Consider the following 45432-nt stretch of genomic DNA (forward strand, 5'->3'; position numbering starts at 1 on the left):
TTCTGTATGGAATCCTGGAAAGTTAATCTCATCTCGGTCTGGTTCGGCTGCTTCTTCACCGGGCTTGCCATCAGCCAGATCCTGCCGTTCCTGCCGCTGTACGTGTCACAGCTGGGGGTCAGCTCCCACGAAGCGCTGTCCATGTGGTCCGGGCTGACGTTCAGCGTCACGTTTCTGGTCTCCGCCATTGTGTCACCGATGTGGGGCAGCCTGGCGGATCGGAAAGGGCGCAAGCTGATGCTGCTGCGCGCCTCCCTCGGGATGGCGATTGCTATTCTGCTCCAGGCCTTCGCCACCAACGTCTGGCAGCTGTTTTTCCTGCGGGCGGTGATGGGGCTGACGTCCGGGTATATTCCCAACGCCATGGCGCTGGTTGCCTCTCAGGTGCCGCGCGAGCGCAGCGGCTGGGCGCTGAGTACGCTCTCCACCGCCCAGATCAGCGGCGTTATCGGCGGCCCGCTGCTGGGAGGCTTTTTGGCTGACCATGTCGGTCTGCGCGCGGTATTCATCATCACCGCAATCCTGCTGGTGATCAGCTTTCTGGTTACGCTCTTTCTTATCAAAGAGGGGGGCCGCCCCGTTATCAGTAAATCTGAGCGCCTGAGCGGCAAGGCCGTCTTCGCCTCGCTGCCATACCCGGGACTCGTGATTAGCCTGTTTGTCACCACCATGGTGATCCAGCTCTGCAACGGTTCGGTCGGCCCGATTCTGGCGCTGTTTATCAAGTCGATGGAGCCGGACAGCAACAATATCGCCTTTCTCAGCGGCATGATTGCCGCCGTGCCGGGCGTCTCCGCGCTGATCTCTGCCCCGCGTCTGGGAAAACTGGGCGACAGGATCGGCACGGCGCGCATCCTGATGGCGACGCTGATTTTTGCGGTGGTGCTCTTTTTCGCCATGTCGTTTGTTACCTCTCCGCTTCAGCTGGGCGTGCTGCGGTTTTTACTCGGCTTTGCGGATGGCGCTATGTTGCCCGCCGTACAGACATTGCTGGTCAAATATTCCAGCGACCAGGTCACGGGGCGTATTTTTGGCTATAACCAGTCGTTTATGTATTTAGGCAACGTCGCCGGTCCGCTTATTGGTGCGTCCGTTTCTGCAATGGCGGGTTTTCGCTGGGTATTTGCCGCGACGGCGATTGTCGTTTTAATCAATATTATCCAGCTGGCTATTGCCCTGCGTCGCCGCAGACAAATAGCGGAAGCGAAATCAGCGAAATAACCTTTTCGCAGATGTATTATATATTCTTATGGTAGCCGCATTTTTATATAACAAAATGCGGCGTTTTTTTATAGGAAAACGTTTCGCTGAAAAGATCGCTGCGCTAATTTGGCGGCAATGTCACTTTTGCATAAGATAATACTTTTCTCCGCTTTGCATATTTCATTCCTGGTGTTAATTTCAGAGGAAATCCCATAAGGAAATAGCACGATGAAAAATCTCATTGCTGAGTTGCTGGTTAAGCTTGCACAAAAGGAAGAGGAGTCGAAAGAGCTGGTCGCCCAGGTCGAAGCGCTGGAAATAGTTGTCACCGCGCTGCTGCGGCAGATGGCAACATCGGATCAGCAGGCGTTAATTGAAAGCATTGAAGGAGCGCTGGATAAGGCGCGGCCCGATACGCAGGTTCCGCCAGAGGATGCCGAGTTGCTGCAGCAATACGTAAAGAAGCTGTTGAGGCATCCGCGCAGTTAAGCCGTTACTGACATGTCATAGGATTGTCATGCAGGATGCCTGGAGTCGCTCTGTTTTATTTTTGTATTTGTACATGAAGAAAATAAATTGAAACAGAGCGCGCTTTTTAGCGCGTTACATTCCCTGTTAATTACCCCTGCCAGTTATGCTGATACCGTCAATTCCTGCGCGCTGGAACTGAAATGATAAATTCCCGGCCGAAATCACATCTGCCGGGTGGTTTTTTTCCTGTCACGAACCAGACTTACAGGGAATGTTCACAAAAGGATGGTGCAATGAAAACAACATTACTGGTTACTCTGCTCTCCGGCCTGTTCCTGATCTCCTCGGCGAACGCGGAAGAAAAAACATTAACGCCGCAACAGCAACGCATGACCACCTGTAATCAACAGGCGACGTCCCAGAGTCTGAAGGGGGATGCACGTAAAACCTACATGAGCGACTGCCTGAAAAACGGCGCCGCGAAACCCGGCGAAAAAAGCCTGACGCCGCAGCAGCAAAAAATGCGCGAGTGTAATGCGAAAGCAACCGAACAGTCCCTCAAGGGCGACGATCGCAGCAAGTTCATGAGTGCCTGCCTGAAGAAAAAAGTGTAGTTCTAACGGGTGAGCGGCTCCGGCGGCTCACCCGAAATTTCATACTTTCCCCGCAGCCCCCCTCTCTATAATTTGGGAAAATGTTTCAGAATATTCCCAAAAATGATGAATGATGACATTTATTACTACAAAAAGCGCATTCGGGAAGAGTGGAGTTTAACCCTTTCTCAGGATGACCCTCACCGTACCGGCATCCAGTTTGCCAGGCGAGCCCGGCTGGCGCGCGTTGTCGGGCTGGCGGCGATGTTTGTTCCGGTTGCGGAAATTCTGGTCAGCCATTTTTTACCCGGCGGCTGGTGGTTGTTGCTGGTGGGGTGGGCATTCATCTGGCCGCACTTTGCCTGGCAGTTATCCTGCCGCGCCGCTTCACCTCATCAGCAGGAAATTTTTAACCTCAAGATGGATGCCGTTATCGCCGGGGTCTGGATCGGCGTGATGGGGATGTATGTATTACCCACTGCGGCGCTGGTGATGATGGTGGGGATGAACATGATGGGCTCTGGCGGCTACCGTCTTTTTATCGCGGGGATCGTGCTCACCCTGCTTACAGCGCTGCTTACGTTACCGCTTGCTGGCAGAGCGGTGCCCTTTAATCCGGGGGCGCTGGAGTGGGGCTTAACGCTTCCTGTCCTTATGCTTTATCCCATGCTGTTTGCCTGGCTTAGCCATCGAATGGCCGTCAGGCTGGCGGAACATAAGCGGCGGCTGGAAATGATGAGCACCCGTGACGGTATGACCGGGGTCTTTAACCGCCGACATTGGGAAATGCTGCTGCGCAATGAATTTGAGCGCTGTCGCCGGAGCCACTGCACCGCCACGATATTGCTGATTGATATCGACCACTTTAAAAACATCAACGATACCTGGGGGCACGACGCAGGCGACAAGGCCATCGTGGCCATTACCCGCCAGCTTCAGATGTCGGTACGGTCAGGCGATGCGATAGGCCGGTTTGGCGGGGATGAGTTCGCGGTGATTATGTCCCAGACGGCCGCTGAAAGCGCCATCGCCGTCATGTCGCGGGTTCACGCGCGGCTGGAAACGCTGTCGTTACCCTGCGCGCCGAAGGAGCCTCTGCGCATCAGCGTGGGCGTGGCCCCCTGGGGGCCGCAGTTTGTACACTATCGGGAATGGTTGAAGGCGGCAGATGTGGCGCTGTATAAGGCGAAAAATGCCGGGCGCGGCCGCACCGAAGTGGCCGCCTGACGCCCGGCCAGACATCAGGATTTACTCAGCTTCTCTGACTTTTCCATGCATTTTGCCATCGCTTCGATAACCGCAGAACGGAACCCGCGTTCTTCCAGCACCCGCACCGCTTCGATGGTGGTACCGGCCGGGGAGCAGACCATATCCTTCAGTTCACCCGGGTGTTTACCGGTCTCCAGCACCATTTTGGCGGAGCCCATCACAGCCTGCGCGGCGAATTTATACGCCTGCGCGCGCGGCATACCGCCAAGCACGGCGGCGTCCGCCATCGCTTCTAAAAACATGAAAACGTACGCGGGGGCTGAACCACTCACGCCGACCACTGGATGGATCATGGATTCTGCAATCACTTCCGCCTCGCCGAAGCAGCGGAAAATGTTTAGCACGTCCGCCACCTCTTCTGAAGTCACCAGCGCGTTAGGGGTGACGGAGGTCATACCGGCGTTGACCAGTGAGGGGGTATTCGGCATCGCGCGAACGATTTTACGATCGTGGCCCAGCGCGCGCGCCAGCTGATCGAGCGTCACGCCTGCGGCAATCGACACGACCAGCGTCTCTTTATTCAGGCTGGAGGTGATGTCGCTTAACACTTTGATCATGATGTTCGGCTTAACGGCACCAAAGACGATATCGGCAACCTGGGCCACCTCCTGCGCGCTTTCGGCGGCGTTGATCCCGTATTGATCGCGCAACGCGGCGACGTTATCCGGTGACGGGGTATAAACCCAAATCTGACCCGGCAGAACCTGCCCGCTGGCGATCAGGCCGCCCAGGATGGCTTTGCCCATGTTACCGCAGCCGATAAACCCGATTTTCTTGTCCATCATGATTCTCCGTCATTATGCGTTGTTTTCTCTGATTGATAGCTTAACAACGAAATGCAGGCGACAATAGTCGGCAGAGTCATTATGGGGAGACAACATGGCGATTTGGGTTGATGCGGACGCGTGTCCGAATGTGATTAAAGAGATTTTATTCCGCGCCGCCGAGCGCGTTCAGATGCCGCTGACGCTGGTGGCGAACCAGAATATTCGCGTCCCGCCTTCGCGGTTCATTCGCTCCCTCCGCGTGCCGGCCGGGTTCGACGTGGCGGATAATGAAATTGTTCGTCTGTGCAGCGCGGAAGATCTGGTCATCACCGCCGATATTCCGCTGGCGGCGGAAGTGCTGGAGAAAGGGGCGGCGGCGCTCAATCCTCGCGGCGAGCGTTATTCGCCTTCAACCATCCGGGAAAAACTCACTATGCGTGATTTTATGGATACGATGCGGGCCAGCGGCGTGCAGACCGGTGGACCGGACAGCCTGTCCCAGCGCGATCGCCAGCAGTTTGCTGCCGAACTGGATAAATGGCTGCTGGAAGTGAAGCGCCGTACGGCGTAATGATAATTATTGTCAATATGTGGTACAGTGTGGCCTCCACAGGGTTGTCATCCCGTACCGCTTTGCAGTAAAGTATTCGACACATCTTCTGCAATTATTTCTTTACACTCTTCAGCCATTCGGCATCAAGGGGAACACCTGGCTATGACCCAACCCATCTTTTTAGTTGGCCCCCGCGGCTGTGGGAAAACCACCGTTGGCGTGGAACTGGCACGCGCATGTCATCGTCAGTTTGTTGATACCGACCACTGGCTGCAGACCGAGGCCGGCAAAACCATCGCAGACATCGTGGAGCAAGAGGGATGGGAAAGCTTTCGCGCCCGCGAAACGGCCGCGCTGAAAGCGGTCACCACGCCGTCAGCCGTCATTGCGACGGGAGGCGGTATTGTTCTGGCCGAATGTAATCGTCACTTTATGCGCGAAAAAGGCATTGTGATCTATCTCTGCGCGCCGGTGGCGGCTCTGGTAGGGCGACTTGAAGCATTTCCTGAAGAGGGACAACGCCCGGCGCTGACCTCACGACCGCTCAGCGAAGAGGTGAGCGAAGTGCTGGCCGAGCGTGATGCCCTCTACCGTGAAGCGGCACACCATGTCGTGGATGCCTCTGCGGCCCCGGAAGATGTGGTAATTCAGATTATTACCGCCCTGCGTCTGGCGTGTGCCAGCTAACCGCCGTCTATACTGATAGCTCAGACATAAAAAAAGGATGAGCTATGCCAACCAGACCTCCCTATCCGCGCGAAGCACGTATTGTTACCGTTGAAAAAGGCAATGGCGACCAGACCGTCACCTGGTACCAGCTGCGTGCCGATCACCCCAAACCGGACTCGCTGATCAGTGAACATGAGACTGAACAGGAAGCGCTGGATGCCAAACGGCGCTACGAAGATCCCGAAAAGTCGTGAATGTTTTCCTAAACGCTCCAATACCGTGCCTGAATCACACTTTTTACTCATCGTAAATGTTAAGCAGGAGTTAATATTTAGTTATTACAGGTAGCTCCGTTACCGGCAGGCGATCTTTACATTTCGGGGTAGAGATCGCCTGCTACGCTTGGTGCTGTTTTGTTGAAAAAACGAACTGTACAGCGTAGAGAGCCTGTACTTGTGTATACGTATTTGTAGTGATGGAAGGCGAAGAAGATGAAGGCAACGTTGGCGATCCTCACCATTGGTGTGGTCCCTGTAAGCGAAGTGTTACCGCTCTTAACCGAGCATGTATCTGAACAACAGATCACGCATCTCAGCCTGCTGGGTAAGATGAGCCGGGAAGAGGTCATGGAAGACTACGCTGTAGAGGCGGGGGAGGATCCCCTGGCGACGTTATTAAGCGACGGTAAACTGGCGCATGTTTCTCGGCAGAAAATAGAGCGTTCGCTGCAGGCAGTAATAGAAGTACTCGATAATCAGCAATATGACGTAATTTTGCTGATGAGCACCGCCCCCATTAAGGGGCTCATCGCGCGCAATGCGATTTTGCTTGAGCCGATGCGCATTATTCCTCCGCTGGTAGCCTCCATTGTTGACGGGCATCAGGTGGGGGTCATTGTGCCCATCGAGGAGCTTATGGACAACCAGGAAGCAAAGTGGCACGTGCTCGAAAAAACGCCCCTGTATGCGCTGGCAAACCCCTTCTGGGACAGCGAGGCTAAACTCATTGCTGCCGGGAAGGAGCTGCTGGAGAGAGGGGCGGATGTATTGATTCTGGACTGTCTTGGTTTTCACCAGCATCACCGGGATTTACTGCAAAAGGCGCTGGACGTGCCGGTGCTGTTATCCAACGTTCTGATGGCTCGCCTGGCCTCAGAACTTCTGACGTAATGATTTTGCGTGACAGGTGATGAGCATGGCCCCTATAGTGAATTTTTATCTCTGAATATAAGGGCCAGTTCATGCTTCAAAGTAACGAATACTTTTCCGGTAAAGTGAAATCCATCGGTTTTACCAGCAGCAGCACTGGCCGCGCCAGTGTGGGCGTTATGGCTGAAGGGGAATATACCTTTGGCACGGCGGAAGCGGAAGAAATGACGGTGGTCAGCGGCGCGCTGAACGTCTTACTGCCGGGTGAAACGGAATGGAAAGTTTACGCTGCCGGGCAAGTTTTCAACGTCCCTGGCCACAGCGAATTTCATTTGCAGGTCGCTGAACCGACCTCTTATCTGTGCCGCTACCTGAAATAATCGTCTTTCCTCTCCCCTTTGGGGAGAGGATCAGGGTGAGGGGAAATTATCTCTGCGCTTCGCCGCCGAGACCTTCCACCAGATTCTGAATTAACGCGGCCAGTTCGCCGGTCATCAGGATAAAGTCTGCGTCAAAGCGCTGGGCGTAATCTTCCCGGTCGATATCTTCGTTTTGATCGCGCAGCTCGTCGCAGAACTTCAGACGCTTCACGGAACCGTCGTCGCACATCACGAACTGAATGCGCTGCTGCCAGTCGAGCGCCAGTTTGGTGACCACTTTGCCCGCTTCAATGTGTACGGCGATCTCATCGCTCACCAGATCCTGCTTTTTCGCGCGGATCACGCCGCCATCTTCCAGCAGGGCTTTCAGCTCGGCTTCGTCCAGGATCTGGAAACCTTGCGCCGCGGTACCGCTGCGAACCCACTCGGTCAGGGTCAGCTCAATCGGCGTTTCCAGCGCCAGCGGTACGACCGGTAAAGAGCCGATGCTTTTACGCAGCAGGGCCAGCGTATCTTCCGCTTTTTTGGCGCTGGCGCAGTCCACCATGATCAGCCCGTTAACGGTATCGAACCACATCATCGTCTGGCTGAAGCGGCTGAAGGCGCGCGGCAGCAGAGAGTGCAGAACTTCATCTTTCAGCGAGTCTTTTTCGGTTTTTTTCAGCTTGCGGCCCTGCTCGGCTTCCAGCTTGAAAATTTTTGCTTCAAGCGCCTGCTTAACCACCGGCGTGGGCAGAATTTTCTCTTCTTTGCGGGCGCAGACGATGATTTGACCCGTGCTGCTGGCGTGGGTCAGTGCATCGCTTTGCGAACCCATTGGCGGAACCCAACCGGTTTTCGCCATATCCTGGCTACCGCAAGGGGAAAAGCTATAAGCGGCTAACTGTTTTTCCATCTCTTCTGCGCGCAGCGAAACGTCGCGGCTGAGACGGTAAACCATCAAATTTTTGAACCACAGCATGATAATTTCCACGGCCTTGTCGTTAAATCAGCGGGCATGATAACGAATTGTCGCATCGCTTGCATTGCTAATCGGGAAGCGTGCTTCTACTCTGTTGATAATCAAAATAATGAGGAGAGTCTTGTGCGTATTGGGATTGATTTGGGCGGCACCAAAACAGAAGTCATCGCATTAAGCGAGCAGGGGGAACAGCTGTTCCGCCACCGTCTGCCGACGCCGCGCGATGATTATCACCAGACGATCGAGACGATTGCCCGGCTGGTTGATATGGCCGAGCAGGCGACGGGCGAGAGGGGCACGGTCGGGATGGGAATCCCCGGCTCCATTTCGCCTTATACGGGTGTGGTGAAAAACGCCAACTCTACCTGGCTCAACGGTCAGCCGTTTGATAAGGATTTGAGCCAGCGTCTGAACCGGGAAGTGCGCCTGGCGAATGACGCTAACTGCCTGGCGGTCTCAGAGGCCGTTGATGGTGCAGCCGCAGGAGCGCAGACCGTGTTTGCGGTGATTATCGGTACCGGCTGCGGCGCGGGCGTGGCCTTTGGCGGACGTTCACATATCGGCGGCAACGGCACGGCGGGTGAGTGGGGGCACAACCCGCTGCCGTGGATGGATGTAGATGAACTCAAATACCGCGCCGAGGTGCCGTGCTACTGCGGCAAGCAGGGCTGTATCGAGACCTTTATCTCCGGCACCGGTTTTGCGACCGACTACCACCGCCTGAGCGGCCAGCCCCTCAAGGGGAACGAGATTATGCGTTTGGTGGAAGAACAGGATCCGGTGGCCGAACTGGCGCTCAGCCGCTACGAAATGCGTCTGGCGAAATCGCTGGCGCACGTAGTGAACATTCTCGATCCGGACGTGATTGTGCTCGGCGGTGGCATGAGCAACGTTGACCGGCTGTACGCCACGGTACCAAATCTGGTGAAACAGTGGGTCTTCGGCGGCGAGTGCGAAACCCCGATCCGCAAAGCCGTCCACGGCGACTCCAGCGGCGTGCGCGGCGCGGCGTGGTTATGGCCGGAGTAAACGCAAAACGGCAACTTGCGTTGCCGTTTTTGATGTTTAGAGGGCCAGGGTGAGGGCACCAGACCGAATCGACCCAACACTCACCCCACCGCAAACTCCCTGTCCAGCCTGCTATACCCCAGTCCGTTGATCTTCTTCACCTTGATCTGCACCGGAATGCGCTCTTTCATCGCCTCGACGTGGCTAATCACCCCGATGGTTTTCCCGGTGGCGTTCAGCGCGTCGAGCGCATCCAGCGCGGTATCCAGCGTTTCACTGTCGAGCGTGCCGAATCCCTCATCCAGGAACAGGGAATCAATCCGCGTTTTGTGACTGACCAGGTCAGAAAGCGCTAACGCGAGCGCAAGGCTGACCAGGAAGCTCTCGCCGCCGGAGAGCGTGCGCGTATCGCGCACCGCATCGGCCTGCCAGGTGTCGACCACTTCCAGCTCCAGCGCCTCGCTGGCCTTACGCTGTAGGAGATAACGGCCGTGCAGGCGGTTAAGCTGCTGGTTTGCGAGCCAGACCAGGTTATCCAGCGTCAGCCCCTGAGCGAACTTGCGGAATTTGTCGCCGGAGCTGGAGCCGATCAGCGCGTTGAGATAGCCCCAGTCGTCGGCCTGGCGCGCGGCCTCTTCAATTTGCAGCATTAACGCCTGCTGATGCTGGCGGTTATCGCTGTCCTGCTTAAGCTGCTGGCGGATCTCGCCCTGATGCGTGGTGTTCTCACGAAGCCGTTGCGCCAGCTGCTGCAGCTGGCTTGGCAGGGTAGACGCATCCGCGTCAAGTTCTTCCGGGCGCAGCGCAAGGTGCGCCTGCAGCTGCTGATTAGCCTGGCCGGAAAGGGCCGCGGCCTGCTGTATCTGGTTTTCCAGCGACTGTTTCAACTGTTCGAGGCGGCGAATAGTATCGTCATCCAGCAGCGCGGCAAGGAACGCGTCCCGATCGGCAAAACAGCTTGCGGAGAGCGCCGCGGTGAACTGCGTCTGCGATTGCTGCAGGCGCTCGCGCTCCAGCGCCTCCTGCTGCTGCAGGGCGGCGAGCTGGCTTTGCAGCGACACGCATTCATTGTGGATGTCGCGCCAGTCATCAGGAATGGCCGGTTCAGCCTCTTCACCGTGTGTTGCCGGAAGCGTGTCGAGCAGCGGCTTCAGCGCGCTCACGCGTTCCTGAAGCACGCCGTGTTGCGTTTGCTTCTCCTGCCAGTGGGCAAATTCCGCTTCGCGGGCGTGCAGCCAGTCGGCTTCATTGCCCTCTTCGGGAACGCTAAGCGAGAGCGCGAGCAGAGTATGTTCCAGCGCCTGGCGCGTTGCGGTGCGCTGCTGCTGATACTGGCGTTCCTGCGCTTCCTGCTCGTTCAGCTGGTTTTGCAGGTTCAGACGCTGGCTGAGCTGGTAAAGCTGGCGCTCGTAGTGTTCCTGCTCGTTCATCCATGGCGCGATATCCTCCTGAATATTCAATGCGATATTCAAAGACGCGCACGCCTCCAGCCACGCTTTAGTGAGTGCTTGCTCTTCCTGAGAAAGCGTCTGCGCTTCGTCTGTCTCACGCTGGATCTGTTGAGCCAGAGCATTAACCTGTCCCAGCACCAGCAGGCCTTCCTCCTTAAGCGCGGCGACCTCTTTTTCGAGTACATCACGGCGACGCTGGTTATCCGTCAGCTCAAGCGACCGGTAGGTCTCCACGGCAGGATGCTCGTGGGAGCCGCACAGCGGGCAGGGTTTGCCTGCCTCAAGCCGTGAGCGATAGCTTTCCAGATTTTTAATCGTCGCTTCACGTTCGCAAAGGGCTTTCAGGTCCAGATAGTGCTGGTGTTTCTCTTTGTACTGCTGGCGGCGCAGCGCCAGGGTTTCATTGAGCTTGCTCTGCTCCGCCTGGGCTTTCTGCACGCTTTCACCGTTCTGGCTCAGGCGCTTTTGCAGCGGCTGATAGCGGGCATGCAGCGACGTCAGCTGCTGGCGCAGCGTGCGGGACCGGGACTGCTGCTCCATGGCCGCGCAGACCTCATCCGCCGTCAGCGTCAGCGTATTTTCCGGCATCTCAGCCAGCTTCTGACGTAGCTCAGTCATCCGCGCAGCAAGCGCGACGAGCTGACTTTTGTCACGGTTTAGCTGTGAGAACTGGGCGCGCCAGCCGGCAATTTCCTGGCCCAGCAGGCGATAACGCTCATTCTCCGCCAGCCACTGTCCCAGCGCCGTCAGTTCGGCCTGTAGCCGCTCATGGGTACGCAGGGCGGTATTGCGGATCCGCGCGCGCAGTGCAGTTTTGGTCTGTAAGCGAGTATTTACTTCGTTAATTCGCTGCTGGGTTTGCGTCAGACGTGCGGTTTGCTCCTGCTGATGCTCCCAGAGCGGACGAAGCTGGGCGGCGGGCTGGGCAAGCTGGAGTTTTGCCAGTTCCGGCGCCGCGTTCGCCTGCGCCTGTTGCGCCTGCTGCTGCAGGGCGGTAACGCGCTGCTGCTCCCGCACGAGCTCGTCATGACGCGTAAGCCACTGAAAATCTTTCTGTTGGTTTTGCTGCTGTTCCAGCAGGGTTTTCTCTTCGTCAGTAAGTGCCTGCAAACTTTGCTGCAACTGCTGCTGTTGTTCTTCACTGAGCAGCACGACGCCCGCCGCCTGCGCCTCGCACTTTTCAAGCTCGCTGCGGGCGGCTTTGTGTTTCTCAAACACCATGGCGGAAATCTGACCGTAGATTTCGGTGCCGGTGAGTTCTTCCAGCAGTTCTGCTCGGTCGGCAGGTTTGGCATTCAGGAAGGCTGCAAATTGCCCCTGCGAGAGCAGCATTGAGCGGGTAAAACGGCCGTAGTCCAGCCCGGTGAGCGCCGCGGTTTGCTCCAGTTTATCCGACACCTTATCGGCCAGAATCTTGCCATCCTCGCAGCGGGCCAGTTCCACGCGCGGTGCCTGCAAATTCCCGTCCGGCTGGTTGCGCGCCCGGTTCTGGCTCCAGAATGCGCGATAGGCAACGCCTTTCACCTCAAACTCCACTTCCGCCAGGCACTCGGCGGTATCGCGCGTCATCAGATCGTTTTGCGCCTGAGAGACCTTATTCAGGCGCGGGGTTTCGTGGTAGAGCGCCAGGCAGATGGCATCGAGCAGGGTGGTTTTACCTGCGCCGGTTGCGCCAGTGATGGCAAACAGACCGTTGCTGGCAAAAGGCTCCGCGGTGAAGTCAATTTTCCACTCGCCCTTGAGGGAGTTGAGATTTTTCAGGCGCAGGCTCAGAATTTTCATGCGTTTTCTTCCTCGTCATTGAGGGCGTGCAGAGTATGGCTGAACAGCTCGTTGAGCCTGACGCGCTTCGCATCATCGATCTCTTCCTGCGACAGTCGGCGCTCGAACACCTCTTCTACGCGCAGTTCGCTAAGCGTTTCGCGCTGGGCGCCGAGCAGAATTTTCTCGCGCTGCTCGCGGCTGCGGCGTACCAGCAGCACCTCAACCGGCAACTCTTCGGTCAGCGCCTGAATTTTCCGCTGCATATCGTGCAGGTAGTCATCGGTGGTGATTTCAATATCCAGCCAGACGGGCGGGTTAAGCTCAGCGCCGCGCCACTGCTCAAGCTGGGCGGTGATGGCAGCCAGATCGCCCTTCAGCACCGCCAGCGGCTGGGTGACCGGCACTTCCAGCGTCTCGACGGCGCTGAGTTTGCCCTCATCAAAGCTCACCAGATGCACGGATTTGGCTTTTCCGGTTTCATCGAAGCTGAGCGAAATAGGGGAGCCACAGTAGCGGATATGCTCACAGCCGCCGATGACCTGGGCGCGGTGAATGTGCCCGAGCGCGATGTAGTCCGCGGGCGGGAAGTTTTGCGCCGGAAAGGCGTCCAGCGTACCGATATAGATCTCGCGGACCGCGTCACTTTTGCTGGCACCGACGGTGGTGAGGTGCCCGGTGGCAATGACCGGAATGGCCTGTTCACCGCGCAGGGCACAGGCTTCCGCGTGCTGCTGGTGATAGTAGTCGGTGATGGCCTGCAATAAATGCCGCTGCTTTTCCGCGCCCGACAGTCCCGCCTGGCTTTGCACGATGTCGCGCGGACGTAAAAAGGGAATCGGACACAGTACCGCGCCCGGCGACCCGTCGCGCTTTTTCAGGATCTGCGGGGCGTGCCCTGCGCTGGCGACGACGGTGGTATTGAGAAATGCCAGGATGTCGCGGGATTCGTTAAGCGTCGCGACGGAATCATGGTTGCCGGCGACAATCACCAGATGACAGCCGGTTTGCTGCAGATTCACCACGAAGCGGTTGTACAGCTCACGCGCATAGCTCGGCGGCGAGCCGGTATCAAAAATATCTCCCGCCACGATAATCGCGTCCACCTCATGCGTCCGGGCCGTTTCCAGCAGCCAGTTCAGGAACGCTTCATGTTCAGCCGCACGGCTTTTGCTGTAAAAATTTTGACCCAGATGCCAGTCCGAGGTGTGAAGTATGCGCATAGCTGATCCGTGGCAAAAAAGAGAAAGCAGGATTATAAACGTTCAGAGAAGGGAAAATAACCGCTGTAATAAAACAACAGTTTGCCATTTATAGTGGTACTGTTTTTCATAAATCTGTCATAAATCTGACGCATAATGGCGCCGCATTACAAACTTGTAACTTAAATAAGATAAGACAGGGCAAAGTATGGCGAGACGTATTCTGGTCGTAGAAGATGAAGCTCCAATTCGTGAAATGGTGTGCTTCGTGCTCGAGCAAAACGGCTTCCAGCCGGTTGAAGCGGAAGATTATGACAGCGCGGTGAACCAGCTGAATGAACCCTGGCCCGATCTGATTCTGCTTGACTGGATGTTGCCCGGCGGCTCCGGACTGCAGTTTATCAAACACCTGAAGCGTGAAGCGCTGACCCGCGACATCCCGGTTGTGATGCTTACGGCGCGCGGAGAAGAAGAGGATCGTGTGCGCGGTCTGGAGACCGGCGCGGACGATTACATTACCAAACCGTTCTCCCCCAAAGAGCTGGTGGCCCGCATTAAAGCCGTGATGCGCCGTATTTCGCCGATGGCGGTGGAAGAGGTGATTGAGATGCAGGGGCTGAGCCTTGATCCGACGTCTCACCGCGTGATGACGGGTGAAAATCCCCTCGACATGGGGCCTACCGAATTTAAACTCCTGCACTTCTTTATGACCCATCCGGAACGCGTTTACAGCCGCGAGCAGTTGCTGAATAACGTCTGGGGAACTAACGTGTATGTCGAAGACCGGACGGTTGACGTACATATTCGCCGCCTGCGAAAAGCGCTGGAACTGAGCGGCCACGATCGCATGGTACAGACGGTCCGCGGCACGGGTTATCGTTTCTCGACCCGTTTCTGAATAATGACAGGAGTGTGACGCGTGCTGGAACGTCTGTCATGGAAAAGGCTCGTCTTTGAACTGATCTTATGCTGTATTCCGGCCCTTCTTCTGGGGGCCTTACTTGGGCATTTGCCGTGGTTTCTGCTGGCGGCGGTCACCGGGCTGTTAGCCTGGCATTTCTGGAACCTGCTGCGTCTCTCCTGGTGGCTGTGGGTGGACCGCAGTATGACCCCGCCGCCGGGAAGCGGCAGCTGGGAGCCGCTGCTGTACGGCCTGCACCAGATGCAGATGCGTAATAAAAAGCGTCGCCGCGAGCTGGGAAGCCTGATCAAACGCTTTCGCAGCGGTGCAGAGTCGCTGCCGGATGCGGTGATCCTGACGACAGAAGAAGGAACTATTTTCTGGTGTAACGGGCTTGCGCAACAGCTGCTGGGCCTGCGCTGGCCGGACGACAATGGTCAGAACATCCTCAACCTTCTGCGTTATCCCGAGTTCACGCTGTATCTGAAAAAGCGTGATTTCACCCGTCCCCACAATCTGAAGCTGAATAACGGTCGCCATCTGGAAATCCGCGTGATGCCCTACAGCGATCGCCAGTGGCTGATGGTGGCGCGCGACGTCACCCAGATGCACCAGTTGGAAGGGGCGCGTCGTAACTTCTTCGCCAACGTCAGCCACGAACTACGCACCCCGTTGACCGTGCTGCAGGGCTACCTGGAGATGATGCAGGAGCAAACCCTGGAAGGCGCGCCGCGTGAAAAAGCGCTGCATACGATGCGCGAGCAAACGCACCGTATGGAAGGGCTGGTGAAGCAGTTGCTGACGCTGTCAAAGATTGAAGCGGCGCCTTCTCTTGCGCTGAATGACACCATTGATGTGCCAATGATGCTGCGCGTCGTCGAGCGTGAAGCGCAGACGTTAAGCCATAAAAAACATCAGCTGACCTTTGACGTCGACAACACGCTGAAGGTGCTGGGCAGCGAGGATGAACTGCGTAGCGCTATCTCCAACCTGGTGTACAACGCGGTAAACCATACGCCGGAAGGAACGGATATCGTGGTGCGATGGCTGCATACGCCGGCAGGCGCCGAGTTTAGCGTGGAGGATAACGGGCCGGGGATCGCCCCGGAGCATATTCCGCGCCTGACCGAGCGCTTCTACCGGGTGGATAAAGCGCGATCGCGGCAGACGGGGGGGAGCGGCCTGGGGCTGGCTATTGTGAAACACGCGGTGAATCACCATGAAAGCCGTCTTGATATCCAGAGTACCCTGGGTAAGGGAACCCGCTTTAGTTTCGTTATCCCGGAACGATTAATTGCCAAAAAGAGCGCCTGACGGCAGGCGTGTCATTTTACCTTTCCACGGGTCAGCCATCGCTGGCCCGTTTGCTTTGCAGTCAAGCGAAACGCGTGTGAATTTTATACGGCTGGCTGTTTTTTGTTCGCATGATTAGCCATGGGTTTTTCCTATAATTAGCGCATTGTTCTGGTGTGCTTTTTCTTACTGGCATATTGTTCTGGTTTTGCGATCCCTCCTTGCCTTTAAACGTTATAAGCGTTTAAATTGCCCCCCAGATACTGTCAGACCGACTGTATTTGCGTGGTAAATCGAAAAACTATTCTTCTCCACGCCAGGACGGGAGCATTTCCCGCTGAAATTGAGCAAATTTTCGGCTGTATCGTCCCGTCAGGGAAATCGAAAAATCTCAACGTTTTCAACACCACATCCACAGGCAGTAAGGTTTTATGACCCATCACTTAAAATCGCGTGACATTATCGCGCTGGGCTTTATGACATTTGCGCTGTTCGTTGGCGCAGGCAACATCATTTTCCCTCCAATGGTTGGCTTACAGGCGGGTGAACACGTCTGGACAGCCGCGTTCGGTTTCCTGATTACTGCCGTGGGCCTGCCGGTACTGACCGTTATCGCACTGGCGAAAGTCGGTGGCGGCGTGGATAGCCTTAGCACCCCGATTGGCAAAGTGGCTGGCGTTCTGCTGGCTACCGTCTGCTATCTGGCCGTTGGTCCGCTGTTTGCCACCCCGCGTACCGCGACCGTTTCCTTCGAAGTGGGCATCGCCCCGCTGACCGGCGACGGCGCGATGCCGCTGTTCATCTACAGCCTGATTTATTTCGCCATCGTGATTCTGGTTTCCCTCTATCCTGGCAAGCTGCTGGACACGGTAGGTAACTTCCTGGCGCCGCTGAAAATTGTAGCGCTGATCGTGCTGGCCGTGGCGGCCATCATCTGGCCAGCCGGCCCGATTAGCGACGCGATGGATGCCTATAAAAACGCCGCGTTCTCTAACGGCTTTGTGAACGGCTACCTGACGATGGATACGCTGGGCGCGATGGTGTTTGGTATCGTTATCGTTAACGCCGCGCGTTCCCGCGGCGTGACCGAAGCGCGTTTGCTGACCCGTTATACCATCTGGGCTGGCCTGATGGCCGGTGTGGGCCTGACGCTGCTGTATCTGGCGCTGTTCCGCCTGGGCTCTGACAGCGCGATGCTGGTTGATCAGAACGCGAACGGTGCGGCTATCCTGCACGCTTACGTTCAGCACACCTTCGGTGGGGCGGGCAGCATGCTGCTGGCGGCGCTGATCTTCCTGGCGTGTCTGGTAACCGCGGTTGGCCTGACCTGCGCCTGCGCAGAGTTCTTTGCGCAGTATCTGCCGCTCTCTTACCGTACCCTGGTGTTTATCCTCGGTATCTTCTCGATGGCGGTGTCTAACCTCGGTCTGAGCCACCTGATTCAGGTCTCTATTCCGGTGCTGACGGCGATCTATCCGCCGTGCATCGTGCTGGTGGTGCTGAGCTTCACCCGTCCGTGGTGGCATAACTCCTCACGAATTATTGCGCCAGCCATGTTTATCAGCCTGATTTTTGGTATCCTTGACGGGATTAAAGCATCAGCGTTCGCTGAAATTCTGCCAGCCTGGACACAGCGTCTGCCGCTGTCCGAGCAGGGCCTGGCCTGGCTGATGCCTACCGTTGTTGCACTGGTTCTGGCGGTTATCTGGGACCGTGCTGCAGGGCGTCAGGTCACATCGAACGCTCATTAATCAACGGCAACAAACTGTTTAACCACGGGGCTTAAGGCCCCGTGGTTTTTTGTTTTTTTCGTGTTGAATGGCAAGATTTAAATGGAAAGCACTAACAAACTTAAACGCGGATTGAGCACGCGCCACATCCGCTTTATGGCGCTGGGCTCTGCTATCGGCACCGGTCTTTTTTATGGCTCGGCAGATGCCATCAAAATGGCCGGTCCAAGCGTGCTGCTGGCCTACATCATCGGCGGTGTGGCGGCGTATATCATCATGCGCGCGCTGGGTGAGATGTCGGTTCACAACCCGTCTGCCAGCTCCTTCTCCCGCTATGCGCAGGAAAACCTCGGCCCGCTGGCCGGGTTTATCACCGGCTGGACCTACTGCTTCGAAATTTTGATTGTGGCGATTGCCGACGTAACCGCATTCGGCATCTACATGGGCGTCTGGTTCCCGGCGGTGCCGCACTGGATCTGGGTGCTGAGCGTGGTGTTGCTCATTTGCGCCGTCAATCTGATGAGCGTGAAGGTGTTCGGCGAGCTGGAGTTCTGGTTCTCCTTCTTCAAGGTCGCGACCATCATCATCATGATTGTGGCGGGTTTCGGGATCATCATCTGGGGGATTGGCAACGGCGGCCAGCCGACCGGCATCCATAACCTCTGGAGCAACGGCGGCTTCTTCAGCAACGGCTGGCTCGGGATGGTGATGTCGCTACAGATGGTCATGTTCGCCTACGGCGGCATCGAGATTATCGGCATCACCGCCGGGGAAGCGAAAGATCCGGAGAAATCCATTCCGCGCGCCATCAACTCGGTGCCGATGCGTATTCTGGTGTTCTACGTGGGTACGCTGTTCGTGATTATGTCCATCTACCCGTGGAACCAGGTGGGCACTAACGGTAGCCCGTTTGTCCTGACCTTCCAGCATATGGGCATTGCCTTTGCTGCCAGCATTTTGAACTTTGTGGTGCTGACCGCGTCGCTTTCGGCCATCAACAGTGACGTCTTTGGCGTGGGCCGCATGCTGCACGGCATGGCGGAGCAGGGCAGCGCGCCGAAGGTGTTCGCCAAAACTTCACGCCGCGGCACGCCGTGGGTGACGGTGGTGGTGATGACCGTAGCGCTGCTGTTCTCGGTTTACCTGAACTACATCATGCCGGAGAACGTCTTCCTGGTGATTGCGTCCCTGGCGACCTTCGCGACCGTGTGGGTGTGGATCATGATTCTGCTGTCGCAGATTGCCTTCCGCCGCCGTCTGTCGCCGGATGAGGCGAAAGCGCTGAAGTTTAAGGTGCCGGGCGGGGTGGCGACGACCGTGGTCGGGCTGATCTTCCTGGTGTTTATCATTGGCCTGATTGGCTACCATCCGGATACCCGCATTTCCCTGTACGTGGGCTGTGCGTGGATCGTTCTGCTGCTGATCGGCTGGGTGTTTAAGTGCCGCCGTGACCGTCAATTGGCAGAAGCACAGTAATATTTTTATCCCCCCTCCCTCGCGGGAGAGGGGATTTTTGCCTCCTCCCCCGTCCTCCTCCCCCAATAAATCTCGTCATGGTGAGCTATCCTTAACCACCCTGTGGCAAGGTGACGTCAATTTCATCAGAGGGGATTCGTGATGTTAAACGCCTGGCACCTTCCGGTTGCCCCATTTGTTAAGCAAAACAAAGACAACCTTGTGATTACGCTCTGGCTGGCGGGGGAAAATCAGCCGGAACGCGTGACGCTCCGCGCCGAAATTGATAACGAAGAGACCGGGCTGAAAATGCACAAGCTGCGCAGCCAGCCGCAGCCGGGGATTACGGCTTGGCGGGCGAATATCGATTTGCGCACCGGGCAGCCGCGCCGTCGCTATAGCTTTAAGCTTTTGTGGAACAACCGTCAGCTGTGGTTTACCCCGCAGGGGTTTAGCCGTTTCCCACCGGCCCGGCTGGAGCAGTTCGCCGTCGATTACCCGGATAACGGCCCGCAGTGGGTTAACGATCAGGTCTTTTATCAGATTTTCCCGGACCGCTTTGCGCGCAGCGAAAAACGCACCGCCGGCCAGGACAAGGTCTATTACCATCATGCCGCGGGTCACGACATCATCCTGAAAAAATGGGATGAACCGGTGACGGCGCAGGCGGGCGGCTCGACGTTCTACGGCGGCGATCTCGACGGCATCAGCGAAAAGCTGCCGTACCTGAAAAAACTCGGCGTGACGGCGCTGTACCTCAACCCGGTGTTTAAAGCCCCGAGCGTACACAAATACGATACCGAAGATTATCGCCACGTTGACGCGCAGTTTGGCGGTGACGAGGCGCTGCTGCGCCTGCGTAAGAACACCCAAAAAGAAGGCATGCGCCTCATTCTGGACGGTGTGTTCAACCACAGCGGCGATTCGCACGCGTGGTTTGACCGGCATAACCAGTCGATGGGCGGAGCATGCCATAATCCGGATTCGCCGCAGCGCGACTGGTACAGCTTTAACGAGGAGGGGCGCGCGCTGGACTGGCTGGGCTACCCGAGCCTGCCGAAGCTGGATTTCCAGTCGCCGTCACTGGTGAACGAGATTTACGGCGGGGAAGACAGCATCGTGCGTCACTGGCTGAAGGCACCGTGGAATATGGACGGCTGGCGTCTGGATGTAGTGCATATGCTCGGTGAAGCGGGCGGGGCGCGAAATAACCTTCAGCACGTGGCCGGGATCGCGCGTTCGGCGAAAGCGGCCCAGCCGGAGGCGTTTGTCTTTGGCGAACACTTTGGCGACGCGCGCCAGTGGCTGCAAAACGATGCCGAAGATGCGGCGATGAACTATCGCGGCTTTACCTTCCCGCTGTGGGGATTCCTGGCTAACACCGATATCTCCTACGATCCGAACCATATCGACGCCGAAACCTGTGCCGCGTGGATGGATAACTATCGCGCTGGCCTGTCGCATCAGCAGCAGCTGCGGATGTTTAACCTGCTCGATAGCCACGACACCGCGCGCTTTAAATCCCTGCTCGGCAAGGATGTGGCGCGTCTGCCGCTGGCGGTCACCTGGCTCTTCACCTGGCCGGGCGTACCGTGCATTTACTACGGAGACGAAGTGGGGCTGGACGGCAACAACGATCCGTTCTGCCGCAAAACCTTCCCGTGGGCACCAGAGAAGCAGGACAAAGTGCTGTTCAGCCTGTATCAGCGGCTGGCGAAGCTGCGCAAACAGAGTCTCGCCCTGCGCTACGGCGGTTGTCAGGTGGTGTACGCCCACGATAACGTGGTGGTGTTTGCTCGCGTCTATAACCAGCAGCGCGTGCTGGTGGCGATCAACCGGGGCGAGGCCTGCGAAGTGGTGCTGGATGATTCGCCGCTGCTTAAGGTGGCGACGTGGACGAACAAAGAGGGTAAGGCGACGATACAGGATGGCGTGCTGGCGCTGCCTGCGGTATCCGCGACGGTCTGGCTCGGCAGCTAATGCGCTAAAGTTTCCCCTTTTAAGATGGCGCAAATGCAACGATTTGTGTCAATCTTAACAGATCGTTTACGGTGAAGGTGGAAACATGGACGAGCTTTACATCCTTGGCTGTTTATTCCTGGTTTTTGCGCTGCTGGTTGCGCCCGTGCTTGCGGTTATCGGGTTTAATCGAAGCACGGCGGCGCAGCAGGAGATCGCCCGGCTACGCCAGCGCATTGAGGTGCTTGAGCAGCGCGGTGCAGCTCAGGTAGCGCCGGAGACAGAACAGGTGCAAGCGGTCACTCCGGCTGTCGTGACCGCGCCGGTGGCTGAGGACGCGCCCGCGCCTGTCGATCCCTGGCGTCCCGACATTCCTACAGCCGAGGCAAAACCCGCTCCGGCCCCTGCGCCTGCGGCTAAACAGCCTTCTGCCTTTGGTGGCATAGTGACGTCGCTGACGCGCTGGTTTATGCAGGGTAATCCCCTGGCGAAGCTTGGCATTCTGCTGCTCTTCCTCGGCCTCTCTTTCCTGCTGCGCTATACCGTTGAACACTCCCTGTTCCCGCTTGAGCTGCGCCTGGTGGCGACGGCGCTGTTTGCCATCGTGCTGCTGGCGGTTGGGTGGCGGCTGCGGCACAAGCAGCCGATCTACGCGCTTATCTTACAGGGCGGGGCGACGGGCATTCTCTACCTGACGGTCTTCGGCGCCTTCCGGCTCTGGCAGATGCTGCCGATGACGCTGGCCTTTGCGCTACTGGTGGTGATTTGCGCCGCGAGCGTTGGGCTGGCCGTGCTGCAGAAAGCGCTGAGCCTTGCCATGCTGGCGAGCCTCGGCGGGTATCTTGCGCCGCTGCTGCTATCTACCGGGGGCGGCAGCTTTGTGGCGCTGTTTTCCTTCTATCTCCTGCTTTCCATCGGCATTCTCGCCATCAGCATCTGGCAGCACTGGCGCGAGCTCAACCTGCTCGGGCTGCTGTTTACCTTTGGCGTGGGCGGCCTGTGGGGGCTAAGTGAGTACCAGCCTGAAGACTATTGGATCTGCCAGCTGTTCCTGATTGCCAATACGCTGATATTCGGCGTGCTGAGCGTGGCGCTGTCGCTGCGGGCGCAGGAGAAAGGAAAGCAGATTATTGACGGCGTGCTGCTGTTTGCCCCGCCGCTGATAGGCTTTGGGATGCAGTACGGTATGACCCGGCACTGGGAATATGGTCCGGCCCTGAGCGCTTTGGGATACGGCGCATTTTATCTTGCCCTCGCTTTCCTTGCGCTGCGCCGCTATCCGTCCATCGGGCGACCGCTGGTGATGGCGGCGCTGGCGATCGGCGGCGGGTTTGCCACGCTTGCGATTCCGCTCGCGCTCTCCGCGCGGTGGACGGCGATGGCCTGGGCGCTGGAGGGGCTGGGCATCCTCTGGCTGGGCGTGCAGCAGCACCAGCGGCGCATGAGCTATAGCGGGACGGCGCTGCTGGTGCTGGCGCTCGGCAGCGCGCTGTGGGCGCAGATGAATGGCGTTGCGCCGCTGAGCCTGCTGCTTATCTTCGCCATCCTTAGCCTTTGCTGGCTGGCTGCGGCCTGGCTGTGGCGGAACCTCTTTCTGCCGGTTAGCTGGGCGCTGCTGGCAGGCGGGCTGCTGTTCTGGCTCGTGGCGCTATTTGGCGCGTCGCGGCTGGTGTTGAAGCAGGAACTGCCTGTTCTGGCGGGCGTGCTGGCGCTGACGGCGGCGTCGGCCTGGGGCTGGCGGCAGGCTGCCGCTCGTCTGGCGTGGCGGGAGCTGGATGCCAGCAAATGGCTGCTGTGGCCGCTGATGCTGGTGATGGTGGGCTATCAGCTCTCGCACCAGCAGATGTTTGCCGCCGGCTGGTCAAATCTGGCCTGGGGTATTGCGCTTCCCGCCGCGCTAATGCTGCTGCGGCGCGACGGCGCCCGTTTAGCGCCGCGCATCTCTATGGGGCTGCATCTGGCGCTGTTCTGGATGATATTACTGGCGCTGGCGGCGGAGCTTTACTGGTTTGCCCGGTCGCTGCCGTGGGGCATGGCGGCCTGGGGCAGCGGGCTGGCGATGGCCGCAGGCGGCGGGGTGATTATGGCGCTCTCTGCGGCGGTGCGCCGTCGCGGGTGGCCGTTCCGGGAGTGGCCCGCGCTCTACGCGTGCATAGCACCGATCCCCGTGCTCGCGGCGCTGCTGGTATTGCTGGTGGTAACCAATTTCCAGGACGGCGTGGTTTATCGTCAGACCTGGCTGCCGCTGGTGAACCCGCTTGAAGAAGGCGCGGCGTTTGCGCTGCTGGGGCTGGTGGTCTTTTACCGGGCGGTGGATCGCTACTACCCGACGCAGCTCTTGCAGGCCCGTCCGTGGCCTGCCGTCGCGATTATGGCGTTTGGCTTCTGGTGGCTTAACGGTGCGCTGATGCGCGCTCTGGCCTGGTACGGCGACGTGGCCTGGAATATGGCGTCGCTGTGGGATTCGCGGCTGATCCAGACCACGTTTGCCCTGTTCTGGATGCTGAGCGCGCTGATGATCATGGTCCACGCCACCCGTAGGGCTTCCCGTCAGGAGTGGCTTGGCGGTGCCGCGCTGCTGGGCGTGGTGATGGTTAAACTGATGCTGGTGGACAGCGCGGGTGGAGGCGGTCTGTCGCGTGCGGTGGCGTTTATCGGCGTGGCAATACTGGTGCTGATCGTGGGGTATTTCTCGCCGCTACCGCCCAAAACAGGAGATGAAAAATGAAATGGATGAAAGCGGTAGCTTGTACCGCTCTGCTGGCGCTTGCAGGCCCGGCGTTCTGCGACGAGGTACAAACGGAATCGCCCCGGGACTATGCCTTTGGCCGCTCGCTGGATACGTCTGTCCCTTCCCAGTGGTATCGGGTGACGCTGCCGCTCGCCGTCTATACGCAGAGCACGTCGCCGGATCTGCATGACGTTCGCGTCTTTAACCAGTCGGGCGAGCCGGTTCCTTTCAGCCTGGTCACCGCGACGCGCCCGCAGGTGGCAGCGCAATCCACGGCGCTGCGCCTCTTTCCTCTGGACGCCTCACCGCTTGCGCCTGCGCGTGGGGATGAGGGCAGCGATAAGATCCTGCTCCGTTCCGGAAACGGCGTAGAGATTGTGCTGGAGGGGCAAAAAGCCGCCGCAGCCGGGCAGCATTATCTGCTGACCCTGCCGGAAAAGGCGTCGGAGGAGGTGGAAATATCCCAACTGCAACTGCTCTGGAATACCCCTCAGGCGCCGTGGCAGGGAACGGCGTCGGTCTACTACAGCGAGGATCTTAAGCGCTGGTATACCCTGCGCGAGGATATGCCGCTGCTGGACGTGATGAGCGGGCAGGATCGTCTTAAGCTCGATCGGATCGATACCGATATCGTTTTGTCTCCCGATACGAACCGCTATCTCCTGGTTGTGCTGAATGCTCAGAGCCAGGGGGTGACCTTAACCGGCGTTAACGCGATTAGCGCTCCTGCGCGGGCGACGCCGGACGCGATAGCTCTTGAGGGGATAGGGGAGCAGCTATCGACAAGCGAAGCGCAGTGGCACTGGGCGCAGCCGCAGCCGCTGAGTGCTATCAGCATTTTACTGAATGGCGACGGCGTCCTTCCCGTGGAGATAGCGTGGCGGAGTACGGAAAAAGACACATGGCACCCCCTGAAAAAAGAGGTGCTTTACCGTCTGGAGGGCAAAACGTCTTCACCGGTTTCGCTTAGCGGAGGCCTGGTGCAGGCGGTGAAAATCACGACGCTGAATGCGCGCCTGCCGGAATACCTGCCAGGCGTCACCGGGCATCGTGACCGCTATGATCTGGTGTTCAACGCGCAGGGAAAAGCGCCATACGTGCTTGCCTGGGGTAATGGCGCTGCAAAGCCTGCCAGCGTGGAGCCTGACATGCTGATCCCCGCCGATCTGCGCAAAACCTATGATATGGAGCACCTGCCGCAGGCCGACATTCTGGATGATGTCGCGTTAGGCGGCGAGGGGCGTCTGACCGCTACCTCTGCGTCCGAGCGGGAGAGCCGGATGAACGCGCTGCTGGTGTGGGGCGTGCTAATTGCGGGCGTAATTCTGCTGGCGGGAATGGCCTGGCGCATCTGGCGAGAGACGCAGCGTAAGGCATAAAAAAAGGCCCGCATAAGCGGGCCTTCTTCGTAAACCGTGCCGATTACAGGCTGGATACGTTCTCAGACAGGTATTTAGCAACGCCGTCTGGGGACGCAGCCATACCTTCTTTACCTTTTTCCCACTGAGCCGGGCACACTTCGCCGTGCTCTTCGTGGAACTGCAGCGCGTCAACCATGCGCAGCATTTCGTCGATGTTACGACCCAGCGGCAGATCGTTCACAACCTGGTGACGAACGATGCCGTTTGCGTCGATCAGGAAGGAACCGCGCAGCGCAACGCCAGCGTCCGGATGTTCGATACCGTAAGCCTGCTGGATTTCGCGTTTGATGTCCGCAACCATTGCGTATTTCACCGCACCGATGCCGCCGTTTTCGACAGGGGTGTTACGCCATGCGTTGTGTACAAATTCAGAGTCAAAGGAGACGCCAACCACTTCCACGCCACGCTTCTGGAATTCTTCATAACGTTTGTCGAACGCGATCAGCTCAGACGGGCAAACGAAAGTGAAGTCCATTGGCCAGAAGAACAGAACGGTCGCTTTACCGTTGGTGTGCTGTTTGAAGTTGAAGTTTTCAACGATTTCACCGTTGCCCAGAACTGCTGCAGCTGTAAAATCCGGAGCCGGACGAGTTACCAGAACCATATGATTCTCCTGTAGATACTAAGGTTATTTGGAACGCAACGCGAGCCAGTATAGAGAGTGTTCGTGGATAAGACAAAGAGGTGGTGACAATCGTTCCGCCAGCTTTTACCTATCAATGATCGTGCTGTCAGAGCTGCTTGTTTTTCGCCTGCGCCATCATGCGCGGATAGAACTGCCAGAATTGGCTCTCCAGCGCATCGTAATGCTCATCCAGGTCGTACCAGGAGTCGCGCAGCGCATCCAGCCGCGGGCGACGGCTCGCCATGCCATTCAGGACATTCTGGATAAAGTCCATCTCGCGATAGCGCTCCAGCCAGCGTTCCGACCACAGGTAGTTATTCAGATTCACAAAGCGCGGCGGCGAATCGGGCAGAATGATCGACACCTGCTGGTGGGCATAGCGCACAAACGCCGGCAACGGCATCTCCGGCGAGAGCTGTTCCCAGTGGCGAGACAGGAAGTGGTCCCACATCACGTCGAGCGTGATCGGCGCAACGCGGCGCGTTTCAGGGCGAAACCACGCTTTCGCTTCCGTCACCTCGGGCAGATTATCAGTGATGACATCAATGCGGCGGTGCATAAAAATCCCGTCGACAACCTCGGGAGAATACGCTTCAGCGGGGTTGCCGCGCACGAAATCGGCCAGCAAATTGCCGGAAAGGGAGCTGTCAGCGAGGTGAGCGAGATGCAGGTGAGCGAGAAAATTCATGCGTTTTATTTGTCCAGTGGCGGCTAGTTGTTGCAGCAAAAGGGTGTGAGCACTAGACTATGCCGCCTGTTTTTAAGTCACGAGTATACGTCATGCGCGTCGCCGATTTCTCCTTTGAACTACCTGAATCCCTGATTGCTCACTATCCCATGCCTGAGCGCAGCAGCTGTCGCTTACTGTCACTGGATGGGCCAACGGGCGAGCTGACGCACGGTACTTTCACCGATTTGCTCGACAAGCTCAACCCTGGCGATCTGCTGGTCTTTAACAATACCCGCGTGATCCCGGCGCGCCTGTTTGGCCGTAAGGCCAGCGGCGGCAAGATTGAAGTGCTGGTCGAACGTATGCTCGATGATAAACGTATTCTGGCACATATTCGCGCTTCCAAAGCGCCGAAGCCGGGCGCGGAGCTGCTGCTGGGTGATGACGAAAGCATCAAGGCGACCATGACCGCGCGCCACGACGCGCTGTTCGAGGTGGCGTTCGACGACGAGCGCACGGTGCTCGACATCCTGAACGCTATCGGCCACATGCCGCTGCCGCCGTACATTGAGCGCCCGGACGAAGAGGCCGATCGCGAGCTGTACCAGACCGTCTACAGCCAGAAGCCTGGCGCGGTCGCGGCGCCAACCGCAGGTCTGCACTTTGATGAACCGCTGCTGGAAAAGCTGCGTGCGAAGGGCGTTGAGATGGCGTTTGTGACGCTGCACGTCGGTGCGGGCACCTTCCAGCCGGTGCGTGTGGACAGCATTGAAGACCATATCATGCACTCCGAGTATGCCGAAGTGCCGCAGGATGTGGTGGATGCGGTGCTGGCGGCGAAAGCGCGCGGTAGCCGCGTCGTGGCCGTCGGTACGACGTCCGTGCGTTCACTGGAAAGCGCCGCGCAGGCAGCTAAAAACGGTCTTATCGAGCCGTTCTTTGGCGATACGCAGATCTTTATCTACCCGGGCTACCAGTACAAGGTGATTGACGCGCTGGTGACCAACTTCCATCTGCCTGAATCGACGCTGATTATGCTGGTCTCTGCATTTGCGGGTTATCAGCATACGATGAATGCATACAAGTCTGCGGTAGAACAAAAATATCGCTTTTTTAGCTACGGGGACGCGATGTTTATCACGTACAATCCGCTGGCTTTGAATGAGCGTGTCGGGGAATAAGTCCGCGGCACCGTATGACAACGTTGGACTGTTTTTCTGACGTCGGAGAAAAAATGAAATTTGAACTCGATACCACCGATGGCCGCGCGCGTCGCGGTCGCCTGGTGTTTGATCGCGGCGTGGTGGAAACCCCCGCGTTTATGCCTGTGGGCACGTACGGCACCGTAAAAGGGATGACGCCGGAAGAAGTTGAAGCCACGGGCGCACAGATTATCCTCGGCAATACCTTCCACCTGTGGCTGCGTCCAGGTCAGGAGATCATGAAGCTCCACGGCGATCTGCACGATTTTATGCAGTGGAAAGGCCCGATCCTGACCGACTCCGGCGGTTTCCAGGTCTTCAGCCTGGGCGATATCCGCAAGATCACCGAGCAGGGCGTACACTTCCGTAACCCGATCAACGGCGATCCGATTTTCCTCGATCCAGAAAAGTCGATGGAGATTCAGTACGATCTCGGCTCCGACATCGTGATGATCTTCGACGAATGTACGCCGTACCCGGCAGACTGGGACTACGCGAAACGCTCTATGGAGATGTCTCTGCGCTGGGCGAAGCGCAGCCGCGACCGTTTTGACTCCCTGCAGAACAAAAATGCGCTGTTCGGCATTATTCAGGGCAGCGTTTACGAAGATTTACGCGATATCTCTGTTAAAGGTCTGGTAGAGATAGGTTTTGATGGCTACGCTGTCGGCGGTTTGGCTGTGGGTGAGCCGAAGGAAGACATGCACCGCATTCTGGAGCACGTCTGCCCGCAAATCCCGGCGGATAAACCACGATACCTGATGGGTGTGGGTAAACCCGAAGATCTGGTGGAAGGCGTACGTCGCGGCATTGATATGTTCGACTGCGTGATGCCAACCCGCAACGCGCGTAACGGTCATCTGTTCGTTACCGATGGCGTGGTGAAAATCCGTAACGCGAAGCATAAGAGTGACACCAGCCCGCTCGATTCCGAGTGCGATTGCTATACCTGTCGCATTTATTCTCGCGCGTATCTGCATCATCTCGATCGTTGTAATGAGATTTTGGGCGCGCGTCTCAATACGATTCATAATCTTCGCTACTATCAGCGCTTAATGTCTGGTTTACGCAAGGCTATCGAAGAGGGTAAATTAGAGAGCTTCGTGACCGATTTTTACCAACGTCAGGGGCGGGATGTTCCACCGTTGAACGTTGATTAATATTAATAATGAGGGAATTTGAATGAGCTTTTTTATTTCTGATGCGGTAGCGGCAACAGGTGCTCCGGCGCAGGGCAGCCCGATGTCTCTGATCCTGATGCTGGTTGTGTTCGGTCTGATCTTCTACTTCATGATCCTGCGCCCACAGCAGAAGCGTACCAAAGAGCACAAAAAGCTGATGGACTCCATCGCGAAAGGCGATGAAGTGCTGACCAACGGTGGTCTGGTCGGTCGCGTAACCAAAGTGGCTGAAAGCGGCTACATTGCTATCGCCCTGAACGACACCACTGAAGTGGTTATCAAACGTGACTTCGTAGCTGCCGTTCTGCCGAAAGGCACCATGAAGGCGCTGTAATCCCAACTTTTCCCAAAGGGAACTGCCGTGTTAAACCGTTATCCTTTGTGGAAGTACATCATGCTGGTCGTCGTGATTATCGTCGGCCTGCTGTACGCGCTTCCCAACCTGTATGGTGAGGATCCGGCCGTTCAAATCACTGGCGCGCGCGGTGTCGCCGCCAGTGAGCAAACGCTGATCCAGGTCCAGAAAACGTTACAAGAAGAAAAAATTACCGCTAAGTCTGTGGCTCTGGAAGAGGGTGCAATTCTTGCTCGCTTCGACACCACCGACACGCAGCTCCGCGCTCGCGAAGCGCTGATGGGCGTGCTGGGTGACAAATATGTCGTGGCGCTTAACCTTGCTCCTGCAACCCCTCGCTGGCTGGCTGCGCTGAACGCAGAGCCAATGAAGCTGGGTCTTGACCTGCGTGGCGGCGTTCACTTCCTGATGGAAGTGGATATGGATACCGCGCTCGGCAAGCTGCAGGAACAGAATATCGACAGCCTGCGCAGCGATCTGCGCGACAAAGGCATCCCATACACTACCGTGCGTAAAGAAGATAACTACGGCATGAGCATCACGTTCCGCGACAGCGCGGCGCGCGATCAGGCTGTAGATTACCTGACCCAACGTCACCGTGACCTGGTGATCTCCTCGCAGGGCAGCAACCAGCTGCGTGCGGTGATGACCGATGCGCGTCTGAAAGAAGCGCGTGAATATGCCGTTCAGCAGAACATCAACATTCTGCGTAACCGTGTAAACCAGCTGGGCGTGGCTGAGCCGCTGGTACAGCGCCAGGGTGCTGACCGTATCGTGGTTGAACTGCCGGGTATCCAGGATACCGCGCGTGCGAAAGAGATCCTCGGTGCGACCGCGACGCTGGAATTCCGTCTGGTGAACTCCAATGTCGATCAGTCTGCCGCGGCGTCTGGCCGTATTCCGGGTGACTCCGAAGTGAAACAGACCCGTGAAGGTCAGCCGGTTGTGCTGTACAAGCGCGTGATCCTGACCGGTGACCACATCACCGACTCCACTTCAAGCCAGGATGAGTACAACCAGCCGCAGGTTAACATCTCGCTGGATAGCGCGGGTGGTAACATCATGTCTAACTTCACCAAGGACAACATCGGCAAACCGATGGCGACCCTGTTCGTGGAGTACAAAGACAGCGGTAAGAAAGATGCAAACGGTCGTGCGGTGCTGGTGAAAGAGGAAGAGGTGATTAACATCGCCAACATCCAGTCTCGTCTGGGTAACAGCTTCCGTATTACCGGTATTAACAACCCGAACGAAGCGCGTCAGCTCTCGCTGCTGCTGCGTGCCGGTGCGCTGATTGCGCCAATTCAGATTGTTGAAGAACGTACCATTGGTCCAACTCTGGGTATGCAAAACATCCAGCAGGGTCTGGAAGCGTGTCTGGCCGGTCTGGCGGTCTCTATCCTCTTCATGATCTTCTTCTATAAGAAGTTCGGTCTGATTGCGACCTCCGCGCTGATCGCAAACCTGGTGCTGATCATCGGCATTATGTCCCTGCTGCCGGGGGCGACGCTGACCATGCCGGGGATTGCGGGTATCGTTCTGACCCTTGCGGTGGCGGTCGACGCCAACGTACTGATTAACGAACGTATCAAAGAAGAGTTGAGCAACGGTCGCTCTGTCCAGCAGGCGATTGACGAAGGTTATAAAGGCGCGTTCAGCTCTATCTTCGATGCGAACGTAACAACACTGATTAAGGTTCTTATCCTGTATGCAGTGGGTACTGGCGCGATCAAAGGCTTTGCGATTACCACCGGTATCGGTGTCGCAACGTCAATGTTTACCGCTATTGTCGGCACCCGTGCCATCGTGAACCTGCTGTACGGCGGCAAGCGCGTCAAAAAGCTGTCTATCTGAGGAGTGCGTTGTGGCACAGGAATATACTGTTGAACAATTGAACCATGGCCGTAAAGTCTGGGACTTTATGCGCTGGGACTACTGGGCTTTCGGCATTTCAGGTTTACTGCTGATTCTGTCCATCATCATTATGGGCGTGAAAGGCTTTAACTGGGGTCTCGATTTCACCGGTGGTACGGTCATCGAGATCTCCCTGGAAAAACCGGTCGATATGGACCAGATGCGCGAATCGCTGCAGAAAGCGGGCTTTGAAGAGCCGCTGCTGCAGAACTTCGGCAGCAGCCGCGACATCATGGTGCGTATGCCGCCGGTGCACGATGCCAACGGCAGCCAGGAGCTGGGCAGCAAGGTCGTACAGGTCATTAACGAAACCACCAGCCAGAGCGCGGCGGTCAAGCGTATTGAGTTCGTCGGCCCGAGCGTGGGTGCGGACCTGGCGCAAACCGGCGCCATGGCGCTGCTGGTGGCGCTGATCTCCATCCTGGTGTACGTCGGTTTCCGCTTCGAGTGGCGACTGGCGGCCGGTGTGGTTATCGCCCTGGCGCACGACGTGGTGATCACCATGGGTATACTGTCTCTGTTCCACATTGAGATTGACCTGACCATCGTGGCATCCCTGATGTCCGTAATCGGTTACTCACTGAACGACAGTATCGTGGTATCTGACCGTATCCGTGAAAACTTCCGTAAGATCCGTCGCGGCACGCCGTACGAAATCTTTAACGTGTCGTTGACCCAGACGCTGCATCGTACCTTGATCACCTCCGGTACTACCCTGATGGTGATCCTGATGCTGTTCCTCTTCGGTGGCCCGGTGCTGGAAGGCTTCTCGCTGACCATGCTGATCGGTGTCTCCATCGGTACGGCGTCGTCTATCTACGTGGCGTCCGCCCTGGCACTGAAACTTGGCATGAAGCGCGAGCACCTGCTCCAGCAGAAGGTCGAGAAAGAAGGGGCGGATCAGCCGTCCATTCTGCCGTAAGGCGACGTTTAGCGCGTTATCGGAATCCCGGTCTGTTGACCGGGATTTTTTTTATCTGCTCCTGACAAACACTCCTGACAGTATGCTGTCAGGAGCCCTGCCGTAGACTCCTTTTGAACCCAAACAACAGGCAGGAGGATGTATGAAAAGCGTAATTAACTGGTTTGAAATTCCGGTTTCGGATATGGATCGCGCCATCAAATTTTATGAGCCGGTGATGCAGCTCACGCTGCGTCGCGAGAAAATGGACATTGCCGAGCTGGCGGTTTTCCCGCATGAGGATCCCGCCACCGGAGGAGCGCTGGCAAAATTTGACGGCGTTACGCCCTCTTTGCAGGGCGCTATTATTTACCTGCATACTGACAATCTGGCGGCCACGCTCGATCGCATTGCCTCTGCGGGCGGCGAGTGCGTGTTTGGGCCGCTGGAACTGCCGCATGGTATCGGCACTATCGCACTGTTTACCGACAGCGAGGGTAACCGCGTCGGCCTTCATCAACCTGCCTGAGAGCGAATGACGTTATGACCCGACGCGCTGACCGTTTGTTTCAGATTGTGCAGATCCTGCGGGGCAGGCGTCTGACAACGGCAGCGCATCTGGCGGACCGGCTTGGCGTGTCCGAGCGCACGGTCTACCGCGATATCCGCGACCTGTCGCTTTCCGGCGTGCCGGTGGAAGGCGAGGCGGGAAGCGGATATCGGCTGATGTCGGGTTTTGACCTGCCGCCGCTGATGCTGACAAATAAGGAATCCGAAGCGCTGATGGTCGCGATTCGCCTGCTCAAAACCTGGGGAGGTGAATCGCTGTCGCGCGAGCTGGAGTCGGCCCAGGAGAAGGTGCTGGCTATTCTGCCCGAGGAGAGCCGCAGAAAGGCGGAGCAGACGCGGATCTACGCCCCGGATTTTTGCATGCAAAGCCACTCCCGCAGCGATTTTGACATGATTCACCAGGCGATTTCCGCTCAGCGCGTATTGGCGCTGCATTATCGTGATGAAGCCGGGCTGCTCTCAAAACGTGAGGTACAGCCGCTGGGGTTGTTCTTCTGGGGAGAGCGCTGGCTGCTGGCGGCATGGTGTGAACGGCGCGATGACTACCGCTGTTTCCGGCTCGACCGGTGTCTCAATGTTGTAATGACGGAGAGGCGGTTCAGTGAGAGTGCGGACAGGTCTCTGGCAGATTTTTTGCGCAAGGTGAAGCAGTAAAAAGCCGGGTGGCGAGGTAAAAGCAAAACGGCAACGATGTTGCCGTTTTTTGTGTTTGCGCCCTCTCCCGTGGGAGAGGGAAGGGGTGAGGGCACCAGCCCGCACAATCCCGCACTGATTAGAAGTTGTAACCCACGACCAGGTAACCACCCCAACCGGTAGAACGGACGCTGAAATCGCCGTTACCGAAGTTCAGGCTCGCGTCGTCGTTCCACTGACCACCGTTATGCCAGTAACGCGCAACAACAGAGTAGTGCCAGTGATCGTAGTTCAGCGCCAGGATGTGGCTTGAAGCGATGGAGTCGTTGGTGCGCGCTTTCTTACCGTTCAGATCGCGGAAGTCGTTGTCGCCCAGGTCTGAGCCCCAGTCAAAGTTGGTGAAACCGATGTAGCTCAGGTTGCCGCCCCACAGCTGGGTGATTGGCACAAAGTATTTCACTTTGAAACGGTAGCCGTCCCACTCGTTTTCATTCGCTGCGCCGTAGTTCTGCCACTGGTATTTTGCATACACGTTCAGGGACAGGCTCATCGGCAGGCCGGTGTCAATGTCAGTACCCAGACCCATATACCAGGTGCTCTGACGACCGGACTTATTGCGGCCCATGTCGTAGATGTAGTTGTTCGCGAAGTACCACTCTTTGAACGGACCAAACGCCAGGCTGGTACCGGTCAGTTTGTCGATGGAGAAGCGCGGTTCAATCTCCATGAACAGTGGGGAACCGTGGTTCCAGATACCTTTCGCATCGGTGTTACCACCGAAGAACACAGGCGCATCCATATAGCCGTAGAAATCAAACCAGTCTTTCTTGGCGAATGCTTCATATTCCAGGTAGGTATCGTTGCGGATCTGCGGTCCGAAACGGGTGTGGTAGCTGCCTACCACGTTAACGCTCTGGTGCCACCAGTCGGAGAGGTATTGTGGTTTCTCGTTTTCCGCTGCGTTAACAGTGAAAGAGGAGGACAGTGCCAGAACTGCACCGGCTGCGAGTAATGTTTTTTTCATAATCATGCCACTGATTGAAATTCCCTTCCGGGAGTGAAAAATGCGCGAATTGCGTTTCTAAATATTTCGTGTTTCTGCGGTGCCTATTATAGGAATCCCTGCTCACAAAAATATGTGTTGTTTCACATATCTCTCGCATACGTAATCGATTGCGTTCACGTTTGCGTACTTTAGACGGGCGCGATTGTAGCGGCAATCATTTATGTTGCCAATCCATACGAAATGTAAATGTTAGCGGAGTGACATTTCACTCCGCTAAAAGGGCGGGTTATTGCGCGGCGGGTTGAATATCGTGAATGCGGATAAAGCCCAGCTGTTCTGGCGTCAGTCCGCTCAGCTGGAGCGGGATATCAACGTCGCTCGGCGCCAGCGTGCTGGCGGGGGCGGTGAAGAGCTGATTCTTCACGTTCACTTCCTGATAGCTCTCTGTGGTGCCCTGAATCTGGCCCCACTCTACGGTGCCGCTGAAGGCGGGCAGCGGATCGTTGGACTCACCGTGAATACGTAATGTTGCGCGCGTACCATCCGCATTCGCCGCCACATTCACCAGAGACATCTTCAGCGTGCCAATCTGGCTATTAAGCAGGGCAGGCGTATTCGCTCCTGGCAGCAGATATACCCCGCTGGTGGATTTAGCGTTCAGCGCGTTTTGCTGGGTGATCTTCACCGTTTCTTTGTTCAGTTTGTCCATCGCCGTGTTGAGCGTATTCACGCTTTGTTTCATCTGGCGGACTTCGGTTTGCTGTGCACAGGCACTAAGGGTGAAGAGGCTCCCCACCAGTAAAATTTTCAGGTAACGTCTTGTCATAGCGTTTATTTCCTTGAAATAACGGATCCCCATAATGGTAGCCAGCAACGTACCGCCAGACATAGATCCTTTGTCTCAAAAAGCTCTTCCTTTGTTGTCGGGCCAGATCAGGGTAAAATGAAAATCAGTTAACCAGATAACAGGGATACCGTATGCATTGCCCATTCTGCTCCGCTGTGGATACCAAAGTCATCGACTCTCGCCTTGTGGGCGAAGGGTCTTCTGTGCGCCGTCGTCGGCAGTGTCTGGTGTGCAACGAGCGTTTCACGACCTTTGAGGTTGCAGAGCTGGTAATGCCGCGCGTGGTAAAAAGTAACGACGTGCGCGAGCCGTTTAACGAAGAGAAACTGCGCAGTGGAATGCTGAAGGCCCTCGAAAAACGGCCCGTCAGCGCGGATGATGTCGAAATGGCGTTAAACCACATTAAATCTTACCTGCGTGGCCTGGGCGAGCGTGAAGTGCCGAGCAAAATGATCGGCAACCTGGTGATGGAGCAGCTGAAAAAGCTCGATAAGGTCGCCTATATCCGCTTCGCCTCTGTCTACCGCAGTTTCGAAGATATCAAAGAGTTTGGCGAAGAGATCGCCCGCTTACAGGATTAAGCCCATGCAGGATGAGAAGTACATGGCGCGAGCCATGAAGCTGGCGCAGCGCGGTCGTTTTACCACCCATCCTAACCCTAACGTCGGGTGCGTTATCGTGAAAGATGGCGAGATCGTGGGGGAAGGGTTTCACTATCGCGCAGGCGAGCCGCATGCTGAAGTGCATGCCCTGCGTATGGCGGGGGAGAAAGCGCGAGGCGCGACGGCCTACGTGACGCTGGAGCCATGCAGCCACCACGGGCGCACGCCGCCGTGCTGTGAAGCGCTGATTGCGGCAGGGGTTTCGCGCGTGGTCGCCGCTATGCAGGATCCTAACCCGCAGGTGGCGGGCCGTGGCCTGTATCGTCTGCAGCAGGAAGGGATCGACGTCAGCCACGGCCTGATGATGAAAGATGCGGAAGCCATCAACAAAGGCTTCCTGAAGCGCATGCGCACCGGCTTCCCGTTTATTCAGCTCAAGCTGGGCGCCTCGCTGGACGGGCGTACGGCAATGGCGAACGGTGAAAGCCAGTGGATCACCTCGCCGCAGGCAAGGCGCGATGTGCAACGTCTGCGCGCGCAAAGCCATGCTATCCTCACCAGCAGTGAAACCGTTCTGGCTGACGATCCGGCCATGACCGTGCGCTGGGATGAGCTGAATGCCGATACCCAGGCGCTTTATCCGCAGGAGAACCTGCGCCAGCCGCTGCGTATTATTATTGATAGCCAGAACCGCGTGACCCCGGCGCACCGCATCGTGCAGCAGCCGGGTGAAACCTGGATTGCGCGCACCAAAGAAGATACGCGCGAATGGCCGGAAGGCGTGCGCAGCATTATGGTACCGGAGCATAACGGACATCTGGATCTCGTGGTGCTGATGATGTTGCTCGGCAAGCAGCAGGTGAACAGTATCTGGGTCGAAGCCGGTCCGACGCTCGCCGGCGCGCTGCTCCAGGCGGGGCTGGTGGATGAACTGCTCGTCTACGTTGCGCCTAAACTTTTAGGTCATGACGCGCGCGGCCTGTTTGTGCTGCCTGGCCTTGAAAAACTGGCCGACGCACCGCAACTCACATTCAGCGAGATTCGTCCGGTGGGTCCGGATGTCTGCCTCCATTTAACGACAGCGTAATTGCTCCCGAAATAGGGAAGCAGTGCGCAAAGTATTATGATAAAATCCGCCCCCCTGCGGGGCCAAATGAACCCGTAAAGGAAGAGTATGAACATTATTGAAGCTGCTGTAGCTACCCCGGACGCTCGCGTCGCCATCACCATTGCGCGTTTCAACAACTTCATCAACGATAGCCTGCTGGAAGGTGCGATTGACGCCCTGAAACGTATCGGCCAGGTTAAAGATGACAACATTACCGTTGTTTGGGTTCCAGGCGCTTATGAACTGCCACTGGCGGCGGGCGCGCTGGCGAAAACCGGTAAATACGACGCGGTGATTGCGCTGGGTACCGTTATTCGTGGCGGCACTGCGCACTTCGAATACGTTGCGGGCGGTGCAAGCAACGGTCTGGCACACGTTGCGCAGGATGCTGAAATTCCTGTCGCGTTCGGCGTGCTGACCACCGAAAGTATTGAACAAGCCATCGAACGTGCTGGCACCAAAGCCGGTAACAAAGGTGCAGAAGCTGCACTGACCGCGCTTGAAATGATCAATGTATTGAAAGCCATTAAGGCCTGATTTTTTTGTAAGGGGAATTCCGTGAAACCTGCTGCTCGTCGCCGCGCCCGTGAATGTGCCGTCCAGGCACTTTACTCCTGGCAGTTGTCCCAGAACGACATCGCTGATGTTGAATACCAGTTCCTGTCAGAACAGGACGTGAAAGACGTTGACGTTCTGTACTTCCGTGAACTGCTGTCGGGAGTGGCGACTAATAGCGCGTATCTCGATGGCCTGATGAAGCCATACCTGTCCCGTCTGCTCGAAGAGCTGGGCCAGGTTGAAAAAGCAGTGTTGCGTATCGCGCTGTTTGAGTTGTCTAAACGTGATGATGTGCCGTACAAAGTGGCCATCAACGAAGCGATCGAACTGGCGAAAACCTTCGGTGCTGAAGACAGCCACAAGTTCGTTAACGGCGTACTTGATAAAGCCGCACCTGCGATCCGTCCCCACAAAAAGTGATCCGCAAACCGGAGTTCTGCATTGCCTGACGGGCAGTGCGGCTCCGGTTTTTTCTTTTATTTGCTGAGGCATAACGTATGGCATGCGGCGAATTCTCCCTGATTGCCCGTTATTTCGACCGTGTCAGAACCTCTCGTCTTGATGTTGAAACCGGCATTGGCGATGACTGTGCACTTCTCAATATTCCTGAAAAGCAGACGCTGGCAATCAGCACCGACACCTTAGTGTGCGGACGTCATTTCTTACCTGATATCGATCCTGCCGATCTGGCGTATAAAGCGCTGGCGGTCAACGTCAGCGATCTGGCGGCAATGGGTGCCGACCCGGCCTGGCTGACGCTGGCCCTGACGCTGCCGGAGGTGGATGAAGCCTGGCTTGAAGCGTTCAGCGATGCGCTGTTTGAACAGCTGAACTACTACGATATGCAGCTGATTGGCGGCGATACGACTGCCGGGCCGCTGTCGATGACGCTGGCGATCCACGGCTATGTGCCGCTCGGTCGCGCGCTGAAGCGCTCGGGCGCTAAACCGGGCGACTGGATCTACGTGACCGGTACGCCGGGAGACAGCGCGGCAGGGCTGGCGATCCTTCAGGATCGCTTAAACGTGAAGGACGCTGACGATGCGGCGTATCTGGTGAAGCGCCATCTGCGCCCGACACCGCGTATTCTGCACGGTCAGGCGCTGCGCGAGCGGGCCAGTTCGGCTATCGATCTCTCTGACGGTCTCATCTCGGACCTCGGCCATATCCTGAAGGCCAGCGGGGTGGGCGCGCGCGTTGACCTGGATCTGTTCCCGCTGTCGGAGCAACTGCTTCGCCATGTGGAGCCTGAGCAGGCGCTGCGCTGGGCGCTCTCCGGTGGGGAAGACTACGAGCTGTGCTTCACGGTGCCAGAGCTGAACCGTGGAACGCTGGACGTGGCATTGGCCCATCTTGGCGCAAAGTTTACCTGCATCGGTCAGATCATGCCGGAGAGTGAAGGGCTGAAGTTTGTGAAAGACGGTGCGCCCGTTACGCTGGACTGGAAAGGGTACGATCACTTCGGGTAAGTTTGTGCGCTCAGTATTGCCGGGTAAGCGTACGCCACCCGGCAAGTGTTTACTTAAACCCCACCACCGGATGCTGCTGATACGGCGTCTCCAGCTCGGCAACCTGCTCCGGCGTCAGCGATAAATCCACCGCGCTTAACAACTCGTCCAGCTGTTCTTCCCGCGATGTACCAATAATCGGTGCGGCGACACCCCGCTTGCCCAGTAGCCACGCCAGCGCCACCTGCGCGCGCGTTGCGCCGATATCGTCGGCGATCCCGGCTAAACGTTCGGCAATCAGCGCATCGCTGGCTTCGGTACCGGAATAAAGATTTTTACCCACTTCATCCGATACCAGCCGCGCCGTGGTTTCTCCCCACGGACGGGTTAAGCGTCCGCGCGCCAGCGGGCTCCACGGGATCACCGCCACGCCTTCCTGGTAGCAGAGCGGCAGCATCTCGCGTTCTTCTTCCCGGTAAATCAGGTTGTAGTGATCCTGCATGGTGACAAAGCGTGCCCAGCCGTGCTGCGCCTGGAGATCGAGCGCCTGAGCAAACTGAGATGCGTGCATTGACGACGCGCCGATATAGCGCGCTTTACCCGCTTTCACGACATCGTTCAGCGCTTCAAGGGTTTCTTCAATTGGCGTGTTGTAATCCCAGCGGTGAATTTGCAGCAGGTCGACGTAATCCATGTTCAGGCGTCTGAGACTGTCATCAATGGAGCGCAGGATCTGCGCGCGCGAGAGGCCTTCAGCCAGATCGCCTGACGGGTAGTACACCTTGGTGGCGACCACAATCTCATCCCGACGTGCAAAATCACGCAGAGCGCGGCCCACAATCTCTTCGCTGTTGCCGTCAGAGTAGCTGTTGGCGGTATCGAAGAAGTTGATGCCGCCGTCTATGGCGCGCTTGATGATAGGGCGGCTGCTCTCTTCCGGCAGCGTCCAGGCGTGATTTCCCCGGTCAGGCTCGCCAAAGGTCATGCAGCCCAGGCAAAGCCGGGACACCCTGAGGTCCGTTTTTCCTAATGTCGTGTATTGCATGGTTCCGCTCCTGCTGTTTAAACAATACGTTTAAGCATAGCAGGAGCAGAAAAGGGGAGGGATCAGGCCAGCCAGCTGCGGATTCTGGCTTCGATACCGGCGGCGTCCAGGCCGATGTCGGCACGCGCCTCGTCCTGAGTGCCTTGCGGGATGAAGTGGTCCGGCAGGCCGAGGTTCAGCACCGGAACCAATTTACGGTTCGCCATCAGTACCTCGTTAACGCCGCTGCCCGCACCGCCCATGATGGCGTTCTCTTCCAGCGTGACCAGCACGTCGTGGCTTTCTGCCATGCTCAGAATCAGAGATTCATCGAGCGGCTTCACAAAGCGCATATCCACCAGCGTCGCGTTCAGGGTTTCAGCGACTTTTGCCGCTTCCGGCATCAGCGTACCAAAGTTCAGGATCGCCACTTTTTCGCCGCGACGTTTCACCAGACCTTTACCGATCTCCAGCTTTTCCAGCGGCTGAAGTTCAACGCCAAGGGCATTGCCGCGCGGATAACGTACCGCGCAGGGGCCGTCCTGATAGTGGTAGCCGGTATACAGCATCTGACGACACTCGTTTTCGTCGCTTGGCGTCATGATGACCATGTCCGGGATGCAGCGCAGGAAGGAGAGATCAAACGCCCCCTGGTGCGTCTGGCCGTCAGCCCCCACGATGCCCGCGCGATCGATAGCAAACAGCACCGGCAGCTTCTGGATGGCAACGTCATGGATCACCTGGTCGTAGGCGCGCTGCAGGAAGGTGGAGTAAATCGCCACCACCGGCTTGTAGCCGCCAATCGCCAGGCCCGCCGCGAAGGTGACCGCGTGCTGCTCGGCAATGGCGACGTCGAAATACTGGTCCGGGTATTTTTTGGAGAACTCGACCATGCCTGAGCCTTCACGCATGGCAGGCGTGACCGCCATCAGCTTATTATCTTTTGCCGCCGTCTCGCACAGCCAGTCGCCAAAGATTTTTGAATAGCTCGGCATGCCGCCGCTGCTTTTCGGCAGGCAGCCGCTGGTATGGTCGAACTTTGGCACCGCGTGGAAGGTGATCGGATCTTTCTCCGCCGGTTCGTAGCCACGCCCTTTTTTGGTCATGATATGCAGGAACTGCGGGCCTTTCAGGTCGCGCATGTTTTTAAGCGTGGTCACCAGACCCAGCACATCGTGCCCATCCACCGGGCCGATATAGTTAAAGCCCAGCTCTTCGAACAGCGTGCCCGGCACGACCATGCCTTTGATGTGTTCTTCGGTACGCTTGAGCAGCTCTTTGATCGGCGGCACGCCGGAGAAAACTTTTTTCCCGCCTTCCCGCAGCGACGAGTAAAGCTTGCCGGAAAGCAGCTGCGCCAGATGGTTGTTCAGCGCGCCGACGTTCTCGGAGATCGACATTTCGTTATCGTTGAGGATAACCAGCATGTCCGGCTTGATATCGCCCGCGTGGTTCATGGCTTCAAAAGCCATCCCGGCGGTGATCGCACCGTCGCCAATCACGCAGACTGTGCGGCGCTGCTTGTTCTCTTTCTCGGCGGCAACGGCAATACCGATGCCCGCAGAAATGGAGGTAGAGGAGTGGCCGACGCTCAGCACGTCATACTCGCTCTCACCGCGCCACGGGAACGGGTGCAGGCCGCCCTTCTGACGAATGGTGCCAATTTTATCGCGACGTCCGGTCAGAATTTTGTGCGGATAAGCCTGGTGGCCCACGTCCCAGATAAGCTGATCGAACGGCGTGTTATAGACGTAATGCAACGCCACGGTCAGCTCAACCGTGCCAAGCCCGGAGGCGAAGTGGCCGCTGGAGCGGCTAACGCTGTCGAGCAGGTAACGACGCAGCTCGTCACACAGCTTCGGCAGACTCTCTTTCGGCAACAGACGTAACTCCTGGGTGGAGTCAACTAACGCCAGTGTCGGGTATTTGGCAATATCAAAACTCATCAAAGGCTCATCGAGATATATAGTTTATTTATCACGCTGGATTATATAGTCCGCTAGCGCTTCCAGTGCCGAGGTATCCAGCGATTGCGCGGCCAGCTCATTCAGCGACTGGCGGGCATCGTCAATCAGATCCCGGGCTTTACGTTGGGCTTGCTCAAGACCCAGCAGGGCGGGATAGGTACTTTTGCCAAGCTGCTGGTCCGCACCCTGACGTTTACCCAATGTTGCAGTATCGCCCACCACATCCAGAATGTCATCCTGAACCTGGAATGCCAGACCGATACTTTCTGCGTATCTGTCCAGAATCGGCAGGGCTTTGCGCCCTTGCTCACCCGCGCTCAGCGCGCCCAGGCGAACGGCGGAACGAATAAGCGCGCCCGTCTTATGGCGATGAATACGCTCCAGCTGTTCCAGATTAACCTGACGTCCTTCCGCTTCAAGATCCAGCGCCTGGCCGCCGCACATGCCGGCCACGCCGCTGGCCATTGCCAGTTCGGAGATCATCGCCAGGCGGTCGCGGTCGGCCACTTCCGCCATCGGCGCATCACTGAGAATCGAGAACGCCAGCGTCTGCAAGGCATCGCCCGCCAGAATGGCATTCGCCTCGCCAAACTTAATGTGGCAGGTTGGCTGACCCCGGCGCAGATCGTCGTCGTCCATCGCCGGGAGATCGTCGTGGATCAGCGAGTAGGCATGGATGCACTCCACGGCGGCAGCCGGGGCGTCCAGCGTATTATCGCTGATGCCAAACATATTGCCCGTGGCATACACCAGGAACGGACGCAGGCGTTTACCCCCTAAGAGTGCGCCATAGTGCATGGCTTCAACCAGTGGAGTGTTCTGAAAAGGCTGCGGCGCAATAAAACGGCGCAGGGCGTCGTTGGCGCGAACGACGCGCGCCTGAAGCGCGTTGGTAAAATCCATTTACTCGGCGTCCGGTGTGAATGGCGTGGTTTTAGCGTCTTCGCTGTCGGAAAGCAGGATCTGCACTCGCTGCTCGGCCTGCTGGAGTTTTACCTGCCCCTGCCGCGCAAGCTGCACACCGCGCTCAAATTCGTTGAGGGCGTCTTCCAGCGGTAAATCGCCGCTCTCGAGGCGGGTAACAATCTGCTCAAGCTCACTCAGCGCAGTTTCAAAACTGGCCGGTGCGTCGTTCTTTTTCGGCATAGTGAATTAACTCTTATATTCTTCGCCCCAACATGGTAACGGACTCGGGGCAATTATCAAATAACGCGAGTGGCGCGATGGTGGTATACTTGCGCGCCTGGATGCAGCCACGGGTGTGGGCTGCTGTATCATTTTCCACTACAAGCCTTTATAAGCTTGCCTAAGAAACATTGCCGCCATGAAGTTTATCATTAAATTGTTCCCTGAAATCACCATCAAAAGCCAATCTGTGCGTTTGCGCTTTATTAAAATTCTCACCGGGAACATTCGTAACGTATTAAAACACTACGACGAAACGCTCGCCGTGGTGCGTCACTGGGACCACGTTGAAGTCCGCGCGAAAGACGAAAGCAAACGCCTTGATATTCGCGACGCGCTGACCCGTATTCCAGGTATTCACCATATTCTGGAAGTGGAAGACGTTCCGTTCAGCGATATGCACGATATCTTCGAAAAGGCGCTGGTACAGTACCGCGATCAGATCGAAGGCAAAACCTTCTGCGTGCGCGTGAAGCGTCGCGGTAAGCACGAGTTTAGCTCGATTGAAGTCGAGCGCTACGTCGGCGGCGGTCTGAACCAGCACGTTGAGACGGCGCGCGTGCGCCTGACTAACCCGGACGTCACCGTTAACCTTGAGATCGAGAACGATCGTCTGCTGCTGGTTAAGGGCCGTTATGAAGGTATTGGCGGTTTCCCGATCGGCACGCAGGAAGATGTGCTGTCGCTGATCTCAGGCGGCTTCGACTCCGGCGTCTCCAGCTACATGCTGATGCGTCGCGGTTGCCGCGTGCACTACTGCTTCTTCAACCTCGGCGGCGCGGCGCATGAAATTGGCGTTCGTCAGGTGGCGCATTACCTGTGGAACCGCTTCGGCAGTTCCCACCGCGTGCGTTTTGTGGCGATCAACTTTGAGCCGGTAGTGGGCGAAATCCTTGAAAAAGTGGATGACGGCCAGATGGGCGTGATCCTCAAACGTATGATGGTTCGCGCGGCGTCCAAAGTCGCCGAACGTTACGGCGTGCAGGCGCTGGTCACCGGCGAAGCGCTGGGCCAGGTCTCCAGCCAGACGCTGACCAACCTGCGTCTGATCGACAACGTATCAGATACGCTGATCCTGCGTCCGCTGATCTCCCACGATAAAGAGCACATCATCGACCTGGCGCGCGAAATCGGCACCGAAGACTTTGCCCGCACCATGCCGGAATACTGCGGCGTGATCTCAAAAAGCCCGACCGTCAAGGCAGTGAAGGCGAAGATCGAAGCGGAAGAAGAGAACTTCGATTTCAGCATCCTGGAAAGAGTGGTGGCAGAAGCGTCCAACATCGACATCCGCGAGATTGCCCAGCAGACCGAGCAGGAAGTGGTTGAAGTGGAAACCGTGAGCGGTTTCGGTGCGAACGATGCGATTCTGGATATCCGCTCCATTGACGAGCAGGATGACAAGCCGCTGAAGGTGGAAGGCGTGGAGGTAGTTTCTCTGCCGTTCTACAAGCTGAGCACTAAGTTTGGCGACCTCGATCAGAGCAAAACGTATCTGCTGTGGTGTGAGCGCGGGGTGATGAGCCGCCTGCAGGCGCTGTACCTGCGCGAGCAGGGATTCGCGAATGTGAAGGTGTATCGTCCGTAGCGTGCGGCCTGGTGCCCTCACCCCGACCCTCTCCCACAGGGGTGAGAAATCCCCAGTAATTTTATACCTGAAGCGATGAACATTGCTTCAGAGAAATGAATAACTTACAGCGATGTCCTGGTCCGGCTGTAAATCGCTGAGGCGTTTCCTGTAGGCCGGGGCGAGGCGCATGGATGCGCCGAGAGGGCGGGCTTTACAGGGACGTTACCTCCGCCCGTCCCCGACAAGCCGAAAGGAATAAGCCGAAGGCACCGCGAAGCGGCGATTTACCGCCGGGAGCCCGGGTCGCCAGGGCGGCGGCGATTGAGCCGCCCTGGCACGTTCACCGGCCATGTCCTTACAGAGTAGCAAGGAACATAAAGTGAACGGAATGACCACCAGAGCCGTATGTTCCCTCTCACCCCAGCCCTCTCCCTCTGTACGGTCCGGGGACATAGTGAACACTTGTTCGGGGACATGGTAGACACTTACAACTGAGGCATAAGAACCCGTTTATGGAGTCGCTTATGCCCTGGGATGCGAGAGATACCATGTCATTACGTACCGAGTTTGTGCTGTTCGCCTCGCAGGACGGGGCGAACATCCGTTTCCTCTGCCGTCAGTTCGGCATTTCTCCTGCCACCGGCTACAAGTGGCTTCAGCGCTGGGCTGAGGAAGGTGCCTCCGGTCTTCGGGACCGCTCCCGCGCACCTCATCATTCCCCGAACCGCTCATCTGACGACATCACCGCCCTGCTGCGCATGGCCCATGAGCGCCATGAACGCTGGGGCGCACGCAAGATTAAGCGCTGGCTCGAAGACCAGGGGCACCGTATGCCCGCCTTCAGCACCGTCCATAATCTGATGGCCCGTCACGGTCTGCTGCCGGGCGCATCACCGGGCGTTCCGGCTACGGGACGGTTCGAACACGACGCGCCGAATCGCCTCTGGCAGATGGATTTTAAGGGCCACTTTCCCTTTGGCGGTGGCCGCTGCCATCCGCTCACCCTGCTGGATGACCACTCCCGTTTTTCCCTGTGCCTGGCGCACTGTACCGATGAACGGCGCGAGACCGTGCAGCAGCAGCTGGTCAGCGTGTTTGAACGCTACGGCCTGCCGGACCGGATGACGATGGACAACGGCT

The 45432-nt window shown here is 57.4% G+C and carries 43 protein-coding genes; 31 read left to right on the forward strand and 12 right to left on the reverse strand.

What is annotated here, in order from left to right; genetic code table 11:
- Positions 1–6: 6 nt before the first annotated feature.
- The 4 genes from APT89_RS05885 (at position 7) to adrA (ending at position 3494) form a co-directional block, all read left to right on the forward strand.
- Positions 7–1221: a multidrug efflux MFS transporter gene (locus APT89_RS05885; RefSeq protein ID WP_041911106.1), complete on the forward strand. Its 1215-nt coding sequence runs from the start codon at positions 7–9 to the stop codon at positions 1219–1221.
- A 210-nt stretch (positions 1222–1431) separates the two neighbouring features.
- Complete coding sequence (gene iraP, locus APT89_RS05890) at positions 1432–1692, forward strand: anti-adapter protein IraP (RefSeq protein ID WP_028012123.1); 261 nt, start codon at positions 1432–1434, stop codon at positions 1690–1692.
- Between the two features lie 275 nt (positions 1693–1967).
- Positions 1968–2288 (forward strand): phosphate starvation-inducible protein PsiF, encoded by a 321-nt coding sequence (psiF, locus tag APT89_RS05895; protein ID WP_041911105.1) that lies wholly within the window; start codon positions 1968–1970, stop codon positions 2286–2288.
- Positions 2289–2390: 102 nt separating this feature from the next.
- The gene (gene adrA, locus APT89_RS05900) at positions 2391–3494 is read left to right on the forward strand and encodes a diguanylate cyclase AdrA (RefSeq protein ID WP_060571917.1); all 1104 of its coding nucleotides are present in this window, start codon (positions 2391–2393) and stop codon (positions 3492–3494) included.
- Positions 3495–3508: 14 nt separating this feature from the next.
- Here adrA and proC read toward each other — a convergent pair whose 3' ends face one another.
- Positions 3509–4318: a pyrroline-5-carboxylate reductase gene (gene proC, locus APT89_RS05905; protein WP_041911103.1), complete on the reverse strand. Its 810-nt coding sequence runs from the start codon at positions 4316–4318 to the stop codon at positions 3509–3511.
- 97 nt (positions 4319–4415) lie between these two features.
- On the opposite strand from proC, the gene APT89_RS05910 reads away from it, so the two are divergent.
- The 5 genes from APT89_RS05910 (at position 4416) to ppnP (ending at position 7053) form a co-directional block, all read left to right on the forward strand.
- The gene (locus APT89_RS05910) at positions 4416–4874 is read left to right on the forward strand and encodes a YaiI/YqxD family protein (RefSeq protein WP_010428006.1); all 459 of its coding nucleotides are present in this window, start codon (positions 4416–4418) and stop codon (positions 4872–4874) included.
- 144 nt (positions 4875–5018) lie between these two features.
- A complete protein-coding gene (gene aroL, locus APT89_RS05915) occupies positions 5019–5543 on the forward strand; it encodes a shikimate kinase AroL (protein WP_028012127.1) in 525 nt (174 codons plus the stop codon).
- Positions 5544–5587: 44 nt separating this feature from the next.
- Positions 5588–5779 (forward strand): protein YaiA, encoded by a 192-nt coding sequence (yaiA, locus tag APT89_RS05920; RefSeq protein ID WP_003859135.1) that lies wholly within the window; start codon positions 5588–5590, stop codon positions 5777–5779.
- Between the two features lie 237 nt (positions 5780–6016).
- Positions 6017–6694 (forward strand): AroM family protein, encoded by a 678-nt coding sequence (locus APT89_RS05925; RefSeq protein ID WP_028012129.1) that lies wholly within the window; start codon positions 6017–6019, stop codon positions 6692–6694.
- A gap of 71 nt (positions 6695–6765) precedes the next feature.
- Positions 6766–7053, forward strand: a complete 288-nt coding sequence (gene ppnP, locus APT89_RS05930) for a pyrimidine/purine nucleoside phosphorylase (RefSeq protein ID WP_008503270.1) — start codon at positions 6766–6768, stop codon at positions 7051–7053.
- A gap of 46 nt (positions 7054–7099) precedes the next feature.
- On the opposite strand, the gene rdgC is transcribed toward ppnP, so the two are convergent.
- Positions 7100–8014 (reverse strand): recombination-associated protein RdgC, encoded by a 915-nt coding sequence (gene rdgC, locus APT89_RS05935; RefSeq protein ID WP_060571918.1) that lies wholly within the window; start codon positions 8012–8014, stop codon positions 7100–7102.
- A gap of 123 nt (positions 8015–8137) precedes the next feature.
- On the opposite strand from rdgC, the gene mak reads away from it, so the two are divergent.
- Positions 8138–9043, forward strand: coding sequence for a fructokinase (gene mak, locus APT89_RS05940; RefSeq protein ID WP_060571919.1), 906 nt, complete (start codon positions 8138–8140; stop codon positions 9041–9043).
- A gap of 80 nt (positions 9044–9123) precedes the next feature.
- Here the strand turns inward: mak and sbcC are convergent, their stop codons facing one another.
- Entirely contained in the window at positions 9124–12255 is a 3132-nt protein-coding gene (sbcC, locus tag APT89_RS05945) for an exonuclease subunit SbcC (RefSeq protein ID WP_060571920.1), read from the reverse strand.
- A complete protein-coding gene (gene sbcD / locus APT89_RS05950) occupies positions 12252–13457 on the reverse strand; it encodes an exonuclease subunit SbcD (protein ID WP_047363941.1) in 1206 nt (401 codons plus the stop codon). The genes sbcC and sbcD overlap by 4 nt, the downstream gene beginning before the upstream one ends.
- Before the next feature lie 187 nt (positions 13458–13644).
- On the opposite strand from sbcD, the gene phoB reads away from it, so the two are divergent.
- The 7 genes from phoB to APT89_RS05985 all read left to right on the forward strand — a co-directional run bounded on the left by phoB (position 13645) and on the right by APT89_RS05985 (position 24884).
- Positions 13645–14334, forward strand: a complete 690-nt coding sequence (phoB, locus tag APT89_RS05955) for a phosphate response regulator transcription factor PhoB (protein ID WP_008503265.1) — start codon at positions 13645–13647, stop codon at positions 14332–14334.
- A 21-nt stretch (positions 14335–14355) separates the two neighbouring features.
- Complete coding sequence (gene phoR / locus APT89_RS05960; RefSeq protein WP_045631394.1) at positions 14356–15651, forward strand: phosphate regulon sensor histidine kinase PhoR; 1296 nt, start codon at positions 14356–14358, stop codon at positions 15649–15651.
- A 410-nt stretch (positions 15652–16061) separates the two neighbouring features.
- Positions 16062–17381, forward strand: coding sequence for a branched-chain amino acid transporter carrier protein BrnQ (gene brnQ, locus APT89_RS05965; RefSeq protein ID WP_028012134.1), 1320 nt, complete (start codon positions 16062–16064; stop codon positions 17379–17381).
- Positions 17382–17462: 81 nt separating this feature from the next.
- Positions 17463–18836: a proline-specific permease ProY gene (gene proY, locus APT89_RS05970; protein WP_028012135.1), complete on the forward strand. Its 1374-nt coding sequence runs from the start codon at positions 17463–17465 to the stop codon at positions 18834–18836.
- Positions 18837–18977: 141 nt separating this feature from the next.
- Positions 18978–20795, forward strand: a complete 1818-nt coding sequence (gene malZ / locus APT89_RS05975; RefSeq protein WP_060571921.1) for a maltodextrin glucosidase — start codon at positions 18978–18980, stop codon at positions 20793–20795.
- A gap of 85 nt (positions 20796–20880) precedes the next feature.
- A complete protein-coding gene (locus APT89_RS05980) occupies positions 20881–23502 on the forward strand; it encodes a DUF2339 domain-containing protein (protein WP_060571922.1) in 2622 nt (873 codons plus the stop codon).
- Positions 23499–24884, forward strand: a complete 1386-nt coding sequence (locus APT89_RS05985; protein ID WP_041911096.1) for a DUF3999 domain-containing protein — start codon at positions 23499–23501, stop codon at positions 24882–24884. Before APT89_RS05980 ends, APT89_RS05985 begins: the two co-directional genes overlap by 4 nt.
- 43 nt (positions 24885–24927) lie before the next feature.
- Here APT89_RS05985 and APT89_RS05990 read toward each other — a convergent pair whose 3' ends face one another.
- On the reverse strand, positions 24928–25530 hold the full coding sequence (locus APT89_RS05990) for a peroxiredoxin C (RefSeq protein ID WP_003859113.1): 603 nt from the start codon (positions 25528–25530) through the stop codon (positions 24928–24930).
- A gap of 127 nt (positions 25531–25657) precedes the next feature.
- Positions 25658–26239, reverse strand: coding sequence for an ACP phosphodiesterase (acpH, locus tag APT89_RS05995; protein ID WP_041911095.1), 582 nt, complete (start codon positions 26237–26239; stop codon positions 25658–25660).
- 92 nt (positions 26240–26331) lie between these two features.
- Here acpH and queA point away from each other — a divergent pair, with 92 nt between their 5' ends.
- The 7 genes from queA (at position 26332) to APT89_RS06030 (ending at position 32998) form a co-directional block, all read left to right on the forward strand.
- Positions 26332–27402: a tRNA preQ1(34) S-adenosylmethionine ribosyltransferase-isomerase QueA gene (queA, locus tag APT89_RS06000; protein ID WP_028012140.1), complete on the forward strand. Its 1071-nt coding sequence runs from the start codon at positions 26332–26334 to the stop codon at positions 27400–27402.
- Positions 27403–27455: 53 nt separating this feature from the next.
- A complete protein-coding gene (tgt, locus tag APT89_RS06005; RefSeq protein WP_060571924.1) occupies positions 27456–28583 on the forward strand; it encodes a tRNA guanosine(34) transglycosylase Tgt in 1128 nt (375 codons plus the stop codon).
- A 22-nt stretch (positions 28584–28605) separates the two neighbouring features.
- Complete coding sequence (gene yajC / locus APT89_RS06010; protein WP_000007630.1) at positions 28606–28938, forward strand: preprotein translocase subunit YajC; 333 nt, start codon at positions 28606–28608, stop codon at positions 28936–28938.
- 27 nt (positions 28939–28965) lie between these two features.
- Positions 28966–30813, forward strand: a complete 1848-nt coding sequence (gene secD / locus APT89_RS06015) for a protein translocase subunit SecD (RefSeq protein WP_062935949.1) — start codon at positions 28966–28968, stop codon at positions 30811–30813.
- 10 nt (positions 30814–30823) lie between these two features.
- Positions 30824–31795 carry a protein translocase subunit SecF gene (gene secF / locus APT89_RS06020; RefSeq protein ID WP_041911092.1) on the forward strand — a complete coding sequence of 324 codons (972 nt, stop codon included), beginning with the start codon at positions 30824–30826 and terminating at the stop codon, positions 31793–31795.
- 142 nt (positions 31796–31937) lie between these two features.
- Entirely contained in the window at positions 31938–32303 is a 366-nt protein-coding gene (locus APT89_RS06025; protein WP_041911091.1) for a VOC family protein, read from the forward strand.
- Between the two features lie 14 nt (positions 32304–32317).
- Positions 32318–32998 (forward strand): helix-turn-helix transcriptional regulator, encoded by a 681-nt coding sequence (locus tag APT89_RS06030; RefSeq protein WP_028012145.1) that lies wholly within the window; start codon positions 32318–32320, stop codon positions 32996–32998.
- Between the two features lie 118 nt (positions 32999–33116).
- Here the strand turns inward: APT89_RS06030 and APT89_RS06035 are convergent, their stop codons facing one another.
- Positions 33117–34001: a nucleoside-specific channel-forming protein Tsx gene (locus tag APT89_RS06035; RefSeq protein ID WP_060571925.1), complete on the reverse strand. Its 885-nt coding sequence runs from the start codon at positions 33999–34001 to the stop codon at positions 33117–33119.
- A gap of 268 nt (positions 34002–34269) precedes the next feature.
- Positions 34270–34809 carry a DUF3251 domain-containing protein gene (locus APT89_RS06040; RefSeq protein WP_060571926.1) on the reverse strand — a complete coding sequence of 180 codons (540 nt, stop codon included), beginning with the start codon at positions 34807–34809 and terminating at the stop codon, positions 34270–34272.
- Positions 34810–34961: 152 nt separating this feature from the next.
- On the opposite strand from APT89_RS06040, the gene nrdR reads away from it, so the two are divergent.
- From nrdR to thiL, 5 genes are all read left to right on the forward strand, one after another.
- The gene (nrdR, locus tag APT89_RS06045; protein ID WP_008503337.1) at positions 34962–35411 is read left to right on the forward strand and encodes a transcriptional regulator NrdR; all 450 of its coding nucleotides are present in this window, start codon (positions 34962–34964) and stop codon (positions 35409–35411) included.
- Positions 35412–35415: 4 nt separating this feature from the next.
- Positions 35416–36519, forward strand: coding sequence for a bifunctional diaminohydroxyphosphoribosylaminopyrimidine deaminase/5-amino-6-(5-phosphoribosylamino)uracil reductase RibD (ribD, locus tag APT89_RS06050; RefSeq protein WP_060571923.1), 1104 nt, complete (start codon positions 35416–35418; stop codon positions 36517–36519).
- Positions 36520–36606: 87 nt separating this feature from the next.
- The gene (ribH, locus tag APT89_RS06055) at positions 36607–37077 is read left to right on the forward strand and encodes a 6,7-dimethyl-8-ribityllumazine synthase (RefSeq protein ID WP_006176874.1); all 471 of its coding nucleotides are present in this window, start codon (positions 36607–36609) and stop codon (positions 37075–37077) included.
- 21 nt (positions 37078–37098) lie between these two features.
- Positions 37099–37518: a transcription antitermination factor NusB gene (gene nusB / locus APT89_RS06060; RefSeq protein ID WP_006809908.1), complete on the forward strand. Its 420-nt coding sequence runs from the start codon at positions 37099–37101 to the stop codon at positions 37516–37518.
- A 77-nt stretch (positions 37519–37595) separates the two neighbouring features.
- On the forward strand, positions 37596–38567 hold the full coding sequence (thiL, locus tag APT89_RS06065; RefSeq protein WP_041911088.1) for a thiamine-phosphate kinase: 972 nt from the start codon (positions 37596–37598) through the stop codon (positions 38565–38567).
- A 49-nt stretch (positions 38568–38616) separates the two neighbouring features.
- Here thiL and APT89_RS06070 read toward each other — a convergent pair whose 3' ends face one another.
- From APT89_RS06070 to xseB, 4 genes are all read right to left on the reverse strand, one after another.
- Positions 38617–39591, reverse strand: a complete 975-nt coding sequence (locus APT89_RS06070) for an aldo/keto reductase (RefSeq protein ID WP_041911087.1) — start codon at positions 39589–39591, stop codon at positions 38617–38619.
- A 62-nt stretch (positions 39592–39653) separates the two neighbouring features.
- Positions 39654–41516, reverse strand: a complete 1863-nt coding sequence (gene dxs / locus APT89_RS06075; RefSeq protein ID WP_047367605.1) for a 1-deoxy-D-xylulose-5-phosphate synthase — start codon at positions 41514–41516, stop codon at positions 39654–39656.
- Positions 41517–41540: 24 nt separating this feature from the next.
- Complete coding sequence (gene ispA / locus APT89_RS06080) at positions 41541–42440, reverse strand: (2E,6E)-farnesyl diphosphate synthase (protein WP_041911085.1); 900 nt, start codon at positions 42438–42440, stop codon at positions 41541–41543.
- A complete protein-coding gene (xseB, locus tag APT89_RS06085) occupies positions 42441–42683 on the reverse strand; it encodes an exodeoxyribonuclease VII small subunit (protein ID WP_003859094.1) in 243 nt (80 codons plus the stop codon). It abuts the gene before it with no gap.
- 178 nt (positions 42684–42861) lie between these two features.
- On the opposite strand from xseB, the gene thiI reads away from it, so the two are divergent.
- Both thiI and APT89_RS06095 read left to right on the forward strand, forming a co-directional pair.
- Complete coding sequence (thiI, locus tag APT89_RS06090) at positions 42862–44310, forward strand: tRNA uracil 4-sulfurtransferase ThiI (RefSeq protein ID WP_045259896.1); 1449 nt, start codon at positions 42862–42864, stop codon at positions 44308–44310.
- A gap of 506 nt (positions 44311–44816) precedes the next feature.
- A partial coding sequence (locus APT89_RS06095; protein ID WP_446717757.1) for a helix-turn-helix domain-containing protein occupies positions 44817–45432 on the forward strand: 616 nt, incomplete at its 3' end.

It is taken from the genome of Enterobacter sp. 50588862 (genome assembly GCF_001462935.1).
Taxonomy (GTDB): domain Bacteria; phylum Pseudomonadota; class Gammaproteobacteria; order Enterobacterales; family Enterobacteriaceae; genus Enterobacter; species Enterobacter bugandensis.

Bases quoted from the DNA above. Each gene is read 5' to 3' on its own strand.
- APT89_RS06070 (WP_041911087.1), bottom strand. From the start codon at position 39,591: ATGCAATACACGACATTAGGAAAAACGGACCTCAGGGTGTCCCGGCTT.
- thiL (WP_041911088.1), top strand. From the start codon at position 37,596: ATGGCATGCGGCGAATTCTCCCTGATTGCCCGTTATTTCGACCGTGTC.
- aroL (WP_028012127.1), top strand. From the start codon at position 5,019: ATGACCCAACCCATCTTTTTAGTTGGCCCCCGCGGCTGTGGGAAAACC.
- proC (WP_041911103.1), bottom strand. From the start codon at position 4,318: ATGGACAAGAAAATCGGGTTTATCGGCTGCGGTAACATGGGCAAAGCC.
- acpH (WP_041911095.1), bottom strand. From the start codon at position 26,239: ATGAATTTTCTCGCTCACCTGCATCTCGCTCACCTCGCTGACAGCTCC.
- adrA (WP_060571917.1), top strand. From the start codon at position 2,391: ATGATGAATGATGACATTTATTACTACAAAAAGCGCATTCGGGAAGAG.
- dxs (WP_047367605.1), bottom strand. From the start codon at position 41,516: ATGAGTTTTGATATTGCCAAATACCCGACACTGGCGTTAGTTGACTCC.
- APT89_RS05985 (WP_041911096.1), top strand. From the start codon at position 23,499: ATGAAATGGATGAAAGCGGTAGCTTGTACCGCTCTGCTGGCGCTTGCA.
- brnQ (WP_028012134.1), top strand. From the start codon at position 16,062: ATGACCCATCACTTAAAATCGCGTGACATTATCGCGCTGGGCTTTATG.
- yaiA (WP_003859135.1), top strand. From the start codon at position 5,588: ATGCCAACCAGACCTCCCTATCCGCGCGAAGCACGTATTGTTACCGTT.
- APT89_RS05980 (WP_060571922.1), top strand. From the start codon at position 20,881: ATGGACGAGCTTTACATCCTTGGCTGTTTATTCCTGGTTTTTGCGCTG.
- yajC (WP_000007630.1), top strand. From the start codon at position 28,606: ATGAGCTTTTTTATTTCTGATGCGGTAGCGGCAACAGGTGCTCCGGCG.
- APT89_RS06030 (WP_028012145.1), top strand. From the start codon at position 32,318: ATGACCCGACGCGCTGACCGTTTGTTTCAGATTGTGCAGATCCTGCGG.
- APT89_RS05910 (WP_010428006.1), top strand. From the start codon at position 4,416: ATGGCGATTTGGGTTGATGCGGACGCGTGTCCGAATGTGATTAAAGAG.
- rdgC (WP_060571918.1), bottom strand. From the start codon at position 8,014: ATGCTGTGGTTCAAAAATTTGATGGTTTACCGTCTCAGCCGCGACGTT.
- thiI (WP_045259896.1), top strand. From the start codon at position 42,862: ATGAAGTTTATCATTAAATTGTTCCCTGAAATCACCATCAAAAGCCAA.
- APT89_RS05885 (WP_041911106.1), top strand. From the start codon at position 7: ATGGAATCCTGGAAAGTTAATCTCATCTCGGTCTGGTTCGGCTGCTTC.
- APT89_RS06025 (WP_041911091.1), top strand. From the start codon at position 31,938: ATGAAAAGCGTAATTAACTGGTTTGAAATTCCGGTTTCGGATATGGAT.
- APT89_RS05925 (WP_028012129.1), top strand. From the start codon at position 6,017: ATGAAGGCAACGTTGGCGATCCTCACCATTGGTGTGGTCCCTGTAAGC.
- xseB (WP_003859094.1), bottom strand. From the start codon at position 42,683: ATGCCGAAAAAGAACGACGCACCGGCCAGTTTTGAAACTGCGCTGAGT.
- tgt (WP_060571924.1), top strand. From the start codon at position 27,456: ATGAAATTTGAACTCGATACCACCGATGGCCGCGCGCGTCGCGGTCGC.
- sbcC (WP_060571920.1), bottom strand. From the start codon at position 12,255: ATGAAAATTCTGAGCCTGCGCCTGAAAAATCTCAACTCCCTCAAGGGC.
- APT89_RS05990 (WP_003859113.1), bottom strand. From the start codon at position 25,530: ATGGTTCTGGTAACTCGTCCGGCTCCGGATTTTACAGCTGCAGCAGTT.
- phoB (WP_008503265.1), top strand. From the start codon at position 13,645: ATGGCGAGACGTATTCTGGTCGTAGAAGATGAAGCTCCAATTCGTGAA.
- queA (WP_028012140.1), top strand. From the start codon at position 26,332: ATGCGCGTCGCCGATTTCTCCTTTGAACTACCTGAATCCCTGATTGCT.
- ppnP (WP_008503270.1), top strand. From the start codon at position 6,766: ATGCTTCAAAGTAACGAATACTTTTCCGGTAAAGTGAAATCCATCGGT.
- ribH (WP_006176874.1), top strand. From the start codon at position 36,607: ATGAACATTATTGAAGCTGCTGTAGCTACCCCGGACGCTCGCGTCGCC.
- ispA (WP_041911085.1), bottom strand. From the start codon at position 42,440: ATGGATTTTACCAACGCGCTTCAGGCGCGCGTCGTTCGCGCCAACGAC.
- sbcD (WP_047363941.1), bottom strand. From the start codon at position 13,457: ATGCGCATACTTCACACCTCGGACTGGCATCTGGGTCAAAATTTTTAC.
- ribD (WP_060571923.1), top strand. From the start codon at position 35,416: ATGCAGGATGAGAAGTACATGGCGCGAGCCATGAAGCTGGCGCAGCGC.
- proY (WP_028012135.1), top strand. From the start codon at position 17,463: ATGGAAAGCACTAACAAACTTAAACGCGGATTGAGCACGCGCCACATC.
- malZ (WP_060571921.1), top strand. From the start codon at position 18,978: ATGTTAAACGCCTGGCACCTTCCGGTTGCCCCATTTGTTAAGCAAAAC.
- iraP (WP_028012123.1), top strand. From the start codon at position 1,432: ATGAAAAATCTCATTGCTGAGTTGCTGGTTAAGCTTGCACAAAAGGAA.
- nrdR (WP_008503337.1), top strand. From the start codon at position 34,962: ATGCATTGCCCATTCTGCTCCGCTGTGGATACCAAAGTCATCGACTCT.
- APT89_RS06040 (WP_060571926.1), bottom strand. From the start codon at position 34,809: ATGACAAGACGTTACCTGAAAATTTTACTGGTGGGGAGCCTCTTCACC.
- psiF (WP_041911105.1), top strand. From the start codon at position 1,968: ATGAAAACAACATTACTGGTTACTCTGCTCTCCGGCCTGTTCCTGATC.
- APT89_RS06035 (WP_060571925.1), bottom strand. From the start codon at position 34,001: ATGAAAAAAACATTACTCGCAGCCGGTGCAGTTCTGGCACTGTCCTCC.